Annotated in this window: 57 protein-coding genes and 5 pseudogenes (2 of these 62 running past the window's edge); 38 read left to right on the top strand and 24 right to left on the bottom strand. The window is 62.6% G+C overall.

Annotated features, from left to right (window positions below; genetic code table 11):
- Nucleotides 1-542 carry the 5' portion of a recombinase family protein gene (locus ACZYZ4_RS00840; RefSeq protein ID WP_463857348.1) on the bottom strand. It extends 25 nt beyond the left edge of the window, so the window shows 542 of its 567 coding nt (coding positions 1-542); its start codon is at nucleotides 540-542; the stop codon falls past the left edge of the window.
- Between the two features lie 243 nt (nucleotides 543-785).
- Between ACZYZ4_RS00840 and ACZYZ4_RS00835 the strand changes: the two genes are divergently transcribed.
- The gene (locus ACZYZ4_RS00835) at nucleotides 786-971 is read left to right on the top strand and encodes a hypothetical protein (RefSeq protein WP_463857876.1); all 186 of its coding nucleotides are present in this window, start codon (nucleotides 786-788) and stop codon (nucleotides 969-971) included.
- 106 nt (nucleotides 972-1,077) lie between these two features.
- On the opposite strand, the gene hpt is transcribed toward ACZYZ4_RS00835, so the two are convergent.
- Together hpt and ACZYZ4_RS00825 are read right to left on the bottom strand one after the other, a co-directional pair.
- Nucleotides 1,078-1,629 (bottom strand): hypoxanthine phosphoribosyltransferase, encoded by a 552-nt coding sequence (gene hpt, locus ACZYZ4_RS00830; RefSeq protein WP_463857347.1) that lies wholly within the window; start codon nucleotides 1,627-1,629, stop codon nucleotides 1,078-1,080.
- A gap of 175 nt (nucleotides 1,630-1,804) precedes the next feature.
- Nucleotides 1,805-2,226: pseudogene (locus tag ACZYZ4_RS00825) on the bottom strand (recombinase family protein); the annotation flags it as partial.
- 312 nt (nucleotides 2,227-2,538) lie between these two features.
- Between ACZYZ4_RS00825 and ACZYZ4_RS00820 the strand changes: the two are divergent.
- Together ACZYZ4_RS00820 and ACZYZ4_RS00815 are read left to right on the top strand one after the other, a co-directional pair.
- Nucleotides 2,539-2,814, top strand: a pseudogene (locus ACZYZ4_RS00820) (IS30 family transposase); the annotation flags it as partial.
- Between the two features lie 54 nt (nucleotides 2,815-2,868).
- Nucleotides 2,869-3,159, top strand: a pseudogene (locus tag ACZYZ4_RS00815) (GNAT family N-acetyltransferase); the annotation flags it as partial.
- Between the two features lie 99 nt (nucleotides 3,160-3,258).
- Here ACZYZ4_RS00815 and ACZYZ4_RS00810 read toward each other — a convergent pair.
- The gene (locus ACZYZ4_RS00810) at nucleotides 3,259-4,032 is read right to left on the bottom strand and encodes a cyclopropane-fatty-acyl-phospholipid synthase family protein (protein WP_463857345.1); all 774 of its coding nucleotides are present in this window, start codon (nucleotides 4,030-4,032) and stop codon (nucleotides 3,259-3,261) included.
- A 153-nt stretch (nucleotides 4,033-4,185) separates the two neighbouring features.
- On the opposite strand from ACZYZ4_RS00810, the gene ACZYZ4_RS00805 reads away from it, so the two are divergent.
- Nucleotides 4,186-4,590 (top strand): VOC family protein, encoded by a 405-nt coding sequence (locus ACZYZ4_RS00805; RefSeq protein ID WP_463857343.1) that lies wholly within the window; start codon nucleotides 4,186-4,188, stop codon nucleotides 4,588-4,590.
- 89 nt (nucleotides 4,591-4,679) lie between these two features.
- On the opposite strand, the gene ACZYZ4_RS00800 is transcribed toward ACZYZ4_RS00805, so the two are convergent.
- On the bottom strand, nucleotides 4,680-4,778 hold the full coding sequence (locus ACZYZ4_RS00800; protein WP_463857341.1) for a DUF1272 domain-containing protein: 99 nt from the start codon (nucleotides 4,776-4,778) through the stop codon (nucleotides 4,680-4,682).
- 203 nt (nucleotides 4,779-4,981) lie between these two features.
- On the opposite strand from ACZYZ4_RS00800, the gene ACZYZ4_RS00795 reads away from it, so the two are divergent.
- Nucleotides 4,982-5,980, top strand: coding sequence for an META domain-containing protein (locus tag ACZYZ4_RS00795; RefSeq protein ID WP_498049675.1), 999 nt, complete (start codon nucleotides 4,982-4,984; stop codon nucleotides 5,978-5,980).
- A 67-nt stretch (nucleotides 5,981-6,047) separates the two neighbouring features.
- Here the strand turns inward: ACZYZ4_RS00795 and ACZYZ4_RS00790 are convergent, their stop codons facing one another.
- A complete protein-coding gene (locus ACZYZ4_RS00790) occupies nucleotides 6,048-6,824 on the bottom strand; it encodes a class I SAM-dependent methyltransferase (protein WP_463857337.1) in 777 nt (258 codons plus the stop codon).
- Between the two features lie 282 nt (nucleotides 6,825-7,106).
- Here ACZYZ4_RS00790 and ACZYZ4_RS00785 point away from each other — a divergent pair, with 282 nt between their 5' ends.
- Complete coding sequence (locus tag ACZYZ4_RS00785) at nucleotides 7,107-7,409, top strand: antibiotic biosynthesis monooxygenase family protein (protein WP_463857336.1); 303 nt, start codon at nucleotides 7,107-7,109, stop codon at nucleotides 7,407-7,409.
- A gap of 123 nt (nucleotides 7,410-7,532) precedes the next feature.
- Here the strand turns inward: ACZYZ4_RS00785 and ACZYZ4_RS00780 are convergent, their stop codons facing one another.
- Nucleotides 7,533-8,282 (bottom strand): phosphotransferase, encoded by a 750-nt coding sequence (locus tag ACZYZ4_RS00780; protein WP_463857334.1) that lies wholly within the window; start codon nucleotides 8,280-8,282, stop codon nucleotides 7,533-7,535.
- A gap of 175 nt (nucleotides 8,283-8,457) precedes the next feature.
- Here ACZYZ4_RS00780 and ACZYZ4_RS00775 point away from each other — a divergent pair, with 175 nt between their 5' ends.
- Nucleotides 8,458-9,243 (top strand): MOSC domain-containing protein, encoded by a 786-nt coding sequence (locus ACZYZ4_RS00775; RefSeq protein WP_463857332.1) that lies wholly within the window; start codon nucleotides 8,458-8,460, stop codon nucleotides 9,241-9,243.
- A 799-nt stretch (nucleotides 9,244-10,042) separates the two neighbouring features.
- Here the strand turns inward: ACZYZ4_RS00775 and ACZYZ4_RS00770 are convergent.
- Both ACZYZ4_RS00770 and ACZYZ4_RS00765 read right to left on the bottom strand, forming a co-directional pair.
- The gene (locus ACZYZ4_RS00770; RefSeq protein ID WP_463857330.1) at nucleotides 10,043-10,486 is read right to left on the bottom strand and encodes a hypothetical protein; all 444 of its coding nucleotides are present in this window, start codon (nucleotides 10,484-10,486) and stop codon (nucleotides 10,043-10,045) included.
- A 200-nt stretch (nucleotides 10,487-10,686) separates the two neighbouring features.
- Entirely contained in the window at nucleotides 10,687-10,938 is a 252-nt protein-coding gene (locus ACZYZ4_RS00765; RefSeq protein ID WP_463857328.1) for a DUF1272 domain-containing protein, read from the bottom strand.
- Between the two features lie 180 nt (nucleotides 10,939-11,118).
- Between ACZYZ4_RS00765 and ACZYZ4_RS00760 the strand changes: the two genes are divergently transcribed.
- The gene (locus ACZYZ4_RS00760) at nucleotides 11,119-12,924 is read left to right on the top strand and encodes a peptidoglycan D,D-transpeptidase FtsI family protein (RefSeq protein WP_463857326.1); all 1,806 of its coding nucleotides are present in this window, start codon (nucleotides 11,119-11,121) and stop codon (nucleotides 12,922-12,924) included.
- A gap of 48 nt (nucleotides 12,925-12,972) precedes the next feature.
- Here ACZYZ4_RS00760 and ACZYZ4_RS00755 read toward each other — a convergent pair whose 3' ends face one another.
- A complete protein-coding gene (locus ACZYZ4_RS00755; protein ID WP_463857325.1) occupies nucleotides 12,973-13,776 on the bottom strand; it encodes an NAD(P)H-binding protein in 804 nt (267 codons plus the stop codon).
- A gap of 82 nt (nucleotides 13,777-13,858) precedes the next feature.
- On the opposite strand from ACZYZ4_RS00755, the gene ACZYZ4_RS00750 reads away from it, so the two are divergent.
- The 5 genes from ACZYZ4_RS00750 (at nucleotide 13,859) to ACZYZ4_RS00730 (ending at nucleotide 19,663) form a co-directional block, all read left to right on the top strand.
- Nucleotides 13,859-14,272, top strand: coding sequence for a winged helix-turn-helix transcriptional regulator (locus ACZYZ4_RS00750; protein ID WP_463857323.1), 414 nt, complete (start codon nucleotides 13,859-13,861; stop codon nucleotides 14,270-14,272).
- Between the two features lie 424 nt (nucleotides 14,273-14,696).
- Nucleotides 14,697-15,242 (top strand): RNA polymerase sigma factor, encoded by a 546-nt coding sequence (locus tag ACZYZ4_RS00745; protein WP_463857322.1) that lies wholly within the window; start codon nucleotides 14,697-14,699, stop codon nucleotides 15,240-15,242.
- A 12-nt stretch (nucleotides 15,243-15,254) separates the two neighbouring features.
- Nucleotides 15,255-16,412: a CU044_5270 family protein gene (locus tag ACZYZ4_RS00740; protein ID WP_463857320.1), complete on the top strand. Its 1,158-nt coding sequence runs from the start codon at nucleotides 15,255-15,257 to the stop codon at nucleotides 16,410-16,412.
- Between the two features lie 321 nt (nucleotides 16,413-16,733).
- The gene (locus ACZYZ4_RS00735; RefSeq protein WP_463857319.1) at nucleotides 16,734-17,192 is read left to right on the top strand and encodes a hypothetical protein; all 459 of its coding nucleotides are present in this window, start codon (nucleotides 16,734-16,736) and stop codon (nucleotides 17,190-17,192) included.
- A gap of 167 nt (nucleotides 17,193-17,359) precedes the next feature.
- A complete protein-coding gene (locus ACZYZ4_RS00730; protein WP_463857317.1) occupies nucleotides 17,360-19,663 on the top strand; it encodes a putative bifunctional diguanylate cyclase/phosphodiesterase in 2,304 nt (767 codons plus the stop codon).
- Nucleotides 19,664-19,889: 226 nt separating this feature from the next.
- Here ACZYZ4_RS00730 and ACZYZ4_RS00725 read toward each other — a convergent pair whose 3' ends face one another.
- From ACZYZ4_RS00725 to ACZYZ4_RS00715, 3 genes are all read right to left on the bottom strand, one after another.
- Nucleotides 19,890-20,495, bottom strand: coding sequence for a cysteine hydrolase family protein (locus ACZYZ4_RS00725; protein WP_463857315.1), 606 nt, complete (start codon nucleotides 20,493-20,495; stop codon nucleotides 19,890-19,892).
- Nucleotides 20,496-20,961: 466 nt separating this feature from the next.
- Nucleotides 20,962-21,375 carry a VOC family protein gene (locus ACZYZ4_RS00720; protein ID WP_463857313.1) on the bottom strand — a complete coding sequence of 138 codons (414 nt, stop codon included), beginning with the start codon at nucleotides 21,373-21,375 and terminating at the stop codon, nucleotides 20,962-20,964.
- A 255-nt stretch (nucleotides 21,376-21,630) separates the two neighbouring features.
- Complete coding sequence (locus ACZYZ4_RS00715) at nucleotides 21,631-22,434, bottom strand: class I SAM-dependent methyltransferase (RefSeq protein WP_463857874.1); 804 nt, start codon at nucleotides 22,432-22,434, stop codon at nucleotides 21,631-21,633.
- Nucleotides 22,435-23,448: 1,014 nt separating this feature from the next.
- On the opposite strand from ACZYZ4_RS00715, the gene ACZYZ4_RS00710 reads away from it, so the two are divergent.
- The gene (locus ACZYZ4_RS00710; protein WP_463857311.1) at nucleotides 23,449-23,907 is read left to right on the top strand and encodes a hypothetical protein; all 459 of its coding nucleotides are present in this window, start codon (nucleotides 23,449-23,451) and stop codon (nucleotides 23,905-23,907) included.
- Nucleotides 23,908-24,475: 568 nt separating this feature from the next.
- On the opposite strand, the gene ACZYZ4_RS00705 is transcribed toward ACZYZ4_RS00710, so the two are convergent.
- Nucleotides 24,476-24,991 carry a hypothetical protein gene (locus ACZYZ4_RS00705; RefSeq protein WP_463857309.1) on the bottom strand — a complete coding sequence of 172 codons (516 nt, stop codon included), beginning with the start codon at nucleotides 24,989-24,991 and terminating at the stop codon, nucleotides 24,476-24,478.
- A 749-nt stretch (nucleotides 24,992-25,740) separates the two neighbouring features.
- Between ACZYZ4_RS00705 and ACZYZ4_RS00700 the strand changes: the two genes are divergently transcribed.
- From ACZYZ4_RS00700 to ACZYZ4_RS00680, 5 genes and pseudogenes are all read left to right on the top strand, one after another.
- Entirely contained in the window at nucleotides 25,741-25,971 is a 231-nt protein-coding gene (locus ACZYZ4_RS00700; protein ID WP_463857307.1) for a hypothetical protein, read from the top strand.
- Nucleotides 25,972-26,131: 160 nt separating this feature from the next.
- Nucleotides 26,132-26,242, top strand: a pseudogene (locus tag ACZYZ4_RS00695) (transposase); the annotation flags it as partial.
- Between the two features lie 493 nt (nucleotides 26,243-26,735).
- Nucleotides 26,736-27,017, top strand: coding sequence for a hypothetical protein (locus tag ACZYZ4_RS00690; RefSeq protein WP_463857305.1), 282 nt, complete (start codon nucleotides 26,736-26,738; stop codon nucleotides 27,015-27,017).
- 334 nt (nucleotides 27,018-27,351) lie between these two features.
- Complete coding sequence (locus ACZYZ4_RS00685) at nucleotides 27,352-27,660, top strand: hypothetical protein (RefSeq protein WP_463857303.1); 309 nt, start codon at nucleotides 27,352-27,354, stop codon at nucleotides 27,658-27,660.
- 106 nt (nucleotides 27,661-27,766) lie between these two features.
- Nucleotides 27,767-28,960, top strand: coding sequence for an IS30 family transposase (locus ACZYZ4_RS00680; RefSeq protein ID WP_463857301.1), 1,194 nt, complete (start codon nucleotides 27,767-27,769; stop codon nucleotides 28,958-28,960).
- A gap of 279 nt (nucleotides 28,961-29,239) precedes the next feature.
- Here the strand turns inward: ACZYZ4_RS00680 and ACZYZ4_RS00675 are convergent, their stop codons facing one another.
- Nucleotides 29,240-29,491: an SHOCT domain-containing protein gene (locus ACZYZ4_RS00675; protein WP_463857299.1), complete on the bottom strand. Its 252-nt coding sequence runs from the start codon at nucleotides 29,489-29,491 to the stop codon at nucleotides 29,240-29,242.
- 464 nt (nucleotides 29,492-29,955) lie between these two features.
- On the opposite strand from ACZYZ4_RS00675, the gene ACZYZ4_RS00670 reads away from it, so the two are divergent.
- Entirely contained in the window at nucleotides 29,956-30,318 is a 363-nt protein-coding gene (locus ACZYZ4_RS00670; RefSeq protein WP_463857297.1) for a hypothetical protein, read from the top strand.
- 788 nt (nucleotides 30,319-31,106) lie between these two features.
- Nucleotides 31,107-31,547, top strand: a pseudogene (locus tag ACZYZ4_RS00665) (recombinase family protein); the annotation flags it as partial.
- A gap of 636 nt (nucleotides 31,548-32,183) precedes the next feature.
- On the opposite strand, the gene ACZYZ4_RS00660 reads toward ACZYZ4_RS00665, so the two are convergent.
- Together ACZYZ4_RS00660 and ACZYZ4_RS00655 are read right to left on the bottom strand one after the other, a co-directional pair.
- A complete protein-coding gene (locus tag ACZYZ4_RS00660) occupies nucleotides 32,184-32,681 on the bottom strand; it encodes an SRPBCC family protein (RefSeq protein ID WP_463857295.1) in 498 nt (165 codons plus the stop codon).
- A gap of 12 nt (nucleotides 32,682-32,693) precedes the next feature.
- Entirely contained in the window at nucleotides 32,694-33,026 is a 333-nt protein-coding gene (locus ACZYZ4_RS00655) for an ArsR/SmtB family transcription factor (protein WP_463857293.1), read from the bottom strand.
- 186 nt (nucleotides 33,027-33,212) lie between these two features.
- Here ACZYZ4_RS00655 and ACZYZ4_RS00650 point away from each other — a divergent pair, with 186 nt between their 5' ends.
- On the top strand, nucleotides 33,213-33,755 hold the full coding sequence (locus ACZYZ4_RS00650; protein ID WP_463857291.1) for a TspO/MBR family protein: 543 nt from the start codon (nucleotides 33,213-33,215) through the stop codon (nucleotides 33,753-33,755).
- A 186-nt stretch (nucleotides 33,756-33,941) separates the two neighbouring features.
- On the top strand, nucleotides 33,942-34,139 hold the full coding sequence (locus tag ACZYZ4_RS00645) for a hypothetical protein (RefSeq protein ID WP_463857289.1): 198 nt from the start codon (nucleotides 33,942-33,944) through the stop codon (nucleotides 34,137-34,139).
- A gap of 194 nt (nucleotides 34,140-34,333) precedes the next feature.
- On the opposite strand, the gene ACZYZ4_RS00640 is transcribed toward ACZYZ4_RS00645, so the two are convergent.
- Entirely contained in the window at nucleotides 34,334-34,915 is a 582-nt protein-coding gene (locus ACZYZ4_RS00640; protein ID WP_463857287.1) for a GNAT family N-acetyltransferase, read from the bottom strand.
- A gap of 205 nt (nucleotides 34,916-35,120) precedes the next feature.
- Between ACZYZ4_RS00640 and ACZYZ4_RS00635 the strand changes: the two genes are divergently transcribed.
- Nucleotides 35,121-36,281, top strand: a complete 1,161-nt coding sequence (locus tag ACZYZ4_RS00635) for a calcium:cation antiporter (RefSeq protein WP_463857285.1) — start codon at nucleotides 35,121-35,123, stop codon at nucleotides 36,279-36,281.
- A 16-nt stretch (nucleotides 36,282-36,297) separates the two neighbouring features.
- On the opposite strand, the gene ACZYZ4_RS00630 is transcribed toward ACZYZ4_RS00635, so the two are convergent.
- Both ACZYZ4_RS00630 and ACZYZ4_RS00625 read right to left on the bottom strand, forming a co-directional pair.
- Complete coding sequence (locus ACZYZ4_RS00630; RefSeq protein WP_185261628.1) at nucleotides 36,298-36,477, bottom strand: hypothetical protein; 180 nt, start codon at nucleotides 36,475-36,477, stop codon at nucleotides 36,298-36,300.
- 131 nt (nucleotides 36,478-36,608) lie between these two features.
- The gene (locus ACZYZ4_RS00625) at nucleotides 36,609-37,382 is read right to left on the bottom strand and encodes an oxygenase MpaB family protein (RefSeq protein ID WP_463857283.1); all 774 of its coding nucleotides are present in this window, start codon (nucleotides 37,380-37,382) and stop codon (nucleotides 36,609-36,611) included.
- Nucleotides 37,383-37,526: 144 nt separating this feature from the next.
- Between ACZYZ4_RS00625 and ACZYZ4_RS00620 the strand changes: the two genes are divergently transcribed.
- Nucleotides 37,527-37,811 carry a DUF427 domain-containing protein gene (locus ACZYZ4_RS00620; protein ID WP_463857281.1) on the top strand — a complete coding sequence of 95 codons (285 nt, stop codon included), beginning with the start codon at nucleotides 37,527-37,529 and terminating at the stop codon, nucleotides 37,809-37,811.
- A 168-nt stretch (nucleotides 37,812-37,979) separates the two neighbouring features.
- Here ACZYZ4_RS00620 and ACZYZ4_RS00615 read toward each other — a convergent pair whose 3' ends face one another.
- Nucleotides 37,980-38,669, bottom strand: coding sequence for a phosphonatase-like hydrolase (locus ACZYZ4_RS00615; RefSeq protein WP_463857279.1), 690 nt, complete (start codon nucleotides 38,667-38,669; stop codon nucleotides 37,980-37,982).
- Between the two features lie 11 nt (nucleotides 38,670-38,680).
- Nucleotides 38,681-39,439: a GntR family transcriptional regulator gene (locus ACZYZ4_RS00610; RefSeq protein ID WP_463857278.1), complete on the bottom strand. Its 759-nt coding sequence runs from the start codon at nucleotides 39,437-39,439 to the stop codon at nucleotides 38,681-38,683.
- A gap of 163 nt (nucleotides 39,440-39,602) precedes the next feature.
- Here ACZYZ4_RS00610 and ACZYZ4_RS00605 point away from each other — a divergent pair, with 163 nt between their 5' ends.
- From ACZYZ4_RS00605 to nboR, 13 genes are all read left to right on the top strand, one after another.
- Nucleotides 39,603-40,802, top strand: a complete 1,200-nt coding sequence (locus ACZYZ4_RS00605) for a TIGR03364 family FAD-dependent oxidoreductase (RefSeq protein ID WP_463857277.1) — start codon at nucleotides 39,603-39,605, stop codon at nucleotides 40,800-40,802.
- Between the two features lie 40 nt (nucleotides 40,803-40,842).
- On the top strand, nucleotides 40,843-41,760 hold the full coding sequence (locus tag ACZYZ4_RS00600; RefSeq protein WP_463857275.1) for a phosphate/phosphite/phosphonate ABC transporter substrate-binding protein: 918 nt from the start codon (nucleotides 40,843-40,845) through the stop codon (nucleotides 41,758-41,760).
- Nucleotides 41,757-42,512, top strand: coding sequence for a phosphonate ABC transporter ATP-binding protein (locus tag ACZYZ4_RS00595; protein ID WP_463857273.1), 756 nt, complete (start codon nucleotides 41,757-41,759; stop codon nucleotides 42,510-42,512). Before ACZYZ4_RS00600 ends, ACZYZ4_RS00595 begins: the two co-directional genes overlap by 4 nt.
- Nucleotides 42,509-43,312, top strand: coding sequence for a phosphonate ABC transporter, permease protein PhnE (gene phnE / locus ACZYZ4_RS00590; protein ID WP_463857271.1), 804 nt, complete (start codon nucleotides 42,509-42,511; stop codon nucleotides 43,310-43,312). Before ACZYZ4_RS00595 ends, phnE begins: the two co-directional genes overlap by 4 nt.
- Nucleotides 43,313-43,533: 221 nt before the next feature.
- On the top strand, nucleotides 43,534-44,031 hold the full coding sequence (gene uraD, locus ACZYZ4_RS00585; RefSeq protein ID WP_463857269.1) for a 2-oxo-4-hydroxy-4-carboxy-5-ureidoimidazoline decarboxylase: 498 nt from the start codon (nucleotides 43,534-43,536) through the stop codon (nucleotides 44,029-44,031).
- Entirely contained in the window at nucleotides 44,028-44,369 is a 342-nt protein-coding gene (gene uraH / locus ACZYZ4_RS00580) for a hydroxyisourate hydrolase (protein ID WP_463857268.1), read from the top strand. Before uraD ends, uraH begins: the two co-directional genes overlap by 4 nt.
- Nucleotides 44,370-44,785: 416 nt before the next feature.
- A complete protein-coding gene (locus tag ACZYZ4_RS00575; protein WP_463857266.1) occupies nucleotides 44,786-46,126 on the top strand; it encodes an MFS transporter in 1,341 nt (446 codons plus the stop codon).
- Nucleotides 46,127-46,194: 68 nt separating this feature from the next.
- A complete protein-coding gene (locus ACZYZ4_RS00570) occupies nucleotides 46,195-46,878 on the top strand; it encodes a GntR family transcriptional regulator (RefSeq protein WP_463857264.1) in 684 nt (227 codons plus the stop codon).
- Complete coding sequence (locus ACZYZ4_RS00565) at nucleotides 46,875-47,696, top strand: aspartate/glutamate racemase family protein (protein WP_463857262.1); 822 nt, start codon at nucleotides 46,875-46,877, stop codon at nucleotides 47,694-47,696. The genes ACZYZ4_RS00570 and ACZYZ4_RS00565 overlap by 4 nt, the downstream gene beginning before the upstream one ends.
- Before the next feature lie 24 nt (nucleotides 47,697-47,720).
- Nucleotides 47,721-49,172 carry an amidohydrolase family protein gene (locus tag ACZYZ4_RS00560; protein WP_463857260.1) on the top strand — a complete coding sequence of 484 codons (1,452 nt, stop codon included), beginning with the start codon at nucleotides 47,721-47,723 and terminating at the stop codon, nucleotides 49,170-49,172.
- 9 nt (nucleotides 49,173-49,181) lie between these two features.
- Nucleotides 49,182-49,913: a maleate cis-trans isomerase family protein gene (locus tag ACZYZ4_RS00555; protein ID WP_463857258.1), complete on the top strand. Its 732-nt coding sequence runs from the start codon at nucleotides 49,182-49,184 to the stop codon at nucleotides 49,911-49,913.
- Nucleotides 49,914-50,090: 177 nt separating this feature from the next.
- Entirely contained in the window at nucleotides 50,091-52,856 is a 2,766-nt protein-coding gene (gene aceE, locus ACZYZ4_RS00550) for a pyruvate dehydrogenase (acetyl-transferring), homodimeric type (RefSeq protein WP_463857872.1), read from the top strand.
- Between the two features lie 82 nt (nucleotides 52,857-52,938).
- Nucleotides 52,939-53,547: a nicotine blue oxidoreductase gene (gene nboR, locus ACZYZ4_RS00545; protein ID WP_463857256.1), complete on the top strand. Its 609-nt coding sequence runs from the start codon at nucleotides 52,939-52,941 to the stop codon at nucleotides 53,545-53,547.
- 211 nt (nucleotides 53,548-53,758) lie between these two features.
- Here nboR and ACZYZ4_RS00540 read toward each other — a convergent pair whose 3' ends face one another.
- The gene (locus tag ACZYZ4_RS00540) at nucleotides 53,759-54,538 is read right to left on the bottom strand and encodes an SDR family oxidoreductase (protein ID WP_463857254.1); all 780 of its coding nucleotides are present in this window, start codon (nucleotides 54,536-54,538) and stop codon (nucleotides 53,759-53,761) included.
- 300 nt (nucleotides 54,539-54,838) lie between these two features.
- Nucleotides 54,839-55,746, bottom strand: partial view of a molybdopterin-dependent oxidoreductase gene (locus tag ACZYZ4_RS00535; RefSeq protein WP_463857252.1) — the 3' end only. Its footprint extends 1,894 nt past the window's final position; 908 of the gene's 2,802 nt are visible here — the last part of the coding sequence; the start codon falls outside the window, past its right edge; it ends in the stop codon at nucleotides 54,839-54,841.

Below are 55,746 nucleotides of genomic sequence, written 5' to 3'. Positions count from 1 at the left end.
CGATACACCGTCGTCCGAGACACCCGGAACAGTTCAGCCTGAGTGTGCTCGCCGGCGTCGTGCAGAGTCAGAAGATGTTTCCGCTGTGTCTTGGACAACTTCGGCTGTTTGCCTTTCAGTCGCCCCTTCGCCTTAGCGACAGCCATCCCCTCGCGGGTGCGCATCCGGATCAGGTCCGCGTCGAACTCGGCCACCATTCCCAGGACGTTGAACAGCAGCCGGCCTACCGGATCAGTCGGGTCGTAGGAGGTGCCGCCAAGACTGAGCACTACCCCCTTGGCCGTCAGCTCGTCGGCGATATCTCTGGCATCGGGCAAGGATCGCGCTAGCCGGTCGAGTTTGGTCACCACAAGCGTGTCGCCGCCTCGGGACGCCGCCATTGCCTCACGAAGTCCCGGACGCGCCCGATTCGCTCCCGTAAGGCCGTGGTCGACAAAGATCTGCCTCTCTTCCACACCCAGGGCAAGGAGAGCGTTGCGTTGGGCGGTAAGGTCCTGGTCGTTCGTCGAGACCCGGGCATAGCCGACCTTCATTCCAGTCACGAGGACATGGTTGCAGTAATCCCCCCATCACCGTGCATTTGATCGTGCGGGTCTTGCGTACATAGTCGTGATCAGCCACTACGCGGGCTGCGTCGGCGGGCTTCCGAAGCACGGTGACNCACCCTGGCCATGATCCCACCCAACGAATTCGAGCAAAACTACTACGCTCAAATAGACGCCTCATCACACGACGAGGACACCAGCAAGAAGACGGCCTAAAACCCGGCACGGTTCAACGACTACATCCGGTGGTACAACATCAAAAGAATCTCAACAAAGCCCAAGGGCCTGAGCCCGGCGCTTTACCGTGCTCAGGCCCTTGAGGCGAAGGCTCTTACTGACTCTGTCCAACTTTCGGAGAGCAGTTCATGTCTTTTAGGACACGGCCCCGGTTTACCGGGCTCCGACCGCATTGTTTGCCGGCGGTAGATGGTTATGCGGGTTGTCTGCTTTGCCATCCAACCAGACGGTGTCTGAATTGTCTCGATGGGATCCGTCCGTTCCGACTCCACAGTCGGGGCCTGCTGGGGCCGGATTATTCATAAACGTGCGGAGCCAGCGTGCCGAGGCAGTCCAGATTGCGGTATCTCTCTGCGTAGTCGAGTCCGTAGCCGACGACGAACCGGTCGGGAATGTCGTAGCCTACGTACTTGACGTCGATGTCCACCTTCGATGCAGCTGGTTTGCGCAGGAGTGTGCAGATTTCCACTGATGCCGGACCGCGGGAAAGCAGGTTCGTTGTCAGCCAGGACAGCGTCAGACCGGAGTCTATGATGTCCTCCACGACGAGCACGTGTTTGCCCAGCAGATCCGTTTCCAAGTCCTTAATGATCCGAACTACACCGGAGAGCTCCGTCCCCGAGCCGTATGATGCGACGGCCATCCAGTCCATGGTGACGGGACTCTGCAGCGCACGGGCCAAGTCGGCCATTATCATCACCGCACCCTTGAGTACACCTACGAGCAGCACATCACGGCCCGCATAGTCTTCGTCGATCTCCGCCGCGAGTTCGGTGATGCGTAGTTGGATCTGCTCTTTGGTGTAAAGGACGTTCTCGAGACCGGACTGGACGTGCTTGGAATCCACCAATTTCTCCCGCTGCTAGACCTTAGTGCGCGCTGGTGCCGCTGCTGCGGCTAGAGACAAGACTGCCATGCGTGGACGCTCTGGCCCGCGTGACAGACGACGACCACGTCCCGAAGCGTCACCGGATCTGTGCGCCAGATCTCTGCAAGAGGAACCGCCAACCTGCCGCCACCTGTCGTCCCTTCGCTTTTGCGACCGCCATGCCCTCACGGGTGCGCATCCGGATTAGGTCCGCCTCAAACTCGGCCACCATGCCCAAGACGTTGAACAGCAGCCGGCCTACCGGATCAGTTGGATCGTGGGTGCTGCCACCGAGACTGAGCACTACCCCTTTGGCAGTCAGTTCGTCGGCTATATCCCTGGCATCGGAAAGGGAACGTGCCAAACGGTCAAGTTTGTCACCACGAGCGTATCGCCGGCTCGGCACGCTGCCATCGCTTCACGGAGACCAGGGCGCACCCGATTCGCACCCGTGAGCCCGTGGTCGACGAAGATCTGTTTCTCTGCAACGCCCAGGGCTAGGAGAGCGTTTCGTTGGGCGGTCAGGTCCTGATCGCTCGTTGAGACGCGGGCGTAGCCGATCTTCATTCCAGTCATAAGGAATGGTTGCAGTAATCCCCCCATCACCGTGCATTTGATCGTGCGGGTCTTACGTACATGGCCTCGCCCCGCAACTGCACGGAACGTGGCGGCGGGCTTCCGCGGCACGGTGATCGACCGGCTTACGGGCGGCGTAACGGCTCNGCACGGTGACCGACCGGCTTACGGGCGGCGTAACGGCTCGTGGCTGCGAAGATCGAAACATGGATTACGTGATCACCGCTGAGATACCGACCGCTGACGAGCTCATCGAGTTGTACGGCTCGGTGAAATGGACCGCTTATACCGACGACCACGCAACTCTNCCTGACCTGGGATCAGGGCATCGAGATGCAGGACTGGAAAACCGTGAAGATGGACACCGGCATCGACATCTACTTCTGCGACCCGCACTCGCCCTGGCAGCGCGGCATCAATGAAAACACGAATGGCCTGCTCCGCCAGTATTTCCCCAAGGGCACGGACCTGGGCATCCACAGCCAGGCAGACCTCGACTGGGTTGCCCAGGAACTCAACGACCGGCCACGCAAAAGACTAGAGTTCAAAAAACCGATCGAACTGATCGAAGGACTCCTGTTGCAATGACCGCCTGAAACCGCCGTTCCTTCANTTGTCGCAGCCGTTGATGGTTCGTTCTGCGTCCTAACGGCGAGAAACACAGTTGGCAAGTTGGTCGGGCTAGCGCGGACAATTTCTGATGGGCACACGGTCGCCTATATCCAGGACGTCCTGGTGTCGGCAGAGCACCAACGACAGGGAATCGGCGGAGCACTGCTGGACGAAGTGCTGCACCGAACCGAGCGGATCAGGCAGGTGGTCTTGCTCACAGATGCTGAGCACGCACAACGCGCCTTTTACGAGTCCCGAGGATTTATAGAGGCACACGACTTTGCCCCGCACCAACTTCGGTCTTTTGTTCACTTTCGTTGACCTCCAAACCGCCTACAGCGCCCTTGCGCCCGGTGTCGGATCCCCTGGTGGAACGCCAGCATGTCTGTGCGTCACATGACGGTGAGTCGCAGTGGACTCCTACCCCCTTAGGCAGAAATACGCCATCCCGAGTACGCCTCGGTAGCCCTCTTCATATGCAGCGCGCTGTTCCTCATATTGCCGACGGACCTGCTCTGCGGCGGGATGGTCGGCATCATGTGCTTCTAGCCAACGGGTAAACCTGTCGCGATACCCGGCCTCGAAGACGTCCCACTCCTGAACGCTTGCCTGGTCGTCGTCCACCACCTCGAAACCAGCGGCGCGGATCTGCTCGCGTAACGCATCTTCTGTTAGGTACTCGTCATCACGTCCAGCCAGAGGGGCGGTGGCAGCCGGATGAGGTGTTGCTGACCAGATCGCCTCGCCGTAGACGAGTCGGCCACCGGGAAGCACCAGAGCTCGAAGGGCGCGCAGGGCTGCGGCGTAGTCGAGCGGCTGCGCGTCCTCTACCGGCGGCCCCCAGATCTGGCTCGCGCCGATGCAGATGACAGCGTCTGCGGGGCGATCCTGGGCTTCTAGCCCAGGCATCGAATCAAACGTCGCTCTGTCGAGCAGCCCACGAGTCAATGCTTGTTGCCTGGCTCGGTCGATGGACCCGGAAGCACTGTCCACTCCGCGTCCCCGTGCCTGCGGGGCCGACGTCAAAACCCGAAGTAGTAGTTCACCCCATCCGCACCCCATGTCCAGAACCTCAGCCGGCGCCGGGTCGGACAAGAACGCCACAAGGTGTGCGGCGCGTTCCTCGGAGAGCGGGGTAAGCCAGGTCAGGGACTCGTAGAGGGGCGGCAGTTCAAGCGAAGTACTCTCGGTCACTCAATGATGTTCTCACGATTCACAGAAGCGACTGCTTGTCCGTAAGCCTGTGGTGCTGCGGACGGCTTGGCGCCCGATTGGGGATCCTTGACCGGGCGCTGCTGCGGGCTTCAAGAAACCGGGGGTAACCTCGGGCATGAAAGACTCACCTTCGTGAACAGCAAATCCAAAGGGACCTTGCACCATATCGAACTATGGGTCCCTGACCTTGGTCGTGCCAAGCAAGAATGGGGCTGGGTGTTGGCGTCCTTGGGGTACTCGATCTACCAGAGCTGGGCCACAGGGATCAGCTGGCGGCTCGGAGGAACCTACATCGTTGCTGAGCAATCACCGGCGATGAGCGGCCAGGAACACGAGCGCACGTTGCCAGGGCTTAATCACCTTGCCTTCCATGCCGGCAGCAAAGAAGACCTAGATACGTTCGTAAAGGAGAGCCGCGGGCACGGATGGGTGCAGTTGTTCGAGGACAAGTACCCCCATGCTGGCGGCCCCGACCACTACGCCGCATACCTCGCAAATTCCGATGGGTTCGAGCTGGAGCTTGTGGCAATCACGTAGGCACACGGCTTGCTGCCCGGTGAAGGATCCTCCAACGGACGTTTACAGGGCGACCTCTGGAGTGGATGTTGCTTTTCCGTCGTACACCTTCACAAGGGGATGGGCGGGTGGAATGCTGAGGGCACTTGCTTAGCCTCNGGAGCGATGTCGCGGTCGCAACATTCGCAATTTGGGCGAATCTCAAGCATGCGACCACCCTACCTCCGGGGTTCCTTCTCGGCGAAGAGTGCTTCGATCAGCCCGGTAGACGATCCTCCAACGGACGTTTACAGGGCGACCTCTGGAGTGGATGTTGCTTTTCCGTCGTACACCTTCACAAGGGGATGGGCGGGTGGAATGCTGAGGGCACTTGCTTAGCCTTACGCGGTAGCGGACATTGGGGGAAACTGTAATGCAACGGAACCAGCCGCGGTTGTGGCAGTGCGCAGTTCCTCTCTTATTTACTGCCGTGCTGCTGACATCCTGCGGTGATATGAAGACAGGCGGGCCGGGAACCGCCGTACCCGTCTCCGGCGAATCCCCTACGTCCACCAGTGCTCCTGGTTCCATCACTACTTCGCAGCCCCAAGAATCGTGTGCGGTGTTTCTACCGTCGGCCCCGTGCACGAAATACACGGGCATCTCGGGAACTGCGAACAACCAAGACCTCCCGTGGGTAGCCTCCGGGGGCGTTATTGCGCAGTTGGCCACCGTAAACGGCGAACTTTGGCTGGCCGTGACAACCAGATGCGCACCCATGAGCGGGCCAGCGACAATCACCGGCACCACGCTCACCGTCAAGAACATCGCAATCGGCGCGAGCGGGTGCACCGACAATGCGGGCGAGCAGCAGCAGTGGGTGCAGGAATTCCTGAAACGGCCAATTGAGCAAACCTTCAGCGACGGGACTCTCACCTGGAAGAGCGGAACTGACACACTCAACTTCAGCAAGATGACGGGCGGACCGGGAACTGCCGAGCCCACGGCGAACTCCACCAGCTCAATCCCTGGTTCTACCAGTAGCCCCATTCCAGGCGGCGGCCCCTTCGCGTGCGTTGAATGGGTCCGATTCGATACCGCTCAAGACCAATACGACAAGGCCGGCGTGGTGCTCATCGGAAAGTCTGTAAGCCGGGCCGGTGAGACCAGCATTTACGGTCACAAGGCCACGACCCACCTTGTTGAAGTCGAGCAGGTACTCAAGGGGGAACCCGGAGATGGGAACCTCCGCATCTCCTCCATGCCCCCGACCTGCACTGGAGGAGAGTCCTACCCGGACGGCGATCCGCTCGATCCCAATCAGAGAGTTATCATTTTTGCGAGCAAGCAGGGCGGCGAGTGGTTCACCACGACCCCCGCACAAGGAGTCTTGCCTTTCCCTCGGAACTCGGAGCTTCCCTTTCACCAGTAAGCCCAGCCCTTGCCCACGAACTCCGATCATTCCCTTAGCTACCGATAGGGGATCCCTTACCGGGCACTCAACGTGACAGCGGACGAAGCTTGAAAATGATAATTCCGAGGTACTTGTTCATCCACGCCAGCTTGTGAGGATAGCGACGACCTGCGTCCGCGGATAGTTGCGGCTCGACGGCGGCTTCTATCCAAAGACTTGCAGCACTGAAAATGTTGAGCAAGTCAGAAACCGTGTATGCCCGCTTTGTTAATGCAATCTGTTCATTCCATCCGCTGCGATAAGAGAACGTGGTTCCGGAGAAGTACTCCTCACCCAACGACGTGTCGTTTTCTTCCGCTCGCTCAAGGGCGTATCGAATCGGCTGGGTTCTCGTCAACAGGATGTAGCCGTCATCGGTCAGCAACGACTTGGCTTCTATGAGTGTACGGACGGGGTCAGGGGTGTATCCGAAGGACTGGAGGAAGAGAATTCGGTCGAACTTCCGGCCCGATAGTTCGGGAATCGCGCCCAAGTCGGACAAGTCTCCATTGATGAGCTCAAGGCCCTGCGGCCTGTCCATGACGAAGTTCCCACTGATATCGATGCCGATCGAGTCAACGGCTCCGTCCTGAACCAGTTCGATGAGCTTTCCGCCGTTGCCGCAGCCGAGGTCGAGGACTGACTGCCCTGCAACGTCTCCTAGAATCTTCCGCTGAGCGGGCCACTCCACCAGGCGGTCCAGCGAATCCTCTCGAGCGCGAGCCTTTTCGTAGTCCGGTGCGAGATGGGCCCAAGGCCTACTATTCGCGCGGCCAGTCCCGAGCGGCGTGGCTTGCATGTCTGGGTCGTTGAGCCTCGTCACCCTTTGAACGATACCCGGTGCCTCAACGAACCCGACCCTTGCATCGCGCAACGAAAACTACTCAACCTGACAATGCTCGTCAACAGTAAACAACCAAGCGGGCGCCCAGCCTGTGTGTGCCCGTTAGCCGGTCGATCACCGTGCCGCGGAAGCCCGCCGCCACGTTTGTCATTTTCCGAAGGCACCTGCACGGAATGTCCGAAGTCGTCAGCACAACTGTCGCTGCCTCCATGGTCGGTCCCGTTTGGGGAACGATCTGCAGGAATCTGCGAGACTTGCCCAATGATTACCGAACACGCACTGCTTCCCGTCATTTCCGGCCAGGAAGAAGATTTTGAGGCAGCGTTTGATCACGCTCGTTTGATTATTGCGTCGATGCCTGGCTTTGTCTCGTTGTCGCTCTCGCGTTCGATCGAAACTGCCAGCACGTACTTGCTGCTCGTGCAGTGGGACAGTTTGGAGGACCACACCGTTGGTTTCAGGGGATCCCCGCAGTATCAGCAGTGGCGGGAGCTACTGCACAGGTTCTACGAGCCGTTTCCCCTGGTCGAACACTACGAGCTCGTGAACTCTGCTCATCGGTAGAGGAACCGTAGGCTGGCCGGCAGCCGTCGCCCCGGAAGGGGAAGGTCCGACGAGACAGACGCTCCGCAGCGTGCGGTTTCCCCATGAGGATCCTTCATCGGGCCCCTGCACCGCAGCAGCAATCTAGGTCAACGCCTGTTTCCAGGCGTCTTGATTGCGTAGGACATAGTCAGCCGCAGCGTGCCAGTGCTCGCCGTGGCCGTTGACGTACATTTCCGCCCAAGGCTGGAATCCTGTCTCATGTGAGGACCTCAACAGTTCGTGCATCGCCGCCGTCCTCTTTCCCAGGGCCTCAGGAAGTGCTTCACGTAGGACCTCGTCAGCCCCATAACCGTCAATAACAGCGCTCAGCCTCGCAGCTGCCTCTGGCACCGGTTGGCCTGCAAAGAGCACACCAAAGGACTGAGCTGCATATGCAAGGTCCCAAAGACGCGTACTCGGACCCGCCGCGTCCCAATCGATGAACACCCACCGTTCGCCCATAATGAGGTTCCACGGAGCCAGGTCGTTGTGACACATCAAGTTCGGATTTTCGGCAGGAAGCAGAACGTTCCATCCGGTCGTATCCGGGAGGCCAAATACTTCGCTCGCATCGTGAATCTGGCGAATCAATCGGCCGACCCGCAAGAGGTCATCCTGCCCTAGGGGCAACTGGTCCAGCGCAGATACACCCTCTATGTACTCGATGACATGCCGCCCAGCGTGGTCCTTACCCAGGGGCTTGGGAACGTTCACGCCAGCTATCTGGAGCGCTTTCAGGTACTCCTGGACAGTGCCAGAGTTTTCCAGCCACGGTTTGCGGACCGTATCGCCAACACGAACGACACTCTCTGAGGCGTTTCCGCCTGCAAGTTCTTCAGCTTTCTCATTCACTCGAAGAACGGTACTGCGTGCCAACAAGCTGGCCAAGCCATCTCCCTGACGGAGCCAATACGCGTCGCTAAGGGATCCCTCACCGGACGCTAGTTGTTGCCCGGCCGATCAAAACCATTTGCAGACTGTGAACATCTGGTAGGACCATCCAGCGTACGCGTGGAAGGATGCCAGAATGACACACGAGGGAATGCTAATCGGAACAATCCGAGCGTTGTACCACTATCCCGTCAAGTCGACCGCCGGTCAGGCGCTGCGCATCGCCCACGTGACGGCGGGTGGGCTGCAGCACGATCGGAAGTGGGCCATTTACACCGAAGATGGGAGCATCGCCAGCGGAAAACGTACCCGGCGTTTTCGTCCCGTCCCTGGGCTGATGCAATGGTCCTCCCGCGTAGAAGACGAACACGACGTCCCAATAGTTGTAAGCCCAGACGGCGTCCAGTATCACGCCGATGATGCCGCAGCCTCGCAAGCACTCTCCGAGGTCTTTGGCCAGCAACTGAAATTGCGCCACGAAACAACAACCCAGCACCACGATGAGACACCACTGCACCTGGTGACAACGTCCTCCCTAGAAGCGCTTGCCGGCCTGTCAGGACTACCGGTGGACGAGCGTCGATTCCGAGCCAACATCATCATCGACACCGGAACCGAACCGGTTTTCCAGGAAGATAATTGGATCGGCGCCGAACTGGTCATCGGAGACGAGGTCCGAGTACGACTTGGCCACGGTATGCCCCGTTGCGTGATGGTCGACCAGCCTCAACGCGGAGTCGCCGCCGAACCGAAAACCCTCAAACTGCTCGGCACACACCACAATACGAATTTCGGATTGCAGGCCCACACCATCCGTACTGGGATGGTTCGCATCGGCGACAGAGTCGTCCTCCGTGGTCCGGAGGTGCCGACAACCTCGAAGAAGCTGGATCAAGGCACCGACAAAATGCCCATGCGGTAGGACGCGCCCGGTATGGGATCCCTTTACCGGGCGTCTCGCCGTCGGGCTGTCCGTGCTGAGAACGAGGCACGGAGGATTCTCGTCCACAGTGACCGACGCGAACGGGGATCGTGAGAAGCGCCGCACTCCCGATCAGCACGGTCCAAGCCTTCTTCGATGAGCGCATCATGCAGGGGCCGGAAGAATATCGGCCAGGTGAATACCGCTGCTCCGCTAAGTGAGATACCAAGCTCGTGCCGGAGCAGCGTTGAGTTCTCTGCGCGGCTCATGGCGGTGAAGGAGTGGCGTCCGTTAAAGCCCGCTGGGCTGGTGAACTGGAATTCGACCCGCCGTCCTGGTTCGTAAGAGATCACGAAATAGCGCACTGGACCGTGCCCTCCAGCCGCGCCCACACCAAGCGGCCCATCTAAGCGCATCGCCGGCCATTCATTTCGTGGCCAGAGACGATCGTTCTTGCTCGCTAGCGAATCGATCAGCATTCCTACTTCTTCCGCCGACGCCGCGATTGCTCGCTCATGCACGTTATGGATCATGCGACGAACATACCGTTCTTCGGCCCGTCGTCGCTCGGCTAACCCCTAGGAGAGCGCGCCCGATAGCCGGTCGATCACCGTGCCGCGGAAGCCCGCCGCCACGTTTGTCGTTTTCCGAAGTCGTCTGCACGGCCCACCACATGTCCGTATGGGGAACCTTCACTGCGACTGTTTCAACGAGCGAGGAGGACATGCCTTCATGCGGGCGGATTAAGCGGTCAGCTCAGGATAAAGCTCTGGCAGGGAAGGATCTTGTTGGCACATTCCTATTCTGTGTAGCCGAAGGCCCGGCGGGTTAGAAGCTCTCCGTTGAGCAGCACCCGAGCATAGTCGGGGTCGAGGTCGAAGCCGTTGTAGTTGCGACCAAATATGAGCAGGGCCTCTGCTGCGATCCGGCGCCACTGCTTGGCCTCTTCATCGCTGCCGAACTCGTAATTGGGCACATCCCTGTCGCCCTTGAGATAGATACTCGTCCCGAAGGACACAATCTCCGAGAAGAAGTATGGCTTGCCTGTTACGGCATCAACCTGGCCGCCTGTCTCGGCAGTGTGCAAGGGGATACGCATGGCGCCATGCGAAAGAACAAAAGTCTTCCCCGGCTCCCGGCCAGTCCGCCCCTCCAGTTGCAGGGCAATGTCCCGGTCACGGTCCAGCACCTGACGCTCGGGCGACCATCTGGGCTCGCCCTCAGGCACAAAAATAGAAAACAAAGAATCCCCCTAGAAACCTCACTGAACAAGCGATAAGCCGCACGGTGAATCATGTCAGCATTAACGGAATCAAGCGACCTTCACCCTTACCCGCTACAGGGGTGCTTACCTCTGAACAAAAAGAGGCGGACCAAATCGCCGCTTTTGTTAGCGTTTCCCGGTCCCGGTTGAGGAACCCTCACCGTGCTCAATCCGTGCCGCTAGATGCCGGTGAGCTGCTCTCGGCAACTCGGGGATACCACCCTCATAGGGCTCGGCGGATTGAACGCCAACGCCGCAGCCGGCCGAACAGGGCGTCGCTGAAGATCGCCACCGCAGTTAGGACAAGCCCGATCTTGGAAGCGGTCCACGCAGTTTGGGCACCAGGTGCATTCGAACGTGCAGATGTAAGCCTCATCAGACGGAGCGATGTCGCGGTCGCAACATTCGCAATTTGGGCGAATCTCAAGCATGCGACCACCCTACCTCCGGGGTTCCTTCTCGGCGAAGAGTGCTTCGATCAGCCCGGTAGACGATCCCCTTGCGGGACGCTCGTCGGGCAGCATTGTGGGTGGCCCACACGCAGCGACTACCTGTGGGCCCCGGTGCTGCACTTGAACTCGGATGCGGACGCGGACCGCTACCTTTGTGGGATGGGGGAATCCGAAAAATTCAAGTTCAATACTGCTGCCCGGAAACAGGCAGCTGGTTCTGGTCTCAGCAACAGGCGGCTCCGGTTCGGTTTCGGGTTCATGCTGGTGCTCCTTGTCGTGGTCGGCGGCCGCGTTGTTGTTGTCCAGGGCTTTGACCCGGAAGCTTTGGCCTTGGCCGCGGCGGATAAGCGGACCCGGGTTTCCATCCTTGCTTCAGAGCGCGGGCAGATCCTGGACATGAACGGTGCGGTACTTGCTCAAAGCATCGTCCGTTACGACATCGTCGGCGCCCCGAACGTCAACACGCCTTTTGACACGTTCAAGCGGGCCAACGAAGACGGCACCGTCCAGGTCGTTAGCCGAGACGCGGGGCTTCAGGAGCTGGCCGACGTCCTCGGCCTGCCCACGGCAACCGTCCGTGACCTGCTCACCGGGGAAGGGCAGTTCACGTATCTTGCCCGCTCGGTGGACCCGGAGCTGGAGCGAGGGATCATGAAGCTTGGACTCCCCGGCGTGGAATCGCGCCCCATCGAGGAGCGGGCATATCCCCAGGGCGCCGTGGCCGGCAGCATCGTCGGCTACACCAACGATGACGGCGGAGCGGCAGGACTCGAGCTTTCCCTCAATGACCGATTGGAGGGAGAAAACGGGGAGCGGACGTTCCAGACCGGGGCTGATGGGATCATCATTCCCACCGCACCCCTGGAAATTACTCCTGCGACCAACGGTCAGTCTGTGAAACTCACGATCGACAGCGACCTTCAATACGCCTCCCAGGTCGCCGTCGAGACACAGGCGACCAAACTCAGCGCGGACTGGGCAAACATCGTCGTCATCGAGGTCAAGACCGGGAAAATCCGGGCCATGGCAGAGACGCGGACCGTCGATCCCAACAACCCCTCAGCGACGGCAGAAGCTGACCGCGGAGCCCGGTCAGTCCAGGCGGCCGTGGAACCAGGATCAACGGAGAAAGCCATCACGGCCGCCGCCGCCATCGAAGAGGGCCTAATCGCGCCCGACTCCCGCCTCGTGATCCCACCGAGCTACACGGTGAACGGACAAACCTTCAACGATGCATCCCCACACGGAACAGAAAACCGGACATTCGCCGGCATCATCGGCTTCTCGATGAACACCGGCACAGTGATGGTCGGCGAAAAACTCACCAAGCAGCAGCGCTACGACTACCTCAAGAAGTTCGGCATCGGAGAGGCCACCGGCATCCCCCTGCCCGGTGAATCCTCCGGGTTGCTCGCCCAACCCGATGACTGGGACGGCCGGCAGGAATTCGCGGTGCTCTTCGGTCAAGGGGTCTCCCAAACGCCGCTGCAAACGACCATGGCCTTCCAGGCCATCGCTAACAACGGTGTGCTCCTGAAGCCCCAACTGATCGAGTCCTACATCGACCCCGACGGCACAGAACACCAAGTGCAGGCCGAGCCTGGCACACGCGCCATCAGTGAAACCACTGCCCAACAGGTCAGGGACATCCTGGAAAGCGTGGTGACAGTCGGCGGAGCAACCGATGTAAAGGTCCCCGGCTACAGGGTTGGCGGCAAGACGGGCACGGCAGAAGCAGTCGCCGACAACGGCGCGGGCCTGGACGGGTACACCGCTTCGTTCGTCGGGATGGCGCCGATGGAAGATCCCCAGTACGTAGTCCTGGTCAACGTCCAACGGCCCAAGGGCAACATCTACGGAATCTCCACAGCCCCGGTTTTCAACAACATCATGAGTAGGGTTCTCGCCAAATACAACGTGCTGCCCACCAGCACACCATCAGTGGGCCTCCCCCAGAAGTACTAAAAACCATCCCACAAGCCGAACCCTGAGCGGGCGCCTTCTCGATTCGTGTCAGTTATGCGCGGCTGCTGCTGCAACAGTCAGCGGATCCACCAGTTCCCTTCCCAGGATGCGGGTGATGTCGGTGGCGGTTCCGTCGAGGAATCCGTGAGCCGCAGCGGTGTGGATGGAAAGCAGCATTGGGGGCTGGAACGGCAACAACCCTGCTGTGTTCAGGGCGTCCCTAAGGTCCTCCAATGTGCCGGGCCGGTACGCCGACCCCAGGAGGTCCGCGACGTCCTGGCCCCTGATCACCTTTTCCCCGACCAGATTGTAGGTCTGGCCGCTGTGCGGCCGGGGGTTCTGGGCGACGATTGACGCCGCTTCGGCGAGGTCCTGCCGAGCGACGGCCGCTACCCCGCCGCGGCCGAACGGAGCTGTAATCACTCCATCTCGTGGCGTGAGGAGTTGACCGATCAGCTCGGCATATAAGCCGTTCCTCAAGACCGTCCACGGGAGCTCTCCGTTCCGGAGGCGGCGTTCGGTCCACCGGTGGGCCAGAGCGAATCCGAGGTGATCGCCGTCATCGGCGAGGCTGGTGTAAACGATGTGCCTTACTCCGTCGCGTTCCGCGGCCGTGATGGCGTTCTCGTGCCGGTTGATGACGGAGTCGTCTTCGGCGGTCCCGGCGGAGATGAGGACCAGCGTGTGCACGCCGGCGAAGTCGAGCGTTCCGGGATCGTCAAAGTCTAAATGACGGAGCTGACCGTGACCGGCAGGGTTGCGGGTTCCCCCGACCGCCGGCGCACCGGATTCCGTGAGGTGTTCGAGGACTGCTGTGGCGAGGTGGCCGGAGGCCCCGGTAACGAGAATCATGAATGTGCTCTTTTCGCTGGTACTTTTCGGTAACTAGACTCATCCTCGGTAACCAGCTGAATATGCACAAGGAGGCACTCTGGTGTCAGGCAGTCACACGGAAGTAACCGCCCTGCTTGAGCCATGCGGTGATGCCGTTCATCCGGACTGCGGTATCCGTGACGTACTGGACCGGATCGGCGACAAATGGTCAGTGCTCGTCATCGTGGAGCTGGCCTCCGGCACGAGGCGTTTCAGGGAACTGCAGCGCGCGATCGACGGAATCTCCCAGCGCATGCTGACCCTCACCGTCAGGCGGCTCGAACGCGATGGACTGGTCACCCGGACCGTCTACCCCACGGTCCCTGCGCAGGTCACCTACGAGCTCACGCAGCGCGGAAGCAGTCTCACCCATCTGGTCAAACAGCTCGCGGACTGGTCCCTGGAACATAAGGATTCCATCGGGCAATCACGGGAACTGTACGACCAGCAAAACCCGGACCACGCGATCCGGTAACCGCCAGTAGCCGTCCTGCCGATCGGCTAGCCGGAACGTGTACGGAACCCTCAACGGGACGATTTACCGGTGGACGCCAGGTTCGTGCGGTTCGAGCCCATGGCGGCGCTGACCCAGGCAGTCGAAGACATTGCTGCCCTGATCTGAAATCACCGTTGCTCCGGCGTCCTTACCGATGGCGGGGTGGCGGATGTGAACTGCCCCTCCAAAAGCTGGACTCTAAATTTCAGGTGCAACTTTTGGGGTGCGGAGACAGCCCCGACCGCTATTCCCCCACTTGGTGAACGCCTTCAGCGGCCGGAAGCCTCGTGTTGTGGGATCCAGAACCTATTTGAGACGAAATGCTTCTCAAACGACATATGCAGGTATGAAGACCAACACGGAGGCGTCAATGATAGGTCAGCGAACGGGCCTGGGAGCGTCCATGGGGGCTCCAGCAGGGCAACAGCAATCTGATGCTGCCCTGCTGGAGCAGATCATCAAACGGAATCAGGGTGCGTTCGCGGAGGTCTACGACCGCCACAGCCGTCCCGTGGCCTGGCTGGCGCATTCGTTGGTTCCCGGCCATCTGACAGATGATGTGCTCCAGGGAACTTTCATTACCCTCTGGGACAGTTCCCATCGGATCGCTATGAGCGGCGAATCGCTGCTGCCGTGGCTGATGGGAACGTGCCGGATCCACAGCAAAGCGCTCCTCCGCAAGGAACACCGCCACCGCCACGAGGCCACTGATTCAGCTGTGGCTGGCGGGAACGTCGAAGACGAGGCTCTGCACCGGCACCTGATTGCCGCCATCGAAGCCCACATATCGGGCCTCAGTGACCTCGACCAGCAAATCTACCGCCTCTGCATCCATGCAGACCTCAGTTACGACTCCGCCGCGGAGCAACTCGGCATCACTTCCTCCACTCTCCGCAACCGCCTCTCCCGGCTGCGCTCCGGCGTCCGTCGCCGGTTCGGCAGCGACTGAAAGGACAAGACCATGAGCATCATCCCGGATCCTCCGGCACCTACTGCTTCAGACCTTGCACGGAACCGAGCCCAGCTCCTCCAGGAAATATCGATGCGTCCCGATGCGCGACACCGACGCGGTCGCAACCAGCTGATGGCCAAGATCGGCCCGGCACCCACCTCCCGGCAGCCGACCGGCACGCACGGGTCGCCACGGCCCGTTGTCCGGCGCACAGTCTCCGAGGCAACGACCAACGCACCCGCCTCGGTCAAGGCCAGCCCGATCCGCTTCCGGCGCCGTGTCCTGATCGCTTCGGCAGCTGCGGCTCTGCTCGTGGGCGGAATCGTCGTGGCAGACGTAGTCAGGCCCAGCGGTCCGGGCGCAACTGCCGAAGCCGCCGAGGTCCTGAACAACGCCGCGGCGGCAACCATCCAGACCTCCGACCCGGTAGTGGGACCAGGCCAGTACCTAAAAATCGAGACGACGGAGCTCACCGGCAGTGGCATGCAGGCCGCCGATGGAAGCGACATTTCCTGGCAGGAAACGACCGGCGGACAGGTCTACGTACCGGCAGATAAGAAGGGGGAATGGGTCTGGAACCGTGAAGACCGAGTTCCCCTTGACTCCTCCAGCGACGCCGCCAAGGCTGCAGCGGCCCAGTTGGCCCAGAGAAGGAAAGCACAACCTGAAGGTGCCCCGGTACTGGTCGGGATCCTACGTGCCCCAGGAGGTGCCTTCTACGGGAACGAGCCAACCATCATTATCGGCACGCCCCTCAAGGACGCCAGCAGTCTGCCCAGAGACCCACAAGCCCTGCTGGACATCATCTACGAGCGGACGAAGGGCGCCGGGAAGTCTCCTGAAAGTGCGGCATTCGTTACGATCGCGGACGGCCTCCGCAGCGGAGTTGTCCCTGCCGACCTGCGCGCCACCCTATACAAGGCCGCTGCCCTCATCCCCGGCGTCACCGTCGGGGACCGGCAGGCAACAATCGATGGCAGGACGGGGATCGCCATCGGCATCCCCTCTCCCGACGGAGTAGCAAGGACGGACGTCATCATCGACCCCACCTCGGGACTGGTGATCGGGGAACAGGACGTACTGCTGAAGGACTATCCTGGCTTTCCCGCCGGGACCGTCTCGACCTGGACATCCGTGAAGACCTCCGTGGTGAACGCCGCGCCCTAAGCGCCCGACGACGACAACAACGCTGAGACGGCCGGTCACTATTGGGGGTGACCGGCCGTCTCACTCGACTGTCCTGACGCGACGCAAGTGGTGCGAACCGCACCCCTATCTGGTGAAGCACAATCGCTGTGTGATGGCTGACCTGACGGGTGTACGTCCGCTTTGAGAGCGCGCCTCGATACCGCCCCGTTTCGCCAACCCCCTACGGGACATTCAGCTGCAAAGTTGTCAACCCGGCAGTTATTGAGACGGCCTTCATAACAAAGATTTCTCCCGACAGGCACGTTCCGAGGAATTGCCGCTGACCATTGCCTAAGTGTTGTGAATAGTTCGGGATTCGATCATCTGGACCGCGGCATTGGCATAGGTTCTGCCCGTGTCCTCTCTGCGTTGGCGCATCCTTGGGAGAAGAAGACGATGAACGGGCTTGATGATCTCATGGCGGAGTCCAACGATCGTTGGGCAAACGCCAGAAGAAGAGCCCAGGGCGTCGAGGACAACGGCCTGGGCAAGGCCGTGAAAACCTACTACACCCGCTATTTCCCGGTCGGACTGTTCGCCCTGACCGCAGTCGGGACCGTTACCGGCACTCTGGCTTTTCCAGACGCACCGGAGATGTGGCCGACACTTCTGTCGTTCGGGTTTCTCCTAGGTGTGGTGGTTGCCTTTGTTGGGGGACTGATCTACAACGCCAAGAATGTGGTACCGGCAGTCAACTTCGGGAAGATCGACGTGCTGCTTTCCCTCGAGAGTGAGGAACAAAAGACTTGTTCTGAATGATTCCGCGCGTCGTTGTGTCACGGCGTTGACCTGCATCTTCGTTACTGCATAGTGGGTCCCAAGCACTCGATTGACCTTAGGGTTCAGGCGATCGAATCCTGTCCTCGAAGAGCGACGACACGCGACAAGCAAGATGGAGATCGATGGTAACCGAAGATCCCGCTGGCATGCCGGGATTCCCTGGGATTGACCGGCGTCGTTCCCGGTTGTGGAGCCTGGGGCTCTTGGCTGTGACCGCGGTCTATTCCGCCGGACTTGCCTTCCGCCCGGATGAGGACTTCAGCCCGCTGGTCGACGGATTCGTTGCCCTGCTCACGGTTTGGCTTCCCGCCGCGGTCGGGTGGCTGGTCGTGCACCGTGGGAAGCGCAGGCGGCCGGAGATCATCCTTGCCGCGGCCGCTTTGACCTGCAACGCGGCCGGGGACACCTATTACGTCCTGATGTCTGCCGCTGGCGAGGATGTGCCCTTGCCCTCGGCTGCCGACGTGGGCTATCTGGGCTTCTACGTGTTGATGCTGGCCACCCTGGCCGCGGTCATCCGGCGCCGGCTGCCCGACATGACCTGGGCGGTGGTCCTCGACAGTGTGGTCGGAGCCCTTGGAGCCTCGGCCGTCCTCGCGGTCATTCTGGACCCCATCCTGAACACGGTCCTCGACGGCCCGCGTTCCCTGGCCATGGCGCTCGGCGCCGCCTACCCTCTCATGGACCTCCTTATGGTGGCCGCGGTTATTGGAATTGCGGCGACCACGGGGCGCAGCATCGGACGGGGATGGGGCTTGCTAGTCCTGGGTCTGCTCATGTTTACCGGCACCGACATCGGCTACGCCCTGCTGGAACTGAACAGCCTCTACGTCGTCGGAACCCCCTTGGACGCCTCTTGGGCACTGGGGATTGCCCTGATCGGCATCTGGGTTGTCATACAGGGCAGGAATGACGACGACGCCAGCGAAGCGACGCCCGTTCCGTCCCAAGCGGTTCCTGCGCTGGCAACTGCCGCCAGTTTGTTGGTCCTGATTTTGGGTACGCAGGTGCGCGTGGCCGTCCTCGCCGTCGTCCTGGCCAGCCTGACCCTGGCGTTGGCGGCCCTGCCGCTGGTTTTCCGGCAGCGGATCCGGCTGGCCGACGTGCAGCGTCAGGCGCGCACCGATGAGCTGACCGGGCTCCCTAACCGGCGAGCCCTGTACACAGACGTGCCGAATCGACTCGCCGCACGCGGCCGACGGCGCAGTGCTGTGCTGCTGCTGGATCTGGACAAGTTCAAGGAGATTAACGACAGCCTCGGCCACGAGTCGGGCGACTCCCTCCTCGCCCAGGTTGCCGGGCGGCTGTCCGGAGAGCTTCGGGCCGCCGACCTGCTGGCGCGAATGGGGGGCGACGAGTTCGTCATGCACGTCGATAACTGCGGAGTCGAGGAAGCTCGGGCCGTGGCGCTGAAGCTGAGGACTGCGCTGGCCAAACCCTACGATCTGTGCAGCGTCACAGTGCACGTCAACGCCAGCATTGGAATTTCGTGCTACCCAGAACAGGGGCAGGATTTGCCGGAGTTGCTGCGCAAGGCCGACATGGCGATGTACACGGCCAAATCGACGCACAGCGGCCACTTCGTTTACGACGGCGGGGACATCATCTCCGGTACAAACCAGTCCCACACCGCGCAGGCGCTGAACGAGGCCCTGTCCGGGGACCAGCTACTCCTGCATTTCCAGCCAAAGATCGATCTCGGCACGGGGGAGGTCCGGGGCGTGGAGGCCCTTGTCCGCTGGCAACATCCTAACTTGGGGTTTCTGCAGCCCGACGACTTCCTGAAACGGTTCGAGGAAGCCGGTCTGATGCCGGGCTTGACGGACATCGTTCTGGGCAAGGCCCTGGACCAGGCGGCCGTCTGGGCCGGGATGGGCCGGCCGCTGACGGTGGCAGTCAACCTCTCCGCGCCCTCCATCATTGATTCCGGCCTGCCGGCCCAAATCGGCGCCATGGCCGCAGAGCGTGGATTATCACCCTCCGTCCTCGTCCTGGAGATCACGGAGGACGTCTTGGTGGGTGACCGTGACCGGGCCTGCGGGGTGCTGGCCTCGCTGCGGAAAATGGGCGTCCGGATCGCCGTCGACGATTTCGGCAAGGGATACAGCTCACTGTCCTACCTGCGGGAACTCCCCATCGACGAACTCAAACTCGACAAATCCTTCATCCTGTCCATGACCGGCGACTCCCGCGCCACGGCCCTGGTGGTTTCGACCATTGACCTGGCCCACAGCCTGGGACTGGACATGACCGCCGAAGGCGTGGAAGACGCGGAGGCCTACCGCGCCCTCAGCGACTACGGCTGCGATCTGGCCCAGGGCTTCTACATGTCAAAGGCCGTCCCCGCGACCGAACTGGACGCCTGGCTCGTGAACCGCCGCCAACATCCGCAGACGGACCCCCTGTCCATGCCCCATCCCGGCCCGACACCCGAAGGCGCACGCCCTTGACCCCGGCAGAATTCTTCATGGTAGGCATTGGCCGAAAACCAGTCATTAGAAATGTGGGCGGTGTTCCCTAATCATGTATGGGAGCGGATGGCTGTGGTGGCCTAATTAACCCTGTGTAGGACAAATCCCAGAATCCTGTCTTGACGTCGCGTCTACCTCTGCGGCCGAGCACCAGGGTCAAAGTCCCGTAAGGGGAACCTTGAACGGACAGTCCAGCCCGCTCCGGCTACCGGGCGGTGGCGGAGAGTTGCGGTGCCTGGTCGAGCAGACCGGCGGTGGTCACGACCGTGGCGAACTCCCCATGGAGATTCACCCCGGTCATCCGGGACAGGGCAGCTGCGGCAACATTCCCACCGTCCGGAGCGGTGCGGTCAAAGGTGTGGGTGGCATCCAGGGGGAAGTGCACCCGGTAGCCGAGGTTGCCCCCAACTCGGGCCGTGGTCTCGCAGCAGTGGTTGGTGGTGATCCCACAGACGACCAGTTCCTCGATGTCGTTCTCTTGCAGCCAGGCGTGCAGGTCGGGACTGCCGTGGAAGCTGGAGTTGACGCTCTTGCGCACCAGTAGATCCGGGGTGCCGGTGATGATGTCCTTGAACGCGTTGCCGGGGTTGTCCGGGTGTAGGGGCGAGGATGAGGCAGTGGAGTCGTGGCGGACGAAAATGACGGGGCGGCCGGTTTCTCGCCAGCGCGCCAGCAGGGCCGCGATGTTCGCCTCGCAGGAGGGGTTATCGCGCGGACCCCAGTAGGCGGCGTCATCGAAGGCCTGTTGGGCGTCGACAATCACCAGTGCGGCGCGGGGATCAAGGGTGAGGGGCAAGGAAGAAGTCTTCACTTTTGCGATGATAGCAACACCATTGCTCGTACTCGCGAGCTTTGTTCGAGGACAGCCGCGCTGGTGCACCTCGGAACTTAGTTAAGACCCCGCCTATCGTTGACATCCTCGATGCTGCCGCTCACAGTAGCGGATTGCCGACGAGGAATGGCCTGTGGGTGGCCGATGACCAGTTATGGGAACTGATCGCTCCGCTCATCCCCGACCCACCGGCGGCTCGAGGCTCTGGTGGCCGGCCCCGGATCGCGAATGTGGCCGCCCTAAAGGGGATCGGCTAGGGGGCGGGTACGACACCGGGCGATCACAGGATGCCGCCACAAGGAGCCACAACCTGGGCCCCTGCCGCTCATCAATTCGAGGTGAAGCCGAAGTGGAATGTGCGTTGGCGCCTTTGGACGTTGACGCGTAAGGCTGTCGGATCGAGTTTCACCATGCCCCAGGGGATCTCTGCGGATCTCGGCTATGTTTAGTTAGATTCCTCAGGGGACAAGAACTCGAGCCGGTTCCCATTGTTGTCCCAAAGGTAGAACCGTCTCATGCCCGGGAAGTTTTCGTCCCATTCCACAGCGAGACCGAAACTTTCGATTCGGAGGGCCAGAGCATCTATGTCGCCCACCAGGATCCCTGGATGAGCCTTCTTTTGGGGTTTGAAGTCCTCCTCGGCGCCCAAATGGATTTCAAGATTGTCGGCTCGAACCCAGAGTCCGCCACGGGCTGCCAACACCGGTGGTTTCTGCACTTCTGTGAGACCTAGAACGCCCACGTAGAAGTTCCTGCAGTCATCCTCGCCACCCTTGGGGAGGGCCAACTGCACGTGGTGAAGCCCCCAGCCAAAGGCAGTTTGCGCTGGACGAGATTCATAGGCAACTACTTCTGACACGGAGGCTCCTTCGACGGTGTGAACCCGAGTATGGCACCATCGCAACGTTTTTCCCTGTCAAGCGACTAGAGCAAGGGTTCGAGCACGAGGTCCGTGGATCGATTCTGGGCGGACTATGGAGGACGAATCGGCCAAAAACGTCGCGAACGGCGAGCCCGATGGGACTGCCACGATTCTTGTTCACGCCTTGGGCTAGCGCGTCGCTTGGCGAATGCGCCCGGTAAGGGATCCCTCACCGGGCGTCCGCGAGGACGGCTAATGGAAAGCAGCGCCGAGAACCTCTGGCTCAGGCGATTGCCCAATCCCAAGGAGAGCGACGGCAGGTAATACCACCTGGCCACTGTCAATCAAGGGAGAGACTAGGCGCAAGTACTCATGCTGCATTGCCGACTGCATCGATGGCGTCTGCCTGGTAACGATCTTGCCGATTCCCCCCACGCCGCCTGCCGGGCCCGCCCACAGATCCTCAGCGTCGATTTTGAAATCCCAGGCGAGAGTCGTCGTCTGCACCGCGTCCAGGCCAGCCCGCGCTAACAGTTCGTGCAGCCCTTGCTCCGTGCGGTCAAAGTCCTTGTCGGCTGGAAGTTTTTGTTGACCGGGCGCAACTGCCCCGCTGGCTTCCACCACGTCTGACCACAGCTTATTTATGGCTGAGAGTTCAGAGGGCCAGATGGTCACTGCGACGACTCCCTGCGGCCGACAGACTCGCATTAGCTCAGTCACAGCGGCGCGAGGATCCCCCACATGATTGACGACGAAATTGGCCATAACTGCGTCAAAAGTATCTGGTGCGAAGGGTAAATTCGGGACTCCGCCCAAGAGGAGCTCGGCCTGGGGTGCCGCTGCACGAGCCAAAGAGAGCATCTCAGCGTCCGGGTCGACGCCGGTCACTTCTGCACCGCGGCCTATGGCTAGGGCCGTGAGGTTCCCGGTTCCACATCCAACATCCGCCAAACGGCGCCCCGCGAATGGGCCTACCACTGCTTCCGCCGCGTCCAGCAACGGCACAATGGCCCCAGCGCACAGGTGCGCGAAACTCTGTGAGTATGGGCGGCCCATGCCAGCCCAGTTTTTGACAGAGTCCTTTTCCTCTTCACCAGTGGTCATCATTTGATCTTCGCCCCCCCGACTATTTGTCCACTCTTCCAGTTCAGGCTAGACGATCAGGACTATGCGCATAGTCCATTTCTCCGCCCGTTAGCCGATCCCTTACGGACGCGCAGTGACGTGATCAACAAGCCTTCTCAACAGTTCAAGTTGATCGAGTGCTGAGTTGCGCCATCCCGTTTCTATCATTTCCAAACTATGGTTCCCCGACTCGACGGTAATGGTTTCAGTGTGGGAGTTGAGGATTCCCTCAGGTCGCCAAGTGGGGTCTGCGGTCCCTCCGACGAAGAGGTGTCTGTCTGATGCGCTACATGCTGCCTGTGCAATTCGCGAGTCTGTGAGGATCGGCGTCAGCCATGCAGCCCGTACCTTGCAACCGACGAAGTAGGGCAGGGCGTACGTACCGAGGGACTTGCCAATCACTGCGGTAGGCGCATCCGGTAATTCCGCCAGAGCCTGTGCCACTGCGTCCTCAACAAAGTGCGCGATATCGCGGGGCGCAGGGCCCTTGACGTCGGCGTGCCAATTGACCGACCACACATCCCATCCGGCTTGCGTCAAGGCGAGCACGGGCCAATAGAGCAACGGTGCTTGAACTGTGTACCCCGCGCCTGGCAGCACCAAGGCGACGGGAGCGGTCCTCGAAGGCTTGGAGTTCAACCTCTCAATCTGCGGCATGATGTGAACACTAGTACCCGCCCGCAAGCCGGTCGATCACCGCACCCTTGGTGCCCGCTAGCCGAACCTTCAGTGATGCTTATTCGGTCTGATGGGGCCGCAATCACCTGCCGGCTACCTCAGGTAGTCAACCTGGAGCAGCGGGGTCACTTGCGCCCCGGAGGGCGTGGCCCTGGATGCGAGAGGAATTCCGGGGAATCACGTAATGGTGTTGATCGGACAGTGATTCCCCCACAGCGTGCAGTCGACATGTAGTGTGCCAAGAACATCGACTTATTGGGGGACGACATGAAGGTCAAACAGATTATTGCCATGGCCATTGGGTTAACCGCTTTAGCTGGCTGCAGTTCAGCACCCGAGGCACTTAATTTTGAGCTATTCAACAGGGATCAGGTCACCGCCGACCGGATGCCGGAATATGGGCTGTCCGGGCCCAAATCCACAGTGGATTCTACGTCCTCGAGGCTGCTGGCCGATCGCAACGACATCCGCTACTTCGCCGCCCGCACGAGCAAGGACCCGGAGAAGTCCGTGTGTCTCTTTGCATTCGCCAAAGATGACCAATCGGCCGGTGCCTGCGGCGGGTATTCCAAGGAGGGCGCCAATGGCCCGAATGTCGGCAATTTCGGTATTGAAGCAAAACTTTTGCTCGATGGGACTGACACCACTTCGCTAGAGGCCGAGGGATGGACATTGGCCCATCCAAACCTGGTCGTCCGTGCCCAGCCGGGCGTGCAGCCTAAGTAACCCATACCGTTCAAGGAAGTCGGTCATCGTCCAAATGCGAAGGCGACGGCTGGTCTTCGCATCCTCGCTAAGGCTTGCATGAAAATTCTTGGCATGGTTTCGTTCGCCATATAGATGCGTAAGCGGCCACAGAAAGATCTCCGATGAAGCGGAATTACCTATTTATCGTTGCAAGCGGGTTCTTGGTCCCGATAGGCATAATCATCGCGGGGAATGCCGATACGTCGGCCGGATATTGGTTAGCAGTGGCTCTTTCCGTCGTGGGTGTGCTTGGCGTGATTTTAGGGATCTTCCGTCACAAGACTGAATCTAAAGGTGGGCCCACGGACGACATCGCAGAAGTAGTTGCCGACGCCTATATCTCTGAGCTGCTCTGGATATCGCTTAGCGAATCGTTATCGCAGCAAATCTCGTCGATCACCGCATCCTTGGTGCCCGTTACCCGAACGTCAATCGGGACAGCGGGAGCAACGAGAGAGGGCTCCGATCAGCGTTGATTCACGGTGATGCTGTGCGAGGGTTCGGCAATTGGAATACATACATCTGAGTTTGGATCTGGAATCTGCTGCTAAACCGGAGGGGTTCCGTAGCCGGGCATCTCCCAGCGTTTAGGTCCGAGAGGGCCTAACTCATCGAGAGGCCAGAGTCGAAGACGCCAGACGTCCCCTGGCGTCGTTGAGCCGGGCCAGCCGTAGTTGACGAACCCGCGACCGCTCGCTTCCAGCACATAGGGACCAGCGGGAATAGGGCAATCGACGCTATCCATGGTCGGCGATTCAAGAGAGATCAGACCCCTATCGTCGACGTCTATGAGGTCTTCCGACACCTGTTGCCAGAGATCCCGGTCGGTAGGCGGACGAGCATCCCAGACCTCGACGTCCACTACCGTCGCGAAGTTGTTCTGATGGGGACTGAGGATCAGAACGGTGCCGCGGTTTCCGCTGCTCGGCGGTCTTGCCTGGGCCTGAACGAGCAGTTCCAAAGTGTCGGTATCGCGATTGCTGCCTGTCACGGTGAACTGCCCGTAGTCAATCGCAAGCGTAAGCCGGTGATGAGTGAGTCGGTGTGCAGTGATTTCGATCATCCTCTCACTTTCCGCTATTGCACTATCCCGAAAGAGCCTACGCCTGTGACTTTAAACGTCGCGGGCCGCAGCCACTTGAACAAGGCATCGGACCCAGAATGTTAGAGGGTCACGAAGAAAACACTTCGAAGCTCGACCAGTGCCGCAGGCGGAACCCTTTACGGGACAGTCGTCGCAGAGAAGGGGCACTAGTCCGATCTGCCGTGTAGCCAAGTACATCGTCTTCCTCAGAGAGCACCATCTATCTCGGGGTCTAGGATGCAGCTAAGCAGTATGAGGGGGTACTGCGTTAGACGGAAGGAACGGCACTCATGCGGGTAGTCCGTAACGCGAAGCGGGTGTCCGTCATAGGTGGTGGGGTTGTGGTGGTTGCCGCGGGCTTTGGCCTGTGGCGAGCCGCAATGCTTTTGAGCGAGAACGAAAGCGGCAGGCGGCCGTATGGAGGTCCGGCCTACGGAGGCGGATTCGGCTGTTCCATAATGTTTACTACCTACTCGTGAATTTGGAGGATACATGTCTCTAACCACACTTGGGGGCCTGATTCTTATCGGTAGTGGTCTGTTTGGATTGCTCTTGGGACGATTGCTGACAGGCATCCTGGTACGCGGTTACTCAGCGCGGAACCCAGGCAAGGATCGAGATCGGCACGAACGGTTTCAAAAGACTTATGCCCGCATATTCTCTATTGCATTCCTTGTGGCAGGTTTGGCAATGACTATTTACGGCTTATCTGGAGGAAGTCTAGAGAAATGAACGCTGACCTTCTCCCGGCTCTGATGTCCGTCATCGCAGGCATCTTAGTGATCCTGTGCCGGAACCTTTTTGCCCAGTTCGCGACGGGGCTGCTGCAGGGGACATCCATCAGCGAAAACGCAAATGCCAAAGTGGAACGCTTTCTCTCAGTTGGCATGGGAGCTTTCGGTGGCGTTTTCATCCTGATTGGAGTCGGCATAGGTGCCAGCAAACTAGGGCTCAGTTAACAAGCGGTTTACTGGAAACCGCTGACACCCAGAAGGGTGGGCTCCGAACTCGAGCCCTACCCTTCTGCATGCCGAGAAGTAACTTCCTTCAGGGACCCCGTTCCGCCGCACTCCTTAGATGTCAGGTAATGTCCAGCGGACGATCGTGGCCGACGAGGTCGAAAAGCTCCTGGACGACTTCCCTCTTTCCCGGGTCTTGATGTCCATACCGGGAGTAGGCATCAAGACCGCCGCGATCATACTCCTGACCATCGGCGACGGGAGCAGCTTCCACCCCTACTACCTAGTTCATCGCTGCAGAAGTTTCGACGGTCACGATCGCTTTAGTGAAACCTTCATCCTGGAGTCAGAATCGACCGGAAACTTAGACACAATTCCGCCGTGCCTAAGACTTTCAAGGATTGCGCGATGCTCCGGAGTGTCATCGAGCCTGGTGGTGGACCAACCTTTGTCTGCGACACGGGAGTACGGCTCACCGAGCTTCCGGAGTAGCAGTTGAAGGTGCTCCAGCTCCATCGATGCAACTTTCTTGGCCAGCAACTTGATAGCCATTGGGGTGGCCACTCCTCCCTCTATCAGGAGCCGGATTCCCACCCAAATCAGATTCAGATCCCCTCAGAAGTCTGCCTCGGCGATTGCCTCATATGCATGTCCAAAGTCGTCTGCACGGCCCACTACATGTCCGTATGGGGAACCTTAAACGGGAACATTCGGCCACCACGTACCGTGATGACTAAGCTCCCCGCTTGCGTTAGGTTGAGGACATGACGGACGGTAAGCCGCGCAACGTGTGGTTGCGCATGACGGACGCAATGGGGCTGACCGAATCTGGCAAAAAGCCCCAGTGGCCCAGTTCGCGCGTCCTCTTGTTTATGGCAATCCTCTGGTCCGTATCGACCGTGACTTGGTCGGTATTTACTTTCATGGTCTCGGACGGAACCCCCATCTATGTCTTGCTGAGCGTCATGTCGCTCGTGCTGGCCATCGCCAATTACGTTATGTGGCGGCAGTCCAGGAAAGGCACGATCGGGACCACTTCGAGCTAGATTCTTGAACTGAGGGCTTCCGCAAGCGATGGTCAGGGCCCGTGATCAAGCCCTGACGAGATTGCAGCTTGAGTTTGCGGTTCCGTGGTTCCTTTCGGGGAACCCTCAACGGACGGATTTAAGCCGCCAGTCCCAATTCCTCGCTCAACCCGATTCAACGCAAAAACGCCTGCGCTTAAGGGGAGCCCGCGAGGCCCTTGTTCCTTAGAACTTGTTTACGCTTCACACAGGACTCTCCGCCCGGGATCCCGGAAGCGTTCGAGTCAGCGCGCGTCCCATCAGAGTTGGGGGCAGCCGACGGAGATATCCCTATGGTCAGGGTGTTAGCCAAGCTATGCTCGGCATCAAGACTAGTAGCTTGGGAACGGCTGAAAGCGCACAAAAGATGAAGCCTTGGGTTCACCCGCAGGAGAGGCGCTCCAGGATTTACTGGTCGATTCAGATCGCCGTGGGTGTGGTCGCGGTGATTGGGATACCTATTCTCCTGCTGCGGGAGCCGACAGTGGACCATGTGGTGATATCTGTAGCCGTTGTCCTTATTGGCATCGTGGCGTTGATCCTCAGCATTAGGGAACTCAGAAAGCTCCCACATGAATACCGGTACGAGGAAGAGGGCGAAGACACGCCCACCGGTCCGGGCTGAGGGATGCCTATCGCCGCGCCTTCGTCAGGGGCATGACGTCGTCCCTTTTGGGGAAGGCGAGTTCAATCGGTCGTTGCAACACCCCTTTTATCGTGAGGTGTTGCGCATGTTGTCGAAGAAGGAACGGATCGACAAGGAGGCCCGGTTCTGGGTGTTGATGGCTCAAGGCTCGACGCTGATTGCGGCATGCGAGGCTGTGGGAGTGGATCGACGAACTGGGCGGCATTGGCGGCAAGCGACTGGCGGGCGGATCCCGCGGAAGAAACCCGAACCCTCGGGACGGTACCTGTCCCTGGAAGACCGGCTGCAGATCGCGGACCTGCACCTGGCCGGAACAAGTGTGCGGGCGATCGCGGCGCAGCTGCGGCGGTCGGCCTCGACGGTCAGCCGTGAGCTGCGCCGTAACGGCCCCGAGACGGGGGTGCGGGGGCGGGGGAAGTATGCGCCGTATGCAGCCCAGAAACGGGCTGAGCTGCGCGGCCACCGGCCCAAGGCCAGCAAGTTCGATGACCCGGAGCTGGCATCCTTGGTACAGGCTAAGTTATGCGTGAAGTGGAGCCCTGAGCAGATCAGTGACCACCTCGCCAGAACGTTCCCGGACCGAGTGGAGATGCGGGTTTGTCCCGAAACGATCTATCAGGCGCTGTATGTGCAGGGTCGCGGTCACCTGCGCGCTGACCTGCACCAACACTTGCGTACGGGCCGCGCCGTCAGACGGCCAAGACGCTCTACCGGCAAGCGGGCGGGGAAGATCTCGGACATGATCCTGATCAGCGAACGACCAGCCGAGGTCGCCGACCGAGCCGTGCCTGGACACTGGGAGGGGGATTTGGTTCTGGGGTCGAACTGCCGCTCAGCCATCGCCACCTTGGTGGAGCGCCAGACCCGGTACACGATACTCGTCCACCTGCCCAACGACCACGGCGCCATCGCTGTCCGTGACGGACTGCTGGAGAAGATCAAGACTCTGCCGGAGCACCTGCGTAAGTCGCTGACCTGGGACCAGGGCACCGAGCTGGCCCAGCACCGTCAAATCACCCTGGCGACGAAGATGGACATCTACTTCTGCGACCCCCACTCACCCTGGCAGCGCGGAACCAACGAGAACACCAACGGGCTCCTACGCCAGTACTTCCCCAAGGGCACTGACCTGTCCTCGCCCTCACCCGAGCGGCTACTCGAAGTCGCCACCGAACTCAACGCCCGACCCCGCAAGACTTTAGGCGGAATCACCCCCGCTCAAGCCCTGGAACGGCTACTATCTGAACCAGAGAAACCCCCTGTTGCGACGACCGCCTGAATTCGCCGATCCCTCTACGGGACATGAGTGGACGTGGCCAGCTGCTCACACCTCGCGGGCGACCAATTCCTGTGGAGTTTGCCGATAAATGGCGGCGTTCTGTGATCGCTCGATGTCGCCCGCGGTGAGCCAGCTGCCTTGAAACGCTAGGGTTTCGATGCGCAGAGGTTTCGAGGCACCACATCGGGCTAGGAGAAGGAGCCGACCGCCCTCAGTCGGAACCAGCAATTCACTTAGGCATCAGGTTTCGCTCGTCCCGCCGTCTTGTATCCCTCCGGGCTATCTGCCGCCAAGGATGCGGCGCTTGGCGGCGCTAAATTCCTCGTCAGAAAGCGCGCCACTTCTATGGAGTTCTGCAAGGAGGGCCAGTTCCGCCGCCAGGGACTTCTTGCCCGCCATCTTGCCGAACATCACTTGGCGCGCCCTGGTGCGTTCAGCCGGCGCCGGACTCAGCTCATGCGACCGTGACGAACTGTTGACGGCGTAGGCGATTAGCAGGGTGATCGTGAGGACTCCAAGGGCAATTCCCAAAGGGATACGGAACGGCTCCGTGGCGTTTATCAAGACAGCAAGGATAGCCCCGGCAACGACTGCACATAGCCCAGCTATCCGAAGCATCGTTCGGCTAATCCCGAACGTAAATGTGTATCCCTCGGCCTCGGCCGAAACCAAGTGTTCGTTCATCTGCCGAGAATAGCCCTGGGAACGCTTCTTGAACATCCTGTCGACCGTGCTCAGGGGCATGCGATCGCAACTGCAACCCCTATGGAAACTCGTGGGAGACCTATATGCTCCGAACAGCGTCCGCCCTAAAGGAGCAAACAGTGAAGCACATTCGGTTGTGGCAATGCTTAGTTTCCTCGATATTTCTCACTGCGCTACTAACTTCCTGCGGCGGTGACACAAGGCCGGGCGGACCGGGAGCTGTGGAATCCGCGTCGGATTCTCTTAGCTCCGCTTCCTCAAGGCCCACCTCACAACCACAGGAAACATGCGTGGCATTCTTGCCGGCGGCACCATGCGCGACCTATACCAGCGTTTCCGGGACAGCCAATGACGAGGATTTACCGTGGGCGGCATCGGGCAGCGTTAAAGCCTCCCTGATGTCCGTCGACGGGCAACTGATGATCGGGGTAAGAGCTGAATGCGCACCCTTGAGTGGGCTGGCGACAATCACGGGGAACACGCTCACAGCCAAGGACATCGTGACAGGCGCATCCGGCTGTACTGATGCCAATGCTGGCGAGCAGCACTTGTGGGTAACGGATTTCCTGAAGCGGCCTATCGAGATGACCTTCAGCCAAGGCACCCTTATTTGGAAGAGCGGAGCAGACTCACTGAGCTTCCAGAGTGACTGATCTGTCAGGTCCGAGCGTTCGAGAGTAACTTCGAGTGTTGGCCTGAGCACCCTTCCAGGAACGTTCCACGGCGACTTCACCACGGCACATCCCCCGAACTTCTCGGACCCGCCCCAATACCCATCTCCTTGTCAAAGGAAAACGAGCTACTCGCTCGAGAGTGGTCCAGAGCTTCTCCTCATTTTGCTTCCATAGGTTTCGAGGATCGTCTGCGAGATCTCGCCTTGTAGATTACGGTCAGGACTATTGGAAGACCGGCGACAATAGTCTGGATATATCGGGGATGGAATGACTCAACGGTAGATCCGTCAGTCATTGTGTACGAGCAGTAGAGTCCCAAGGGCAGGAACACGTAGTCTCCTCCCACTGGTGGGTAATTCTCAGGGTTATGAATGGTGCCCTCTGGAAGATGCTTGGTGAGGCAGGGTGCGGTAATCGAGTGCTCCAACCGCATCAGTGCACCCCTGTCAACGAGACCGACGAAGCCGTACCACAAGATTGATAAAACTGCAGCAAGAAGAAACGGCCGCCATTTTTCTGCCATACCCACCCCCCACGAGGCTGTTCCGTTGCGCCACTATCGCACGTTCGGACCCATCTTGTATGTAGCTAGCGCCGTCCCAAAGGGGCTCGCCCGCAGGCCGTCCCGATAGCCGGTCCCCCACCGGCGCATGCGCCACCCAAAATTTCCGGATCGCGATCGCCGTGTTTCCGCGGCCGGTCGATTCCCGTAAGACCCGCCCGAGAAAATGCCCGGTGACGGGGGGCTAAACGGTACCTTCTGAACCATGACCGGGCTCCTCATCGGATACGCCCGCGTATTCACGAACGGCCAAGACCTCACCGCCCAGAAAAACGCCCTGGTCGCTCTGGGGGTGACGCCGGAGTAGACGTTCACCGACCAGGGCCTGACCGGCGCCAACCGGGCGCGGCCCGGGCTCAGGGAAGCGCCGGCCGCCTGCCGTGACGGGGACACCCTGGTCGTGACCAAACTCGACCGTCTGGCCCGGTCGCTGCGCGATGCGAAGGACATTGTTGATGAACTCACCCGCCGCGAAGTTCCAGCTAAGCATGGCGGCTCCGTCCACGACCCGACCGATCCCGTAGGCCGGCTTCTCTTTAACGTCCTGGCCATGGTCGCGGAATTCGAAGCCGATCTGATCCGGGCACGGACCCGGGAAGGCATGGCGGTCGCCAAGGCGAAGGGCCGCCTCCGGGGGAAACAACCCACGCAGGCGACACCACATAGCCCCTTAGCGTGATTTCCCTACCGGTCCTCCTCAGATCCCATATTTAAGGGAAGTCCTGCACAGCACGTAGTCAGTGGCCGCCAAGGGTTCCGCAGAGGACGCGGGTTGACCGGTATCTGGGATTTATGCGAACTTGCCGTCATCACAGCATTGATATCGCACACATCATTCGACTGCCATGACGCTTACGCGATGTCGGTTTTCTGGGGCAGTTGGGCGCCCACACGGTCGATGACCGACGTACGCCTGATGGATCCGTTCGGGCCGTACTCGCCGATCCTGCAGAACGTTCCCCCGCTACCACGACCGGTGACGGTTTCCTTCAGCGGGACGGCAAACCGCCATTCAAACTGTGACTTAACCGCCATTTCGGGTTAGCAGTCACAGTCCCCGCGGACGCTACCTGTCACCCGATTGTCCGGCTCAAGCCCCACGTCTCATTTCCTTGGAATTTGGGACGCCCACACCGCGGCATTTCCGAACGTGCCCAACATGGCTCGCGCAAGCACCGGTCACTAACCAGACCAAACGACCGCAGAGGGGCCCATGGCCAGGGTACGACGGCGGGACGTCCCGCCGTCGTACCCTTCCCCTATTGCTCTCGAACAGGCCCTGTCAGGCCCGGGCGTGTTGGGCGAGCAGGGCATCGATCTGGCCCGCCGCCTCCCGAATGCCCTCTTCCATGCCCATCTGGACCATCTGCTCCATCTGCTCTTCTGACTCGAAGGTGGACCGAACGGTCATCCGGGTGCGGCCGCCGAGGTCCTCGAGGTCAACGGCGGCATGAGTGATTCCCATGGCCTCGTTCGGGGCGCCGGCATCATCGGCAAAACCGTCGTCGAACTCGAGCTTGCGCGGCGCCTCGATGGCGGTGAAGCGCCACCAGCCGCCGGCCTTCTCCCCCTCGGGGCCGGTCATGTAGTAGCCGGCCTTGCCGCCGGGCTGGAAATCGAACTCCTCAAAGGTGGCCGGCCAGGTGGGCGGACCCCACCAGCGCTCCAGCTGGCGGGGGTCTTCCCAGATCTGCCAGACACGGTCGACGCCGGCGTCGAACTCCGCCACGAGGGTGAAGCTGAGTGCTTCGAGATTCTTGGTGGAACTGATAACAGGCATTGCAAAACCTTCCTATCCTTCAGCCAGAATGTCTGCGATCCGCCCGGCGCGCTGCCGCCAGATCGCCTCATACTCGTCAAGCAGCCGGCGGGCCTTCCGCAGTCCTTCATGGTCACCCCGCACGATCTGCTCCCTTCCGCGCTTCTCCTTCGTTACCAGGGAAGCCCGCTCCAACACCGCCACATGCTTCTGGACGGCGGCGAAACTCATGGCGTAGAGGGCGGCGAGGCCGGAGACGGAATACTCCCCCGCCGTCACCCGCCGGACAATGTCCCGCCGGGTGGCGTCCGCGAGCGCCTGGAACAGGCGATCAACGTCCGCGTCTCTGAGCTTATCTACAACCATTTGGTTGTACGATACGCCCGAGGCGGCAAGGTGTCAAGGCTTGAATGGTGGGTCCGCGAGATTGCATTTCACCGCAGTGCCGCCGGCCAACATTGCCGGGAAATGCCATCCCGAAGGGACCGCGGCGGAAACCTCCGCCGCGGTCCCGGTTTGACGCGGGTACCCGCCATTGTCCACAGTGGGTCAGTGCCTGCCACTGTCCCCCTCGAAGCCCCAGGTCCGGCAGCGCCGGACGGCCCATCCCCCTGGCGTCAGATTGCCGCCCTGGTCGGCTTCCTTGCGCTCTCCTGGGCTGTGTCGTTCCTGGGGTCCCTCCCGGTCCGGGCGGCTGCCGGCGGCTGGTACGCCCTGGCGGACAAAGCTCCCTGGACGCCTCCCGGGCTGATGTTCACGTCAGTCTGGCTGGTCCTGTACGCGGCAATGGCCATGGCGGCCTGGCTGGTGTGGCGTCAACGGCGCCTCCCGCGCCGGCGCGCACTCAGGCTCTATGGGCTCCAGTTGGCCCTGAACCTGCTCTGGCCCATGACGTTCTTTGGCATGTATCCCGTACTGGGCACCGCAGCGCTCTGGCTGGCCCTGGCAGTCATTGCCGCTCTCACCCTGACCGCCGTCCTTGCAGTTCTGCGCTTCGGACCCATCAGCACGGCGGCCGGACTGCTGATGCTGCCGTACGTTTCGTGGCTCGTTTTTTCGGCGTCCCTGAACCTTTACGCTGCCGTCAGTAACTAGGGGCAGCGGGGAGCGTGTAATCGCTCACACTTTCGCCATTTCTGTTGCCAACGTCGACGGCAAGCGTGAACCATGAGATCGGGACCTCATTCCCGCATTACCAAGATCAGCAATCCTCACCGACGAGGATGCGGCACCCTCAAGGACGACGCGGAGCCGTTAACTGCATGAGCGAAAGTACTGACAATGACGTTTGAAAACACTGACTCCATCACGCTGAAAATCTGGGACCGGTCTGCGATTGAGCACACCCTTGAGAGCATCGTGCACGACCTCTCGGTCATGGCGAACACCACCAAATGCCGCATCGCGGTCCACTGCAGCGGCCCCAACACTTTCACGGTCAGCGTCCGTGGCCAGGAACGCCAGCTCGCCACCGTCTGATCGGTTCACGGCTAAAAACTGAAGCGGACGACGGCGGGAGGTTCCCGGCGTCGTCCGCTTTCGTTTTGCTTCCAGGCGAATAGCCTGAGGCCCTGGCCTGGCGGACATGTCGCTTTTCCGGTCACCGTTTTGGCGTTCCAGCCTACGGCTGCCGGCGGGTTGCAGCAGCTGCGACCGTCAATGCTCCGCCTCAGTTACGCGACCCCCTGTCGACCACCGGTGGCCACCCAAGCGCCGAGCGGCTCGTCCACCAAGTCTTGGTCCGCTTCCTCGGTCCTGCAGGGCACGAAGCCGCGCGCCTGGTAGTTCGCCAGCGCTGCGGGACCGTCGAGGGTGCAGGTGTGGACCCAGACGCGGGCCACCTGCGGGAGGTCGAAGCGTTGTGTCAGCGACCATGCCGCTGTGATGCCGTGTTCCAGCAGCCGGCCACCGAGGCCCCGGCCGATCGCCTGTTCTGAAAGGCCGAAGTACCTGACCTCGACGTGCGTGCCATCATCGGCGACGGCGGGTTGAAGGTGCACATAGCCCCACGGCACGCCCTCACCATAGAGGACCCAGAATTCCGTACCAGGCACCGCGAGCTCCTCGGCCCACTGCTGCCGTGTCCACTCAAGCCGATCCGTCCAGTTCCACGGCCCGCCGACCAGGCCATAGAGGAAGCGGGCGTACTCCGGCGTGACCCCAGTGGCCCGGTCCAGACGTACCTCATCCGGCAATGGGCGCGCCGCCCAGGCGGGCGACTGGAGCATCTGGAGCGTTGTGGTCGTGACCTTCATGGACATCTCAAACCTTTCGATATCGAGCGTCCAACAATCCTATTTGAGACTCATTGAACCGGACTTTGCGGGTCGGATCGCCTACCAGGAGTGGCGACTGCCCTGCAGTAGCATGAGCCGTACAGTGTGACGGCAGCGCTGCGAACGGGACGGCCCGTTCGCTTCGATCAACACGGGGACGGCCCCGTGGAATGAGGTTCAACCCGTGGTTTCCTCTACTGCGAGATCCATCTTCACGCCCGTCGCCGTAGTGCGCCTCGTGGTCGGCTGGGGCGCCGTCGTCGGATTAGTCTTTGCCGGACCCCTGCTTGAGCCACCTGTCCCCGCATGGCTGCTGGTCACAGCACTCGTGTTCATCGTCGGGGTCGTTCTGGTCTGCGCCTTTGGGGTGGTCCACGAGGCCGAACATCTCGCCCACCGGCTGGGCGATCCCTATGGCTCCTTGGTCCTCACACTCTCGATCGTGCTGATCGAGGTGGTGCTCATTTCCGCCGTTATGCTGGGGCCCGGCGAGCACACCACCATCGCACGGGACTCGGTGATGGCCGTCTCGATGATTATCCTCAACGCGGTGATCGGGCTCTCTGTTCTCGTTGGGGCGATCAAGCACGGCAATCTGGGCCACAACCGCACCGGCACCTCCTCCTATCTCGCCCTGCTCGTCGTTCTCGCCGCACTGGCCTTTGCCCTGCCTGCCCTGATCGGGCGTGACGGCTCGTACAGGCCGGGGCAGGAAATCCCCATCATCGTGCTGACCCTCGCTCTCTATGCCTTCTTCCTATACCGGCAGATGGGCAGGCAAGCCGACGACTTCCGAGAGGTCGATCCACGCTTCGCCGCCGGTCCGGGCGCACATGGCAGCGACACCGCCGAACGTGGCCGCCAAGGCGTCACCCAGGTCATCGCCGAACACCGGACCGAGGTATTGCTGCGGATCGTACTTCTTGTCGTGACGGTCCTGCCCATCGTGCTGCTGTCACACGATATGGCCACGCTCTTGGACGACGGGCTCGACCGCGTCGGGGCGCCGGTGGCGCTTTCCGGCATCCTGATCGCCATGATTGTTTTCCTGCCCGAGTCGATCACGTCAGTGCGTGCAGCGCTGCAGGGTGAGATCCAGCGTGTCAGCAATCTATGCCATGGCGCACTGGTCTCCACGGTTGGCCTGACAATTCCCGCTGTCCTCATCATCGGAGCCGTCACCGGTCAGGCCGTTGCGCTCGGCGAGTCCCCGGCCAACCTGTTACTCCTCGGCGTCACGCTGATGCTGTCGGTGACAACCCTTGCTTCCAAGAAGGTGACTGCGATGCACGGCGCAGCCCACCTCGTGGTCTTCGCGGTCTACGGCATCGCCGTATTCTCCTGAACCTCCCGGTCCCGTCCTACTCCTCGCCGGTGTCCCGCGCTTCCAGGTGCTTCGCCATGGCTTCGCAGGCCTGGTTCCAGCGCGCTGTGAGGGCCTGCCGGTTCAACGGTTCGAACATGCTGTTGAGGACTTTCTCGACTGCGTCGTATGCGGCGTCCCGAACGCGTTCCTGCGCCGCTTGGCTGTAATAGTTCATGGCAGGGATTCGTTACGGGGACGCCAAAAGATGGTGTGTCACGGCTACCATCGCTGTGCTAGGCACCGAAGGTGAGGAAGAACGACGGCGGGACCTCCCGCCGTCGTCCGCATTCCCCACGCGGTGATTTCCTACGACGTGCGGAGCTGGCCGAGGCAGTAGTTCTTGACGCAGTGCCGGACCGGCCGCGGCAGCCGTGGATACACCAGGGCGGACCACCTGGTGGTGCGGTCGAACAGGCGGCTGTGGCGGTCGCTCCACGGCAGCCCGAAGCCGGCGCGCAAGTGGTCTGGCAGCAGACCGGCGGTGACGAACCGGATCAGCGGCATGCTTAGGCGCAGCCAGATCGGCCCGGCGGGCGGGTACAGGAGGTCGCGGGCGACGGCGGTGGTAACGGCGTCCAGCTCCAACGTCCGAAGGGACGCGTCCCAGTACGTCCTGAAGGCTGCGCGGTCGGCCGGCCATTGGTCCGCCGGCAGTTGCAGGACGGTGCCGATTCTTGCGTAGTCGCTGTACATGAGGTCGGCTGTATCGTCATCCAGCGGGCCGTAGATTATTTCGTAGACGGTGATGGCGGTGTCGTACAGGGTTGCCACCACCCATAATTGCGCCTGGGCATCGAACGCGCTGTACCCGTGGGAACCGGCGTCAGGCTTGCGGCGGACCGCCGAGTGGGCCCGGTTCACACTTCGGCGAACGGCCGAGACCTGGTCCTCGGTTCCGTAAACCACCGCGTAGACGTAGGTGACGGTGGCCCGAAAGCGGTCCAGCGGCCGGGCCACAAAGTCACTGTGCTCGGCGACGCCATGGCCCACAGCGGGGTTCGCGATCTGCAGGAGGATGGCGCGGCCCGCCCCGGCGAGCAATACGCCTTCAGCGCCGATATCGGCCAGGTTCCGCACCATGGACCCACGATACCGGAGAAGACCACCGCGCCCGGAGGGCAGTACTCCCCAACTGTTGCGGGAACAAAGCGCACCGCCCGGACCGTTGACGTATCTGCGACCCGCTGCCCGCGCAACCGGCGGCACCCTAGTGAACGGAACAACATGGTCAGGGCTATCTGGAACGGAAAAGTCATTGCCGAGTCTGCAGACACGGTAGTGGTTGAAGGCAACCACTACTTCCCGCGCGATGCCGTCAATGCTGGCTACCTCAAGGACAGCGACATGTACTCCGTCTGCCCATGGAAGGGACAGGCCAGCTACCACACCCTGGAAGTGGACGGGAAGCTGAACGTCGATGCTGCCTGGTTCTACGGCGAGCCCAAGACGCGAGCGAAGCCCATCGAGGACCGGATCGCCTTCTGGCGCGGCGTGATCATCGAGGAGTAGCCCCGCAACTTTTTGGAGCGGACGACGGCAGAACCTCCCGCCGTCGTCCGCTTCCAAACCGTTGAACATCTACGCCGACGGCGAGATGATCGCCCCGCTTCCGGCAACGGTTGAGATTGTCCCGGCCGCGGTCAAGGTCCTCGTCCCCCGGAACTCCTCGGTATTCTCCTAACGTCCGGCGGCCAAAGCGCCCACCAATTCGGGGAGGTCCTTCACGCCGGGAAGGATGCGCAGGTGCGGGTGGCGGCCCAGCTCCTCCGCGCCGAGCTTCCCGGTCAGGACCCCGACGCCGGCCACGCCGGCATTTGCCGCGGCCTGCAGATCGTTGACGGTATCGCCGGCCGCCAGTACGGCGCCCACGTTCAGGACGCCCGTGCGCTCCATGGCGCGGTGGATCAGGTGGGGAGCCGGCCGTCCGCGGGGCACCTCGTCCGAGGTGACGACGGCGTCCAGGAGCTCGCCGTCGCCCACGCGCCAGCCCAGGGTGGCCAGCAGCGGATCAGCCACATCCCGCGAGAATCCGGTGGTCAGCGCCACCTTGATTCCCATGGATTTCAGCGTCCGCAGCGCGTCCTCCACACCGTCCAGGGGAACGGGCGCGTTCGCGGCGTAGAGGGCCGCCAGGATCTCCTGGAAGCGGATGAAGGTGCGCGCCACGAGCCCGGATTCGGCGGCAATGCCACGAAGTTCCAGCAGCGCTGCGATGGCTTCCGTCTTATCCGCGCCCATCCACGTCTGGAGGTCCGCGGGGGACACGTCGGCACCGGCCTCGCGGACGGACTCGTCCAGGGCGCGGTAGACATCACCGTGTTCGTCGATGGTGGTTCCGGCCATGTCGAGGGCGACAAGTTCAATCATTGCGGCGTTCCTTACGCGGTAGTCGGCACGCGCATCAGGTTGGCGCGGTGCTCGCTGGTGTTTTCGATGGTGAAGTTGGTCAGGCCGGGGATGTACCTGTCGTCGGAGTACTCGATCGGTTCCCCGGCCGCGGATGAGGTCAGGCGCCGTTCGCGGAGCAACGGCGAGCCGGGTTCGACGCCGAGCAATTCCACGTCCAGTCCCTCTGCCGCCACGGCGTCAATGGTGTGCCGGCCCCGGCTCAGGTCCACTCCCTGGCTCTTCAGGAAACTGAAGATGGACCCGCCGTCCGTATCGAAGTCGAAGAGCAGCCGGCCGACGTCGAGGACAAAGCTTGTCCGCTCCACCATGGCCGGCGCGTCTCCCAGAAGCCGCAGCCGCAGCACCTCCACCACGGGCTCGCCCGTTTGGATACCCAGTTGGGCTGCCACGTCGGCCGAGGCCGGGCGGCGGGCGATCTCCCTGGTCTGCTGTCCCGGTCTCTGGCCGATGGATCCGGCCCACTCGGTAAAGGACATAAAGGTAGTGAACGGCTGGGACACTGCCGCACGTCCGGCGACAGGCTGCTTGCCGCGCCCACCCAGGATGAGGCCTTCCGTGCGCAGTGCCGAGAGTGCCTGCCGGACGGTTCCCCGCGATGCGTCGAATTCCCGGCAAAGCTCTGCCTCGCTGGGAATCCGGAATCCCTCAGGCCAGGTGCCCGACGTGAGCCGGGTACGAAGTTCGTCGGTGAGGCGCTGGTGGAGAGGCTGAAGCTGCGATACAGACATGACTTGATCATACAAGTTGACATCCCGGCATTCCACGCCCTTCTGGCATCTCGGATGAATATGGCATTAACTCCTTGGGGCCTCAGTGAACAAACCGTAAACTTGTTCAAACAAGTACCATTTTGGCTTGATTGGCATAGCCCGGGCGGCCACTATCGTTCTTGTGAATACCGACAACCTTCAAAGCAAGCCCGACAGCGGCGTCCCCTCCTCCGTGGACGTTGTCGTGGTCGGGGCGGGCATCGTGGGCCTGGCCCATGCCGCCCTTTCCGCCGAGCGCGGGCTCTCCGTGCTGGTCATCGACCGCGACCACCGGGCCGTGGGCGCCTCTATCCGGAACTTCGGACACTGCTGCATCACGGCGCAGACCGGCGACTTGTATGAGCTGGCCGTCACCGGCCGCAAGCACTGGTTGGACTTCTCGGAACGCGCCGGCTTCTGGGCCAGCGAGTCCGGGGCCGTGGTGGTGGCGCGCACCGCAACAGAACTGCGCGTCCTGCAGGAGCTCGCGGAAAGCCGCGAACCCGGCCAGATCGTTCTGCTCAATGCCGCGGAAACGTCCGCCCGGCTGGGGAAAGTGGCTGCAGCGGAGGTACTGGACGCAACTGAAGGTCCCGTCGTCGTCGGCGGCGCATGGCTGCGCGATGACCTCCGCGTCGATCCCCGGACCACGGTGGCGAGCCTCGCTGCGTGGCTGGATTCGCGTCCGGATACGTCCGTACGGTGGAACACGTCCGCCGTCGGCTTTGGCGCAGGGACCGAACGGACAGCCCTGGTCCGCACAAGCCGCGGCAATGTGGAAGCCGACCACGTCTTTGTGTGCGTGGGCCACGACGTGGACCTGCTCTTCCCGGAACTTGCCGAAGGGCACAGGATCGAACGCTGCTCGCTCCAGATGGCAGCAGCAACTGGCCCCGAAGGTTTGGACCTAGAACCGGCAGTCCTGACCGCCACCTCCATGCTCCGCTACGGCGCCTTTGTGGAGATGCCGTCCGCGCCGGAACTCCTCGCAGAGGTCCAGGCACAGGATCCGGCCCTCCTGGACATCGGCGCCAACGTGATGTTCACCCAGCGCCCTGACGGCACCCTGCTGCTGGGCGACTCCCACACCTACCAGAAAACCGCCGACCCCTTCCTGGCAGAGTCCACCACAGCGCTCCTGCTGGACCGGATCCAGGACGTCCTGGGGGTCGAATCCCTTGACATCAAGGAACGCTGGCAGGGCATTTACGCCTCCAGCGAGGTGGGCCCGATGCTTGTTGCCGGCGTTGCCCCCGGCGTCACTGCCGTGTCCGTCACCGCGGGAATCGGCATGACCGTTTCCTTCGGCCTGGCGGCGCGCAACGTCTCCACCCTCCCCTGATCTTCCATCGCGTTACGCCCCAAAACCCTCAAGGATCCCCATGAAAACCCGTTACCTCGCCCTGATTCCGGCTGCCCTGCTCGCCGCCGTCGGCCTGTCCTCCTGCGCCAGCACGGAGGTCCAGAACGCTTCAGCCACCGCCCCCGCGTACTGCGCCGACGGCCCCATCAAGTTCGGCATCGAACCCTATGAGGACCCGGCCAAGCTCGAACCCGCCTACCGTGTCCTGGCGGACGCCATGGAGGAGAAGCTGGGCTGCGAGGTGGACGTCCAGGTTGTGGAGGACTACTCGGCAGAGGTGCTGGCCATGGCCAACAACCGCCTGGACATCGGGCAGTTCGGACCCATGGGCTACGTCTTCGCCAGCACCAAGGCGGGAGCGGAACCCATCGCTTCCTTTGGAACGGCCGACGGCGAACTCAGTACCTATACCGCCGGCATCTGGGTGCCCAAGGACTCCGCCATCCAGTCCATCAACGATCTCAAGGGCAAGGATGTGGCACTCGGAGGCATCGGATCCACCTCCGGCGATGTCCTCCCCCGCTATGGGCTCAAAAAGGCCGGCATCAGCGAATCAGACCTCAACATCAACTACGCCGGCGGGCACCCCGAAGCCCTCCTGGCCCTGGCCAACGGGACAGTGGACGCCGCCCAGATCAATTCCCAGACCCTTGCCTCGGCCACAGCCGCGGGCACGTTCAAGCCTGATAATTTCCGGCAGGTCTGGATCTCGGACGCCATCCCCAATGATCCCATTACCATCCGTGGAAACGCTGACCCGGCCCTCAAGGAAGCCGTCCGCGACGCACTGATTAACCTCCCCGCCGAGGCCATCGAAGAAGTGGGCGCCTTCCTGGACGTCACGCCTCCGGGCCCGCTGCTGGCCGTCACCAAGGAGACCTACCAGCCGCTGTTCGATCTCGCCGCCACCATGGGACTGACCGAGGAAGACCTGTGACAGCGGTCCAGGTGGCTGGCCTGACCAAGGCCTACGCGGGGACCACAGTACTGGACGGCGTCGACTTCACCGTCCGGGCAGGGGAACTGCTCGCGTTCCTCGGCGCCAACGGCTCGGGAAAGTCCACCACCCTCAAATGCGTCATCGGGCTGACCCGTCCGGACGCCGGCACCATCCGGGTCCAGGGCAAGGACCTGGGGACCTTCCAGGGCCGGGCGCAGACGCTGGCACGCAGCCAGGCGGCCATGGTGTTCCAGAAAATCCATCTTGTTCCGCGCCGGACGGCCCTGGACAACGTCTGCTCCGGCGGACTCCTGCGCGTCCGAGGCCTCGCGGCGGTCAGCCCGGCGTTTTTTGCCAAAGAATTGAAGGAGGAAGCCATGGCATGCCTGGACCGGGTAGGACTGGCGGGGATTGCCCTGGAACGGACGGGAAAGCTGTCCGGCGGGCAGCAACAGCGCGTCGCGATTGCCCGGGCCCTCTGCCAGCGCGCTTCGGTGCTGCTCGCGGACGAACCCGTCTCCGCCCTGGACCCGCACGCAGCTGAACAGGTCATGGCGCTGCTGGCCGAACTTGCCCACACGGAGAACCTCGCCGTCGCGGCGGTGCTCCACCAGCCGGACCTCGCGATCCGTTACGCGGATCGCGCCATCGGTCTCCTCAAGGGAAAGATTGCGTTCGACGGCGGCCTGGCCGGCCTGACGGACGATGTCCTGGACACGCTGTACGCACCGGACCGGGTTGCAGCATGAGCGCCCCCGCTCTCCCCCGGGCACGGCGCCAGTGGACCCGTACCGGGACCATGGCCACCGTCGTCGTCATCCTCATAGCCATGCATGCGGTGGCTTTGGAGAGCACGGAGTTCAAACCTGCGCTGCTGGTTGACGGCGCCCAGGGCATGGGGCGGTTCCTCGCCGAGGCGTTCCCGCCGGACCTGAACTGGGAGAAGGTGCTGAAGCCCAGCCTGGAAGCAACGCTGGTGACACTGTGGATCGGCCTGCTGGGAACCACCCTGTCCGTTCCCACCGCCCTCCTGCTGGCCGCGCTGGCCTCGGAAACCACTTCCCCGCATCCAGTGGTGTACCAGGCGGCGCGTGCAGTGCTGTCCTTCTTCCGGGCGGTGCCTGACGTTGTATTTGCCCTGATTTTTGTCACCGCCGTGGGGCTGGGCCCCTTCGCCGGCGTATTGGCCCTGATCTGCCACAACACCGGGGTGATGGGGAAGCTCTGGGCCGAGGCCATGGAGGAAAGCGACCAGGGACCTGTCCAGGCGCTTGCCTCCGCCGGTGCAAGCAAACTGCAGCAGACGTTCCACGCGAGCATCCCGCTGGTAGTCCCCCAGTTCGTGGGGCTGCTCCTCTACCGGTTCGACGTGAACGTGCGGTCCTCGCTGGTCCTGGGCCTGGTGGGCGCCGGCGGCGTGGGCCTGCTCATCAACCAGGCCATTAAGTCGTTCCAGTTCGATCAGATGCTCACGCACATCATCGTGGTGCTCGTCCTGATCGTGGTGGTTGACCAGGCGTCGGCCCTGATCCGGCGCAGGCTCGCCTGACCTGCGCCTCCGGAATCAGAAACAGCGGACGACGCCGGGACCTCCCGCCGTCGTCCGCTTCCGCTGAGGGGTACCCAAGGAGCGTCCCGGAAGTTGACACCAGCAGGTGCGTGCGGTTGACTTTTGCATATGCTGAAATAACAGTTCCATGATGCGGAATATAGTATCCGTATAGCCTTACACCGTGGATGCCAGCATCGAAACACACGAGGACCTGTCTCATGCCCCTTGAACAGTTCAACGCGGCCAGCCGCACGGAGGCCGCCGATTTCCTGCGCCCCTGCCTGGACATCCAACGCTGGATCGACGAGCTCGCCGGCGCGCGTCCCTATTCCAGCCTCGACGCGCTCCTGGCGGCAGGCCGCGGCGCAGCCAACCCTTTCACCCCGGCAGAGATCGAAGCAGCTCTCGCCCACCATCCGCGGATCGGTGAGCGGGCGCAGGGCGACAGCGCGGAAGCGAAGCTGTCCCAGTCGGAACAGGCCGGATTGGGCGTGGCCGACGCAGCCGTGGCCGAGGCCCTGGCGGAAGGCAACCGGGCCTACGAGGAGAAGTTCGGGCAGGTGTTCCTGATCCGCGCTGCGGGCCGCAGCCGCGAGGAGATCCTTGCCGCCCTCAACACCAGGCTCGCCCACACCCCCGAAGCAGAACAATCAATCATTGGCCAGCAGTTGCGGGAAATCGCAGTGCTCCGACTCGAAGGACTGATGGGCACATGAGCATTTCCCACGTCACCACCCATGTACTCGATACCGGCTCCGGGAAACCGGCGGCTGAGGTCCCGGTAACCCTCCACGTGCTCGACGGCGAGCGTTGGGTCCGGATCGCCGACGGCGCCACCGACGCGGACGGACGCATCAAACAACTCGGACCGGACCGGTTGCCTTCCGGGACCTACCGCTTGGCCTTCGACACAGGCAAGTACTTCGCCGCCAGCGGCACCGAAACGTTCTTCCCGGAGGTGACCCTCACGTTTGGCGTGGTGGAGTCGGAGCCCCACTACCACGTGCCGCTCCTGCTGAGCCCGTTCGCCTATTCCACCTACCGGGGCAGCTGAGCACAGCCGAACCTGTTAGAACGAACCTGACAGAACCTGCCACAACAGGAAGGGTCCGCGGCGACGCCGCGGGCCCTTTCGCGTGCCCTGTCGCCCGACTCCTCAACCCCTCCACGTCCGCCGCAGCCGCGCCGCCGGCGGGATCCCCACACCCGCCGCAGTCACAATCGGTGATTTGGCCCGGGTGGGCCACAACGGTAGAAATTCCTTGACAGTGGCACGGGTCACTTCTATTCTGAATTTTGGGATCCCAAACTGGGATCCCAAAAAGAATTGCGATCCGGATCCCGAGCCGCAGTTCATCGCCCGGCCCATCCGGATCAGGACCCAGGACGCCCCACCAGCCGGCTTTCTGCCCCGCGAACACACAAGCCTTTCACCCTGTCTGCAATCTTCCTCTCTGCAAAGGAGAAGTTGTGTCTCATCAAAATATTGAAACCGCAGTACCGCTCCCCGACGACAAAACCGGCAAGGACGGCGTGCAACGTCGCACCAACGTCCGCTGGAAAATGTTCCTGCTCCTGCTGGTCCTCGTCGCCGTCAACTACATCGACAGGGGCTCCATCTCGGTGGCACTGCCGATCATCCAGAAAGAATTCAACCTCGCCCCCGAGCTCGTGGGCCTCCTGCTCTCCGCGTTCTTCTGGACCTACGCGTTGATGCAGGTCCCGGTAGGCCTCCTGATCGACAAATTCGGTCCCCGCAAGGTCATGACGGCGTCCTGCGTCGGCTGGGGCGCAGCAACGGCAGCCTCCGGCCTGGCCGGCGGCTTCCTCAGCATGTTCATTGCCCGGATGGGCATCGGCGTCACGGAAGCCGGCGTCATGCCGGCCGGCGGCAAGCTCAACGCGATCTGGATGCACAAGTCAGAGCGTGGACGCGGCGCCACGATCCTCGACGCCGGCGCGCCCCTGGGTGCCGGCCTGGGCGGCATCATCATTGCCGGCCTGATCGCCTCCACCGGCAGCTGGCGCCTCGCGTTCATCATCGCCGGCGCCGCCACCGTCCTGATGGGCCTGGCGGTCTGGTGGTACGTCCGCGATAATCCCCGCCAGCACCGGGGTGTAAATGACGCCGAGGCCGAATACATTGAGGCCTCCCACGCCGCGGAGGACGCTGCGGCCGAGCTCGACGGCAGCAAGGGCAAGCGCGCCCTCCTGCCGTACCTGAAGTTCCGCTCCTTCTGGGCTATGTGCTTCGGCTGGCTGGGCTTCAACGGCGTCTTCTACGGACTGCTGACCTGGGGACCGCTCTACCTGGCCCAGGACAAGGGCTTCGACCTCAAGACCATCGGCTGGTCCACCTTCTTGATCTTCGGCGCCGGCTTTGTCGGCGAAATCCTGGGCGGTGCGATCGCCGACAAGTGGCAGTCCACCGGCGCCTCCGCGAACCGTGTGATGCGCACGCTCCTGGGCACCTCCAGTGTGGTCGTGATCGGCGGCCTGATCGGCGTCACTGTCGTGACCGATCCCACCACCGCCGTCGTCCTCCTGTCCGTGGTCATGTTCTTCCTCCGCTGGGTGGGCCTGTTCTGGAGCATCCCCTCCATCCTGGGCGGCCGGACCAACGCCGGCGTCCTGGGCGGCGCGATGAACTTCAGCGGCAACATCTCCGGCTTCGTGACCCCGATTGCGGTCGGCCTGATTGTCGGTGCCACCGGCTCGTACACTTGGGCGCTGCTGTACTTCGTGGGCTCCGCGATCATCATGGGCGTCTCCGTCCTGACCCTGAACTACAACAAGCGGCTACCTGTCTAAGCTAGCCACACGCACCTGTTCCTGAAGCCGGGAACGCAATGCCAGACAAGAACCGAAAGTGGAGAAGCATGCATAGCGCAGAAGAGACCCAGGACAAGGAACGCCCGCTTCGGGAGGCTGTCCGGGACACCCTCCGCAACAGGATCTTTGAAGGGCATTACGTTCCCGGCACCAGGCTGGTGGAACGCGACCTCGCCGCTGAATTCAACGTGTCACGGCTTCCCGTCCGCGAAGCGCTCCGCATGCTGCGCCAAGAAGGGCTCATCAGCGACCGCGGAGCCCGCGGAGCCGAGGTCAGCACCCTGAGCCCCAAGGACGTCGAGGACCTGTTCGACGTCAGGCAGTCCCTCGAGGTGCTTGCCTGCCGCCTGGCCGCCGCCCGCGCCACCCCCGAAGACCTCAGCGGCCTCCAAGCTCTGCTGGATGAGGCAGACCGCTGCCTGGCCAAGGGCGCCATCCTGGAAGCCCACCGGGCCAACAGCGAATTCCACGATGCCATCACCCGGATCGCGGACAACGGCTTCCTCAAGTCCGCGCTGGAGCCGCTCCAGGGCCGCATGCACTGGCTCTTCCGCCACGTCAGCGACCTGCCGGAGCTCATCGAAGAACATCGCTCCCTCTACGCCGCCATCGCCAGCGGCGACCCGGAACGGGCAGCCGCCCAATCGGCGTCGCACATCGGCAAATACCGCGAACAGTTTCCGGAGGATTTCAGCCGGACAGAACCCGCCCTTCATCGGAAGAACTTATGAAACTTCTTGTCATCAACCCCAACATCAGCGACGACGTTACCGCCCTGATCGAAGCGGAGGCCCTCCGCTCAGCGTCCCCCGGAACAGAACTTGTGGTCCGGACCGCCGAGTACGGCGTGGAATACATTGAAACCCGCTTTGAGTCCCTGATCGCGGCGGGAGCCGTCGCCGAAATCATCGCCGAGTACACCCGTGACGGCGCCAGCGTCGACGGCGTTGTCGTGGCCGCATTCGGCGACCCCGGGATGCCCGCACTGAAGGAACTCACCGACGTCCCTGTTATCGGAATCACCGAGGCGGCACTCTGCGCAGCCGCCCTGCAGGGGCACCGGTTCTCCATCATCGCCATCTCGGACCGGATCCGGCCCTGGTACCGGGACTGCGTGGAGCGCTTCGGGCTCGGCGGCCGGCTGGCATCGATCCGCTCCATCAACGAAGCCCTCAACGGCATCGCCTCGGTGCAGCAGGACTTCAAGGCAACCCTGCTGGCACTCAGCCACCAGGCCGTCACCAAGGACGGGGCCGACGTCGTGATCCTCGCCGGAGCACCGCTCGCCGGCCTGGCCCGCGAACTTCGCGGGCAGATCGGGGTCCCCGTGGTGGACGGTATCTCCGCAGGCATCCGCATGGCAGAAGCGGTCGTCGGGCTCGATTCCGGGCCGCACCGCGCCGGCGCCTTCGCTCCGCCGCCGGCCAAGTCCCGCCGCGGCCTCTCGGAGAACCTGGATGCCGCCCTCACCACCGCGCAGAACGCCGCCGCGCACGATCCCGCCCGCAGCGGCGCCACCCGGCCGGCCTCGCCCGCACGGGCCAACTAGCTACTTCTACTTAGGAGGACACCGATGTCCGACACCCCAGAACTCGTCATCGCCAACGGCACCGTGGTCAACAGCTTTGGCCGCCAACAGGCCCACGTTGTGGTCCGGGAGGGCCGCATCGACCGGCTGGTGGACGCCGCCGGGCCCGTCCCCGCCGCTACGCGCATCATCGATGCCGCCGGCCGGCTGGTCATTCCCGGCGGCGTCGACGGACACTGCCACGTGGCCCAGATCACCGGGCGGTTCCGCACCCTCGATGACTACCGGACCACGTCGACGGCCGCTTTGTGGGGCGGCACCACCACCATCATCGACTTCGGCATTCCCCGTGACGCCCGCGAAACTCCGCTCGCGGCCGTCCTGCACAAGAAGGAACTGGCCCGCGAGTCCCGGTGTGACGTCGCGCTGCACGGCTCCGTGGTCAGCTGGGACGAAACCGTGCCCTGGCAGTTGGAGCAGCTCGCCGCCGAGGGCGTCCGGTCCGTCAAGATGTACACCACCAACCGCGGCACCACGATGGCGGACGGGGACACCATCCTGAAGGTCATGCGCGAGATGGTCCGTCTGGACGGCCTCACCTACATCCACGCCGAGCACGACCCCATCGTCGCGGACTGCACCCAGCAGCACGCGGACGACGGCCGGATCGGCATCGAGCACCTGCACCAGACCCGCCCCGAACTGGCCGAAGAGGTCTCCGTCAAGGAAACCCTGGCCATGGCCGAATACACCAAGGCGCCGGTCTACTTTGTGCACCAGTCAACGCCCGGCGCCGTGGATCTGGTCACCGAGGCCCGCGGCCGCGGCCAGGAGGCCTATTCCGAGACATGCCCGCACTACCTCACGCTGGACGACAGCGTCTACGGCTCGGTGATGCCGGAGTGGTACGCGTGCTGCCCGCCGATGCGCAGCGCCGAAACCGTGGCCGCGCTGAAGGACCGGCTGGCCGCGGGTGCCATCCACGCCGTCGCCTCGGACCACTCCTGCTATGACCTCACGCAGAAGCGGGAGCGAACGGACGACATCCGCGAAATGCCGCACGGACTCCCCGGGGTGGAAACCCGGATGCCTGTCACGTTCACCGCCATGATGGATTCGGCCAGCGGAGGAGAGCGCCGGGTGGAGGACTTCGTCGAAGTCTTCGCCGCCGGCCCGGCCCGCATCAACGCCCTCCCCCGCAAGGGAACCATCGCGCCGGGGTTCGACGCCGACGTCGTCATCTTCGATCCCGCCGAGGAACGCACCGTCGACGGCGTCGCTCTCCACATGGGTACTGACTTCTCGCCGTTCGAAGGGAAGACGCTGTCCGGTTGGCCCGCCGTCGTGGTCTCCGCAGGCCGTGTGGTGCTGGACGACGCCGGTTTCCATGACCCCGGGGCTGTTGGCCGCTTTGTGGCCCGCAAGGGATTCACCGAACACCGCGACGCACTGTCCTGGCCCCAGGAATCCCGTCCCGCCGTCTACGCCGCCAGTTAGGAAACCCCGATGCCAAGCCAAACACGCAAAACCCGCATCGGCATGATCGTGCCGTCCTCCAATACCTGTCTGGAGCCGCAAAGCTACCGGATTTTGGGCGAGCGGGACGACGTCACCATTCATTCCACCCGGATCCCGGTCACCCGGATTGCTCTGGATGACTCTTCGGACAAACAGTTCGACTCCAGCGTTATGCGCACCGCCGCGGAGCTGCTGGCCACCTCGGATGTGGATGTCATTGCCTGGAACGGAACCTCGGGGTCCTGGCTCGGAGCAGAGCATGACCGCACCTTGGTGCAGGAGATCACCGACGCCACCGGGATCCCTGCCACCACGTCCACGCTGGCCTACCTGGAGGCGTTCAAATCATTCGGCACAGAGCGGATCGGGCTCTTCACCCCGTACACCGCCGATGTCAACGAGGCGATCATCCGGTCCTACGAACAGGACGGCATCAAAACAATCGACAACCGCTTCCTGGGCCTGAGTGACAACGAGTCCTTCGGCCGGGTCACGGATGACGAAATGCGGCCGGGTTCGCTGGAGCTCGCCGCGTCCAAGCCGGATGCCTTGATCTACCTCTGCACGAATCTATACGGCGCCAACATCGCGGCCGAGATCGAAGCCGGCACTGGCGTTCCGGTGTTGGATTCCGTGGCCGTCACCCTGTGGCACTGCCTCAAGATGGCGGGTGCACCGGGGCTGGATCCGCGCTGGGGCAGGCTCCTCACCTCTGCCTGAGCTGGCGCTTCAGGCCATCCCCATTGGCTGCCGGGGCCCATAACCCCTGGCAGCCGATTGTGACCGTCCGTTCGCCTTGACGCGCGGATCGCCGCTTAGATAATCTCGAGATGCAATAAAATTTTCTCACACAACGAAAATTTGAGCCAACTATTCAACGATGAAAAGAGGCTGGACGTGGCTGCAGGAGAAGAGACCTCCCATATCCTCAGCGGGTTGACAAACCAGCTGCCCGATCGTGATCCGGAAGAGACCGCCGAATGGCTGGAGTCCCTGGATGCCCTGATTCAGGAACAGGGCACCGAGCGTGCCCAATACATCATGCGCAGCCTGCTGCAGCGCGCAGGCGCGCAGAGCGTCGGTGTTCCGATGGTGACCACCACGGACTACGTGAACACCATCCCGGTGGATCAGGAAGCTCCGTTCCCGGGGGACGAGGAGATCGAGCGGAAGTACCGGGCCTGGTTGCGCTGGAACGCGGCCATCATGGTGCACCGGGCGCAGCGGGCCGATATCGGCGTGGGCGGACACATCTCCACTTACGCCGGTGCCGCCACCCTGTACGAAGTCGGGTTCAACCACTTCTTCCGCGGCAAGGACCACCCCGGCGGCGGTGACCAGGTCTTCTTCCAGGGCCACGCCTCCCCCGGCATGTACGCCCGCGCATTTATGGAAGGCCGGCTATCCGAGGAGGACCTGGACGGATTCCGGCAGGAAAAGTCCAAGGAAGGCCACGCGCTCTCCTCCTACCCGCACCCGCGCCTGATGCCGGACTTCTGGGAATTCCCCACGGTGTCCATGGGCATCGGCCCGATGAACGCCATCTACCAGGCGCAGTCCAACCGCTACCTGCACAACCGCGGCATCAAGGACACCTCGGACCAGCAGGTCTGGGCGTTCCTCGGCGACGGCGAAATGGACGAGCCCGAGTCCCGCGGCCTGCTCCAGCTCGCCGCGAACGAGAACCTCGACAACTTGAACTTTGTGATCAACTGCAACCTCCAGCGCCTGGACGGTCCCGTCCGTGGCAACGGCAAGATCATGCAGGAACTGGAAGCGTTCTTCCGCGGCGCGGGCTGGAACGTCATCAAGGTGGTCTGGGGCCGGGAGTGGGATGACCTGCTCACCAACGACGCCGACGGCTCGCTGGTGAAGATCATGAACGAGACCCCGGACGGGGACTACCAGACCTACAAGGCAGAATCCGGCGGGTTCGTCCGCGAGCACTTCTTCGGCAAGTCCCCGCAGACCAAGGACATGGTCGCGGACCTGTCCGATGACGAGATCTGGAACCTCAAGCGCGGCGGCCACGACTACCACAAGGTCTACGCCGCGTATAAAGCAGCCACCGAATTCAAGGGCAAGCCCACCGTGATCCTGGCCAAAACGGTCAAGGGCTACGGACTCGGACCCCACTTCGAGGGCCGCAACGCGACCCACCAGATGAAAAAGCTCACCCTCGATGACCTGAAGAAGTTCCGCGACTACCTCCGGATCCCCATCACGGACGAACAGCTCGACGCGGACCTCTACCGGCCCCCGTACTACCACCCCGGCATGGACTCCCCTGAGATCCAGTACCTAATGGAACGCCGCCGCGCACTCGGCGGCTTCGTCCCCGAACGCCGGCCGGACCACGCGCCGGTGGAGCTGCCAGACCCCAAAACCTATGAGGTTGCCAAGCGCGGTTCCGGGAAGCAGCAGGCCGCCACCACCATGACTTTTGTGCGCCTGCTCAAAGACCTGCTCCGGGATAAGAAGTTCGGACACCGCATTGTCCCGATCGTTCCGGATGAGTCCCGAACCTTCGGCATGGATGCGTTCTTCCCCACGGCCAAGATCTACAACCCGGACGGCCAGGGCTATCTCTCCGTGGACCGGGACCTGGTCCTGGCCTACAAGGAATCGGCCCAGGGCCAGCTGATCCACCCCGGCATCAACGAGGCAGGCGCCGTCGCAGCGTTCACCGCCGCCGGCACCGCCTACGCCACCCACGGCGAACCGCTGATCCCGATCTACGTGTTCTACTCGATGTTCGGGTTCCAGCGCACCGGCGACGCCTTCTGGGCAGCCGCGGACCAGATGACCCGCGGTTTCATCATCGGCGCCACCGCCGGCCGGACCACCCTGACCGGTGAAGGCCTCCAGCACGCCGACGGCCACTCCCCGATCCTCGCCTCCACCAACCCGGCCGTGGTCACTTACGATCCGGCCTACGGGTACGAGATGGGCCACATCATCCGGGACGGCATCGAGCGCATGTACGGGCCGGCCGCAAGCGGCGAAGGAACCGGACCTGCATCCGATAAGAACCTGATGTACTACCTCACGGTCTACAACGAGCCCATCTCCCAGCCGGCCGAACCCGAGAACCTCGACGTCAACGGTGTGCTGAAAGGCATCTACCGGGTGTCGGCGTCGGAGCTTGAAGGGCCCAAGAGCCAGATCCTGGCCTCCGGTGTCTCCGTCCCCTGGGCCCTGGATGCCCAGAGGATCCTCGCCGAGGACTGGGGCGTCTCCGCCGACGTCTGGTCCGTGACGTCCTGGAACGAACTGCGCCGGGACGGGCTCGCCGCGGAGGAGGACGCCTTCCTGAACCCGGGCCAGCCCGCCCGCGTACCGTTCGTCACGCAGCAGCTCGCCGATGCGCAGGGGCCCGTGGTGGCGGTGACCGACTACATGAAGGCGGTGCCGGACCAGATCCGCCAGTTCCTCCCGCACCAGTTCGCTTCGCTCGGAGCAGATGGCTTCGGCTTCTCCGACACCCGTGCCGCAGCCCGCCGCTTCTTCAAGAACGACACCCACTCGATTGTGGTGAAGACTCTGCAGCTGCTGGCTTCGCGCGGCGAGGTGGACGGCGGCGTACCCGCCTACGCGATGGACCGTTATAAGCTCCTGGACGTCAATGCCGGGACCACCGGTGGCGCGGGCGGCGACTCCTGACCCCTTCATCCATACAACAGTTGACGGCAGTGTTCCCCGGAACACTGCCGTCATCTGTCATGTGGCTGGATAGGCTGGGGCGATGGCTGACCTGGACAAACAACGCACGACGGCGGTGCTGCTTGCCGCCGGCGCCGGGACGCGGCTGGGGCTCGGCCCCAAGGCGTTACTCCGGTTCCAGGGCCGCACCCTCGTTGAAGTCCTGGCAGACGTGCTGCTCGCAGGCGGCTGCCGGGAAGTGGTGACGGTGCTCGGCGCGGACGCGGAAACGGTCCACACCGCCACCGATCTCAGCCAGCACCGGGTCATCGACAACCCGGACTGGGACACTGGAATGGGAAGCTCGTTCCGGGCGGGAGTCGCCGCAGCAGCCCCGGAGGACCATGTGCTCATCGCGCTCGTGGATCAGCCCGGCCTGACCACCGAGACCGTCGCCCGATTGCTGGCATCCCACCGGCCTGGCCGGGTGACGGCGGCCGCCTACCGCGGCCCCGCCGGAAAACTCCAGCGGGGACATCCGCTGCTTCTGGACTCCAGCCTCCGCGCTGAAGCCGCGGAAACGGCAACGGGCGACGCCGGGGCCCGCCATTTCCTCCAGGCCCACCCGGAACTGATAGACCTCGTGGACTGCGGCGACCTCTCCGCCGGCGAAGACCTCGATTCGCCCGAGCATCTGCACCTTCTCGATTAGCGGTCCAGCGACGCTGTCGCGCCGTGGTGGGACAAAGTTGAGTGTTCCACGCGGCTGGCTTCTGGCGGTGGGCGCGTGTCCGCGCCCAAACGCGACAGTGTGATTCAATCTTCCGGGCATGCAAAATCCGCCACCGAAACGGACGCCCGCCCGGGCGGAACCCCGGTGCGGACGTGCGCTTCCGTAGCGGAAAGGTGTCGCTTCTTCTTCGTTAGCCGCGGCCGATGAACGGCATGCCCGCAGCAGTGATCACCACCGAGCCCACACTGGCCGACGGCGGCATTCCTGCCATCAGGAGCACGGCACGCGCGGCGTCCTGCACCGGGAACGTGGGCTCCACCCTGCGGCTGCCGTCCGCCTGCAGGGCACCGGAGTCCACACCAATGGTGGCCATGATGTCCGTGGCCGTGTTGCCGATGTCGATCTGGCCGCAGGTGATGCCGAAGCCCCTGCCGTCCAGCTCTATGCTCTTGGTCAGACCCGTCATGGCATGCTTGGTGACCGTGTAGGCCACCGTCCGCGGCCGCGGCGAATGCGCTGAAATGGACCCGTTGTTGATGATCCGGCCGCCTTGCGGCTCCTGGGATTTCATGGCCCGGACGGCCGCGGCGGCGCACAGCATCGAGCCGGTGAGGTTCACCGCCACCACGGCGTCCCAGTCGGCGACGCTGATTTCATCCACCGACGCGGGCGGGCCGAACACGCCGGCGTTGTTGAACAGGAAGTCAACCCTCCCCCACTTCCCGAGGGCGGCAGCGAAAAGGCGCTCGACGTCGTCGGGCACTGTTACGTCGCAGGGCACCGTCAGCGCCTGGCGGTGGCCGGCAGCGGACTCCAGCAGCGGAGCCTCACGGCGGCCGGCCAACACCACGCGGTACCCGTCGGCCAGCAGGAGCCGCGCCACCGCCCTGCCAATCCCGGAACCTGCACCGGTCACGACGGCGACCGGCCCCGGCCGGTGGGGTGGTACGGGCCGGTGGGTTGCAGTCATGGGTCGCTCCTTGTGTTCATGGCCAGACTAAGATGCAGCGGGCACTTCCGCCGCCGTTATTGCCAGCCTATGACTGTCGCTGGGATTGTGCCGGAAACCGGCAGGAGCGTCATTGCATCTGTTTCCATAATGCGGAAGATAGGTATCGAGTAGTGAAATAACGGTATGACCTGGATCACGCATCAGTCAAGGGGTCGCCGAATCACGACCGGTCACAAACGGTTGCTTCGACAGCAACGCGGGGTCAGATACGGCCCAATAAACCCCGCTCCATGGGCCGCATCTGACCCCACGTTGGTCTTAGTGGGAGGGGACCAGCCCTGCCTCCTTCAGGCCAACGTAGATTTTGTCCCGTCCGATCGGCAGCTCGCCGAACCTGACCCCCGTGGCGTTCCGGATCGCGTTGGCCAGGGCCGGAGCCACGGGGTTGAACGGGCTTTCGCTCATGGATTTCGCGCCGAGCGGGCCAACCTGGTCGTTGGTGGAGGCGAAGTAGACCTCGCTGCGGGGCACGTCCGCGAAGGACGGGATGTGGTACTGCCGCAGGATGTCCGTGGTGACCCGGCCGGCGTCGTCCACGCGCACTTCCTCATACAGCGCCGCACCGAGCGCCTGCGCGATGCCGCCCTCGATCTGGCCGCGGCACTGCCGCGGGTTGACCACCACGCCGGCATCGGCGGCCTGCACACTCTGCAGGATCCGCAGTTCCCCCGTGCCGGTGTTGACCGCCACCCGGAAGCCGTGGACATTGAACGCCACCGAGCGCGGGGTCCCGTCCCAGTTGCCCTCGGCGGCGAGCTGCACGCCTTGGTGCCGCGCGGCGTCGTGGATGTCCGTGAGCGGAACCCGCCGCCCGGCACAGTCCACGCCGCCGTCGTCGAGCACGCACCCGGATTCCGCGACGCCGGTCAGGGCAGCCGCGACGGTGACGATCCGGGAGGCGAGCTCGGTCGCCGCGAGGAGAGTCGCCTTGCCGGCCACCACCGTTCCGGCCGAGCCGAACGCGCCGGTATCGTGCTCCACCAGGTCCGTGTCGGACTGCCGAACGGCCACCTTGCCGGCCGTCGTGGACAGTGCCGTCGCGGCCAGCTGGGCGTGCACCGTGGTGGTGCCGTTGCCGAATTCGGCGGTCCCGACGTCGGCCCCGAACGTGCCGTCCGGGAGCAGGCTTACGCGGGTGTGGGCGAAGTGGCCGCGGGGCGGGACGG

Source organism: Pseudarthrobacter adonitolis, from assembly GCF_055412845.1.
Note: the sequence above shows the minus strand (reverse complement) of the source record. Positions and strands in the feature narration are given on the sequence as shown.

Bases quoted from the DNA above. Each gene is read 5' to 3' on its own strand.
- ACZYZ4_RS00795 (WP_498049675.1), top strand. From the start codon at position 4,982: ATGCAACGGAACCAGCCGCGGTTGTGGCAGTGCGCAGTTCCTCTCTTA.
- ACZYZ4_RS00785 (WP_463857336.1), top strand. From the start codon at position 7,107: ATGATTACCGAACACGCACTGCTTCCCGTCATTTCCGGCCAGGAAGAA.
- ACZYZ4_RS00775 (WP_463857332.1), top strand. From the start codon at position 8,458: ATGACACACGAGGGAATGCTAATCGGAACAATCCGAGCGTTGTACCAC.
- ACZYZ4_RS00765 (WP_463857328.1), bottom strand. From the start codon at position 10,938: ATGCTTGAGATTCGCCCAAATTGCGAATGTTGCGACCGCGACATCGCT.
- ACZYZ4_RS00760 (WP_463857326.1), top strand. From the start codon at position 11,119: ATGGGGGAATCCGAAAAATTCAAGTTCAATACTGCTGCCCGGAAACAG.
- ACZYZ4_RS00755 (WP_463857325.1), bottom strand. From the start codon at position 13,776: ATGATTCTCGTTACCGGGGCCTCCGGCCACCTCGCCACAGCAGTCCTC.
- ACZYZ4_RS00745 (WP_463857322.1), top strand. From the start codon at position 14,697: ATGGGGGCTCCAGCAGGGCAACAGCAATCTGATGCTGCCCTGCTGGAG.
- ACZYZ4_RS00740 (WP_463857320.1), top strand. From the start codon at position 15,255: ATGAGCATCATCCCGGATCCTCCGGCACCTACTGCTTCAGACCTTGCA.
- ACZYZ4_RS00730 (WP_463857317.1), top strand. From the start codon at position 17,360: ATGCCGGGATTCCCTGGGATTGACCGGCGTCGTTCCCGGTTGTGGAGC.
- ACZYZ4_RS00715 (WP_463857874.1), bottom strand. From the start codon at position 22,434: ATGGGCCGCCCATACTCACAGAGTTTCGCGCACCTGTGCGCTGGGGCC.
- ACZYZ4_RS00710 (WP_463857311.1), top strand. From the start codon at position 23,449: ATGAAGGTCAAACAGATTATTGCCATGGCCATTGGGTTAACCGCTTTA.
- ACZYZ4_RS00705 (WP_463857309.1), bottom strand. From the start codon at position 24,991: ATGATCGAAATCACTGCACACCGACTCACTCATCACCGGCTTACGCTT.
- ACZYZ4_RS00700 (WP_463857307.1), top strand. From the start codon at position 25,741: ATGAACGCTGACCTTCTCCCGGCTCTGATGTCCGTCATCGCAGGCATC.
- ACZYZ4_RS00690 (WP_463857305.1), top strand. From the start codon at position 26,736: ATGACGGACGGTAAGCCGCGCAACGTGTGGTTGCGCATGACGGACGCA.
- ACZYZ4_RS00685 (WP_463857303.1), top strand. From the start codon at position 27,352: ATGCTCGGCATCAAGACTAGTAGCTTGGGAACGGCTGAAAGCGCACAA.
- ACZYZ4_RS00680 (WP_463857301.1), top strand. From the start codon at position 27,767: ATGTTGTCGAAGAAGGAACGGATCGACAAGGAGGCCCGGTTCTGGGTG.
- ACZYZ4_RS00660 (WP_463857295.1), bottom strand. From the start codon at position 32,681: ATGCCTGTTATCAGTTCCACCAAGAATCTCGAAGCACTCAGCTTCACC.
- ACZYZ4_RS00655 (WP_463857293.1), bottom strand. From the start codon at position 33,026: ATGGTTGTAGATAAGCTCAGAGACGCGGACGTTGATCGCCTGTTCCAG.
- ACZYZ4_RS00645 (WP_463857289.1), top strand. From the start codon at position 33,942: ATGACGTTTGAAAACACTGACTCCATCACGCTGAAAATCTGGGACCGG.
- ACZYZ4_RS00640 (WP_463857287.1), bottom strand. From the start codon at position 34,915: ATGAAGGTCACGACCACAACGCTCCAGATGCTCCAGTCGCCCGCCTGG.
- ACZYZ4_RS00630 (WP_185261628.1), bottom strand. From the start codon at position 36,477: ATGAACTATTACAGCCAAGCGGCGCAGGAACGCGTTCGGGACGCCGCA.
- ACZYZ4_RS00625 (WP_463857283.1), bottom strand. From the start codon at position 37,382: ATGGTGCGGAACCTGGCCGATATCGGCGCTGAAGGCGTATTGCTCGCC.
- ACZYZ4_RS00620 (WP_463857281.1), top strand. From the start codon at position 37,527: ATGGTCAGGGCTATCTGGAACGGAAAAGTCATTGCCGAGTCTGCAGAC.
- ACZYZ4_RS00615 (WP_463857279.1), bottom strand. From the start codon at position 38,669: ATGATTGAACTTGTCGCCCTCGACATGGCCGGAACCACCATCGACGAA.
- ACZYZ4_RS00610 (WP_463857278.1), bottom strand. From the start codon at position 39,439: ATGTCTGTATCGCAGCTTCAGCCTCTCCACCAGCGCCTCACCGACGAA.
- ACZYZ4_RS00600 (WP_463857275.1), top strand. From the start codon at position 40,843: ATGAAAACCCGTTACCTCGCCCTGATTCCGGCTGCCCTGCTCGCCGCC.
- phnE (WP_463857271.1), top strand. From the start codon at position 42,509: ATGAGCGCCCCCGCTCTCCCCCGGGCACGGCGCCAGTGGACCCGTACC.
- uraD (WP_463857269.1), top strand. From the start codon at position 43,534: ATGCCCCTTGAACAGTTCAACGCGGCCAGCCGCACGGAGGCCGCCGAT.
- uraH (WP_463857268.1), top strand. From the start codon at position 44,028: ATGAGCATTTCCCACGTCACCACCCATGTACTCGATACCGGCTCCGGG.
- ACZYZ4_RS00570 (WP_463857264.1), top strand. From the start codon at position 46,195: ATGCATAGCGCAGAAGAGACCCAGGACAAGGAACGCCCGCTTCGGGAG.
- ACZYZ4_RS00565 (WP_463857262.1), top strand. From the start codon at position 46,875: ATGAAACTTCTTGTCATCAACCCCAACATCAGCGACGACGTTACCGCC.
- ACZYZ4_RS00560 (WP_463857260.1), top strand. From the start codon at position 47,721: ATGTCCGACACCCCAGAACTCGTCATCGCCAACGGCACCGTGGTCAAC.
- ACZYZ4_RS00555 (WP_463857258.1), top strand. From the start codon at position 49,182: ATGCCAAGCCAAACACGCAAAACCCGCATCGGCATGATCGTGCCGTCC.
- nboR (WP_463857256.1), top strand. From the start codon at position 52,939: ATGGCTGACCTGGACAAACAACGCACGACGGCGGTGCTGCTTGCCGCC.
- ACZYZ4_RS00540 (WP_463857254.1), bottom strand. From the start codon at position 54,538: ATGACTGCAACCCACCGGCCCGTACCACCCCACCGGCCGGGGCCGGTC.